General features: G+C 65.8%; 49 protein-coding genes (1 of these 49 only partly in view). 12 read left to right on the top strand and 37 right to left on the bottom strand.

Annotated features, from left to right (window positions below; all coding sequences use genetic code 11):
- A protein-coding gene (locus AB4099_RS10785) for a bifunctional salicylyl-CoA 5-hydroxylase/oxidoreductase (RefSeq protein WP_441478051.1) crosses the window boundary here: on the bottom strand, positions 1 to 1,890 show its 5' portion. Its footprint begins 435 nt before the window's first position; the window shows 1,890 of its 2,325 coding nt (coding positions 1-1,890); its start codon is at positions 1,888 to 1,890; its stop codon lies off the left edge, out of view.
- Between the two features lie 222 nt (positions 1,891 to 2,112).
- Here AB4099_RS10785 and AB4099_RS10780 point away from each other — a divergent pair, with 222 nt between their 5' ends.
- The 6 genes from AB4099_RS10780 to AB4099_RS10755 are packed head-to-tail and all read left to right on the top strand — an operon-like array spanning position 2,113 to position 7,535.
- Positions 2,113 to 2,868, top strand: a complete 756-nt coding sequence (locus AB4099_RS10780) for an SDR family NAD(P)-dependent oxidoreductase (protein WP_441478050.1) — start codon at positions 2,113 to 2,115, stop codon at positions 2,866 to 2,868.
- Positions 2,869 to 2,872: 4 nt separating this feature from the next.
- Positions 2,873 to 3,415 (top strand): MarR family winged helix-turn-helix transcriptional regulator, encoded by a 543-nt coding sequence (locus tag AB4099_RS10775; RefSeq protein WP_441478049.1) that lies wholly within the window; start codon positions 2,873 to 2,875, stop codon positions 3,413 to 3,415.
- Positions 3,412 to 4,245 (top strand): enoyl-CoA hydratase family protein, encoded by an 834-nt coding sequence (locus AB4099_RS10770; RefSeq protein ID WP_441478048.1) that lies wholly within the window; start codon positions 3,412 to 3,414, stop codon positions 4,243 to 4,245. The genes AB4099_RS10775 and AB4099_RS10770 overlap by 4 nt, the downstream gene beginning before the upstream one ends.
- A 1-nt stretch (position 4,246) precedes the next feature.
- Positions 4,247 to 5,437, top strand: coding sequence for an acyl-CoA dehydrogenase family protein (locus AB4099_RS10765; protein WP_441478047.1), 1,191 nt, complete (start codon positions 4,247 to 4,249; stop codon positions 5,435 to 5,437).
- A gap of 1 nt (position 5,438) precedes the next feature.
- Entirely contained in the window at positions 5,439 to 7,082 is a 1,644-nt protein-coding gene (locus tag AB4099_RS10760) for a benzoate-CoA ligase family protein (RefSeq protein ID WP_441478046.1), read from the top strand.
- A gap of 45 nt (positions 7,083 to 7,127) precedes the next feature.
- Entirely contained in the window at positions 7,128 to 7,535 is a 408-nt protein-coding gene (locus AB4099_RS10755) for a RidA family protein (RefSeq protein ID WP_113519281.1), read from the top strand.
- A 48-nt stretch (positions 7,536 to 7,583) separates the two neighbouring features.
- On the opposite strand, the gene cysN is transcribed toward AB4099_RS10755, so the two are convergent.
- From cysN to AB4099_RS10680, 15 genes are all read right to left on the bottom strand, one after another.
- The gene (gene cysN / locus AB4099_RS10750) at positions 7,584 to 9,218 is read right to left on the bottom strand and encodes a sulfate adenylyltransferase subunit CysN (protein ID WP_441478045.1); all 1,635 of its coding nucleotides are present in this window, start codon (positions 9,216 to 9,218) and stop codon (positions 7,584 to 7,586) included.
- Positions 9,218 to 10,120 (bottom strand): sulfate adenylyltransferase subunit CysD, encoded by a 903-nt coding sequence (gene cysD / locus AB4099_RS10745; RefSeq protein ID WP_441478044.1) that lies wholly within the window; start codon positions 10,118 to 10,120, stop codon positions 9,218 to 9,220. The genes cysN and cysD overlap by 1 nt, the downstream gene beginning before the upstream one ends.
- A complete protein-coding gene (locus tag AB4099_RS10740; protein ID WP_441478043.1) occupies positions 10,117 to 10,938 on the bottom strand; it encodes a phosphoadenylyl-sulfate reductase in 822 nt (273 codons plus the stop codon). Before AB4099_RS10740 ends, cysD begins: the two co-directional genes overlap by 4 nt.
- A 173-nt stretch (positions 10,939 to 11,111) precedes the next feature.
- On the bottom strand, positions 11,112 to 11,630 hold the full coding sequence (locus tag AB4099_RS10735) for a hypothetical protein (RefSeq protein WP_441478042.1): 519 nt from the start codon (positions 11,628 to 11,630) through the stop codon (positions 11,112 to 11,114).
- Between the two features lie 13 nt (positions 11,631 to 11,643).
- The gene (locus AB4099_RS10730; RefSeq protein ID WP_441478041.1) at positions 11,644 to 12,570 is read right to left on the bottom strand and encodes a nucleoside hydrolase; all 927 of its coding nucleotides are present in this window, start codon (positions 12,568 to 12,570) and stop codon (positions 11,644 to 11,646) included.
- A 1-nt stretch (position 12,571) separates the two neighbouring features.
- Positions 12,572 to 13,345: an ATP-binding cassette domain-containing protein gene (locus AB4099_RS10725; RefSeq protein WP_441478040.1), complete on the bottom strand. Its 774-nt coding sequence runs from the start codon at positions 13,343 to 13,345 to the stop codon at positions 12,572 to 12,574.
- A gap of 63 nt (positions 13,346 to 13,408) precedes the next feature.
- Positions 13,409 to 14,350 (bottom strand): sugar ABC transporter substrate-binding protein, encoded by a 942-nt coding sequence (locus AB4099_RS10720; RefSeq protein ID WP_441478039.1) that lies wholly within the window; start codon positions 14,348 to 14,350, stop codon positions 13,409 to 13,411.
- A gap of 47 nt (positions 14,351 to 14,397) precedes the next feature.
- Positions 14,398 to 15,339 (bottom strand): ABC transporter permease, encoded by a 942-nt coding sequence (locus AB4099_RS10715; RefSeq protein ID WP_441478038.1) that lies wholly within the window; start codon positions 15,337 to 15,339, stop codon positions 14,398 to 14,400.
- A 235-nt stretch (positions 15,340 to 15,574) separates the two neighbouring features.
- The gene (locus tag AB4099_RS10710) at positions 15,575 to 17,089 is read right to left on the bottom strand and encodes a xylulokinase (RefSeq protein WP_441478068.1); all 1,515 of its coding nucleotides are present in this window, start codon (positions 17,087 to 17,089) and stop codon (positions 15,575 to 15,577) included.
- 145 nt (positions 17,090 to 17,234) lie between these two features.
- Entirely contained in the window at positions 17,235 to 18,896 is a 1,662-nt protein-coding gene (locus AB4099_RS10705) for an ABC transporter ATP-binding protein (RefSeq protein ID WP_441478037.1), read from the bottom strand.
- A complete protein-coding gene (locus AB4099_RS10700) occupies positions 18,896 to 19,711 on the bottom strand; it encodes an ABC transporter permease (protein ID WP_069880963.1) in 816 nt (271 codons plus the stop codon). Before AB4099_RS10700 ends, AB4099_RS10705 begins: the two co-directional genes overlap by 1 nt.
- Entirely contained in the window at positions 19,708 to 20,652 is a 945-nt protein-coding gene (locus AB4099_RS10695) for an ABC transporter permease (protein ID WP_069880964.1), read from the bottom strand. Before AB4099_RS10695 ends, AB4099_RS10700 begins: the two co-directional genes overlap by 4 nt.
- A gap of 31 nt (positions 20,653 to 20,683) precedes the next feature.
- A complete protein-coding gene (locus tag AB4099_RS10690) occupies positions 20,684 to 22,234 on the bottom strand; it encodes an ABC transporter substrate-binding protein (RefSeq protein ID WP_441478036.1) in 1,551 nt (516 codons plus the stop codon).
- A gap of 78 nt (positions 22,235 to 22,312) precedes the next feature.
- The gene (locus AB4099_RS10685; RefSeq protein WP_441478067.1) at positions 22,313 to 23,857 is read right to left on the bottom strand and encodes an ABC transporter substrate-binding protein; all 1,545 of its coding nucleotides are present in this window, start codon (positions 23,855 to 23,857) and stop codon (positions 22,313 to 22,315) included.
- A 7-nt stretch (positions 23,858 to 23,864) separates the two neighbouring features.
- Positions 23,865 to 24,758: an alpha/beta hydrolase family protein gene (locus tag AB4099_RS10680; protein ID WP_441478066.1), complete on the bottom strand. Its 894-nt coding sequence runs from the start codon at positions 24,756 to 24,758 to the stop codon at positions 23,865 to 23,867.
- 128 nt (positions 24,759 to 24,886) lie between these two features.
- On the opposite strand from AB4099_RS10680, the gene AB4099_RS10675 reads away from it, so the two are divergent.
- A complete protein-coding gene (locus AB4099_RS10675; RefSeq protein ID WP_441478035.1) occupies positions 24,887 to 25,543 on the top strand; it encodes a GntR family transcriptional regulator in 657 nt (218 codons plus the stop codon).
- Here AB4099_RS10675 and AB4099_RS10670 read toward each other — a convergent pair.
- Both AB4099_RS10670 and AB4099_RS10665 read right to left on the bottom strand, forming a co-directional pair.
- Positions 25,540 to 27,111: an ABC transporter substrate-binding protein gene (locus AB4099_RS10670; RefSeq protein ID WP_441478034.1), complete on the bottom strand. Its 1,572-nt coding sequence runs from the start codon at positions 27,109 to 27,111 to the stop codon at positions 25,540 to 25,542. The two genes, AB4099_RS10675 and AB4099_RS10670, sit on opposite strands and share 4 nt — an antisense overlap.
- Before the next feature lie 73 nt (positions 27,112 to 27,184).
- Complete coding sequence (locus AB4099_RS10665; RefSeq protein ID WP_441478033.1) at positions 27,185 to 28,327, bottom strand: C45 family autoproteolytic acyltransferase/hydolase; 1,143 nt, start codon at positions 28,325 to 28,327, stop codon at positions 27,185 to 27,187.
- An 83-nt stretch (positions 28,328 to 28,410) separates the two neighbouring features.
- Here AB4099_RS10665 and AB4099_RS10660 point away from each other — a divergent pair, with 83 nt between their 5' ends.
- Together AB4099_RS10660 and aptA are read left to right on the top strand one after the other, a co-directional pair.
- Positions 28,411 to 29,307: a GntR family transcriptional regulator gene (locus tag AB4099_RS10660; protein WP_113519014.1), complete on the top strand. Its 897-nt coding sequence runs from the start codon at positions 28,411 to 28,413 to the stop codon at positions 29,305 to 29,307.
- Between the two features lie 103 nt (positions 29,308 to 29,410).
- The gene (aptA, locus tag AB4099_RS10655; protein ID WP_441478032.1) at positions 29,411 to 30,748 is read left to right on the top strand and encodes an omega-aminotransferase AptA; all 1,338 of its coding nucleotides are present in this window, start codon (positions 29,411 to 29,413) and stop codon (positions 30,746 to 30,748) included.
- A 113-nt stretch (positions 30,749 to 30,861) separates the two neighbouring features.
- Here aptA and AB4099_RS10650 read toward each other — a convergent pair whose 3' ends face one another.
- Positions 30,862 to 32,415: an ABC transporter substrate-binding protein gene (locus AB4099_RS10650; protein ID WP_441478031.1), complete on the bottom strand. Its 1,554-nt coding sequence runs from the start codon at positions 32,413 to 32,415 to the stop codon at positions 30,862 to 30,864.
- A gap of 25 nt (positions 32,416 to 32,440) precedes the next feature.
- Positions 32,441 to 33,517, bottom strand: a complete 1,077-nt coding sequence (locus AB4099_RS10645; protein WP_441478030.1) for a C45 family autoproteolytic acyltransferase/hydolase — start codon at positions 33,515 to 33,517, stop codon at positions 32,441 to 32,443.
- Here AB4099_RS10645 and AB4099_RS10640 point away from each other — a divergent pair.
- Entirely contained in the window at positions 33,500 to 34,567 is a 1,068-nt protein-coding gene (locus AB4099_RS10640) for a GntR family transcriptional regulator (protein ID WP_441478029.1), read from the top strand. The genes AB4099_RS10645 and AB4099_RS10640 overlap by 18 nt on opposite strands.
- Before the next feature lie 116 nt (positions 34,568 to 34,683).
- The gene (locus AB4099_RS10635; RefSeq protein WP_441478028.1) at positions 34,684 to 36,312 is read left to right on the top strand and encodes a GMC family oxidoreductase; all 1,629 of its coding nucleotides are present in this window, start codon (positions 34,684 to 34,686) and stop codon (positions 36,310 to 36,312) included.
- A gap of 80 nt (positions 36,313 to 36,392) precedes the next feature.
- On the opposite strand, the gene eutC is transcribed toward AB4099_RS10635, so the two are convergent.
- The 17 genes from eutC to AB4099_RS10550 form a co-directional block, all read right to left on the bottom strand.
- Positions 36,393 to 37,190: an ethanolamine ammonia-lyase subunit EutC gene (gene eutC / locus AB4099_RS10630; protein WP_113519020.1), complete on the bottom strand. Its 798-nt coding sequence runs from the start codon at positions 37,188 to 37,190 to the stop codon at positions 36,393 to 36,395.
- The gene (locus AB4099_RS10625; protein WP_441478027.1) at positions 37,187 to 38,575 is read right to left on the bottom strand and encodes an ethanolamine ammonia-lyase subunit EutB; all 1,389 of its coding nucleotides are present in this window, start codon (positions 38,573 to 38,575) and stop codon (positions 37,187 to 37,189) included. The genes eutC and AB4099_RS10625 overlap by 4 nt, the downstream gene beginning before the upstream one ends.
- 82 nt (positions 38,576 to 38,657) lie before the next feature.
- A complete protein-coding gene (locus tag AB4099_RS10620) occupies positions 38,658 to 39,689 on the bottom strand; it encodes an Ldh family oxidoreductase (RefSeq protein WP_441478026.1) in 1,032 nt (343 codons plus the stop codon).
- The gene (locus AB4099_RS10615; RefSeq protein WP_441478025.1) at positions 39,686 to 41,386 is read right to left on the bottom strand and encodes a hydantoinase B/oxoprolinase family protein; all 1,701 of its coding nucleotides are present in this window, start codon (positions 41,384 to 41,386) and stop codon (positions 39,686 to 39,688) included. The genes AB4099_RS10620 and AB4099_RS10615 overlap by 4 nt, the downstream gene beginning before the upstream one ends.
- A gap of 11 nt (positions 41,387 to 41,397) precedes the next feature.
- Positions 41,398 to 43,446, bottom strand: coding sequence for a hydantoinase/oxoprolinase family protein (locus AB4099_RS10610; RefSeq protein ID WP_441478024.1), 2,049 nt, complete (start codon positions 43,444 to 43,446; stop codon positions 41,398 to 41,400).
- Positions 43,447 to 43,613: 167 nt separating this feature from the next.
- Positions 43,614 to 44,408, bottom strand: coding sequence for an ABC transporter permease (locus AB4099_RS10605; protein WP_113519025.1), 795 nt, complete (start codon positions 44,406 to 44,408; stop codon positions 43,614 to 43,616).
- 13 nt (positions 44,409 to 44,421) lie between these two features.
- Positions 44,422 to 45,312 (bottom strand): ABC transporter permease, encoded by an 891-nt coding sequence (locus AB4099_RS10600; protein ID WP_441478023.1) that lies wholly within the window; start codon positions 45,310 to 45,312, stop codon positions 44,422 to 44,424.
- Positions 45,309 to 46,391 (bottom strand): ABC transporter ATP-binding protein, encoded by a 1,083-nt coding sequence (locus AB4099_RS10595; RefSeq protein ID WP_441478022.1) that lies wholly within the window; start codon positions 46,389 to 46,391, stop codon positions 45,309 to 45,311. Before AB4099_RS10595 ends, AB4099_RS10600 begins: the two co-directional genes overlap by 4 nt.
- A gap of 20 nt (positions 46,392 to 46,411) precedes the next feature.
- The gene (locus AB4099_RS10590) at positions 46,412 to 47,392 is read right to left on the bottom strand and encodes an ABC transporter substrate-binding protein (protein ID WP_441478065.1); all 981 of its coding nucleotides are present in this window, start codon (positions 47,390 to 47,392) and stop codon (positions 46,412 to 46,414) included.
- Positions 47,393 to 47,540: 148 nt separating this feature from the next.
- Positions 47,541 to 48,209, bottom strand: a complete 669-nt coding sequence (locus tag AB4099_RS10585) for an RraA family protein (RefSeq protein ID WP_441478021.1) — start codon at positions 48,207 to 48,209, stop codon at positions 47,541 to 47,543.
- Positions 48,210 to 48,221: 12 nt separating this feature from the next.
- The gene (locus AB4099_RS10580) at positions 48,222 to 49,028 is read right to left on the bottom strand and encodes a carbon-nitrogen hydrolase family protein (RefSeq protein WP_441478020.1); all 807 of its coding nucleotides are present in this window, start codon (positions 49,026 to 49,028) and stop codon (positions 48,222 to 48,224) included.
- Between the two features lie 156 nt (positions 49,029 to 49,184).
- The gene (locus AB4099_RS10575) at positions 49,185 to 50,102 is read right to left on the bottom strand and encodes a LysR family transcriptional regulator (RefSeq protein ID WP_441478019.1); all 918 of its coding nucleotides are present in this window, start codon (positions 50,100 to 50,102) and stop codon (positions 49,185 to 49,187) included.
- A gap of 185 nt (positions 50,103 to 50,287) precedes the next feature.
- On the bottom strand, positions 50,288 to 51,787 hold the full coding sequence (locus tag AB4099_RS10570; RefSeq protein WP_441478018.1) for a M81 family metallopeptidase: 1,500 nt from the start codon (positions 51,785 to 51,787) through the stop codon (positions 50,288 to 50,290).
- Between the two features lie 65 nt (positions 51,788 to 51,852).
- Positions 51,853 to 52,698, bottom strand: a complete 846-nt coding sequence (locus AB4099_RS10565; protein WP_069880984.1) for an ABC transporter permease — start codon at positions 52,696 to 52,698, stop codon at positions 51,853 to 51,855.
- Positions 52,695 to 53,627, bottom strand: a complete 933-nt coding sequence (locus AB4099_RS10560) for an ABC transporter permease (protein WP_113519030.1) — start codon at positions 53,625 to 53,627, stop codon at positions 52,695 to 52,697. Before AB4099_RS10560 ends, AB4099_RS10565 begins: the two co-directional genes overlap by 4 nt.
- Positions 53,628 to 53,663: 36 nt before the next feature.
- Complete coding sequence (locus AB4099_RS10555) at positions 53,664 to 55,247, bottom strand: ABC transporter substrate-binding protein (RefSeq protein ID WP_441478017.1); 1,584 nt, start codon at positions 55,245 to 55,247, stop codon at positions 53,664 to 53,666.
- A gap of 41 nt (positions 55,248 to 55,288) precedes the next feature.
- Positions 55,289 to 56,167: a MurR/RpiR family transcriptional regulator gene (locus AB4099_RS10550; protein ID WP_441478016.1), complete on the bottom strand. Its 879-nt coding sequence runs from the start codon at positions 56,165 to 56,167 to the stop codon at positions 55,289 to 55,291.
- Between the two features lie 153 nt (positions 56,168 to 56,320).
- Between AB4099_RS10550 and AB4099_RS10545 the strand changes: the two genes are divergently transcribed.
- Entirely contained in the window at positions 56,321 to 57,586 is a 1,266-nt protein-coding gene (locus tag AB4099_RS10545) for an NAD(P)/FAD-dependent oxidoreductase (protein WP_441478015.1), read from the top strand.
- The last annotated feature ends 85 nt before the right edge of the window (positions 57,587 to 57,671 follow it).

Genomic DNA, 57,671 nt, shown 5'->3' with positions numbered 1-57,671 from the left:
GCCGCCTTCCTTCCAGTCCGTCGCCGAAATGCGAACGGACATCGGCTTCTCCCGCGGCCAGGCCTCGCGCAGCGCCCGAAACATCTCGAGCGGGTAGCGCAGGCGGTTCTCGAGCGAGCCGCCATAGGCGTCCGTCCTGTGGTTCGTCAGCGGCGAGAGGAAGCTCGCCAGCAGATAGCCATGGGCGCAATGCAGCTCCAGCATATCGAAGCCTGCCCGCTCGCCGCGCTCGGCTGCGGCGACGAACTCGGAGCGCACGCGGTCCATGTCGGCGCGCGTCATCTCGCGCGGCACCTGGCTCTCGGGATAATAGGGCAAGGGCGAGGCCGAGATGATCGGCCAGGCCCCTGCGAGAAGCGGCCGGTCCATCCCCTCCCACATCAGCCTGGTCGCGCCCTTGCGGCCGGCATGCCCGAGCTGCAGGCAAAACTTTGCGGCCGAGTTCGCGTGAACGAAGTCGACGATGCGCGTCCAGGCCGCCTCCTGCTCGTCGCTGTAGAGGCCGGTGCAGCCGGGCGTGATGCGGGCGTCGGCGGCGACGCACGTCATCTCACTGACGATCAAGCCCGGCCCGCCAATGGCCCGCGAGCCATAGTGCATCAGGTGCCAGTCCGTCGGCAGGCCCTCTACCGCCGAATACTGGCACATGGGCGAGAGCACCATGCGGTTCTCGACCTGCATCTCGCGGAGCCGGAACGGCTGGAAGGCGGGTGCCACGGGGGAACCGTCGCGCTTGCGCCGCGCCGTGGAGCCGACTTCGTCTGCCACAAGCGTGTCGATGGCCGCGACGAAGGCGGGCGCGCGCAGAGCGAGATTGTCATAGGTGATCGCCTTCGAGCGCGTCATCAGACCGAAGGCAAAGCGCAACGGATCGAAATTCCAGAAGCGTCGCAGCTGCTCGAACCAGACCAGCGAGACATCCGCCGCGTGCTGCGTCTTCTCGACCTCTTCGCGCCGGGTCCGTTCGTAGAGCGACAGGGCGGCGGAGACGTCGAGCTTCGCCTTGCCGAAGGCACGATGCAGCGCGATCGCGTCCTCCATTGCCAGCTTGGTGCCCGACCCGATGGAGAAATGCGCCGTCGCCTTGGCGTCTCCGATCAGCACGACATTGTCCGAGACCCAGTTCTCGCAGCGGATCATCGGGAAATTGCGCCAGAGCGAGCGATTGGTGATCAGCCGGTGACCCTGCAGCTCCTCCGCGAAGACGCCTTCGAGGAAGGCGGCCGAGGCGGCTTCGTCCATGCCCTCCAGACCGGCTTTCGCAAAGGTCTCGGGGTCCGTCTCCAGCACCCATGTCGAGCGCCCGGCCTCGTACTGATAGCAATGGGCAATGAAGAGCCCGTGCTCGGTTTCCTTGAAGAAGAAGGTGAAGGCGTCGAAGGGGCGGGTCGAACCCATCCAGGTGAACTTGTTCGGCCGGAGATCGACCTGTGGCCTGAAGCGGTCGCGCCAGCCTTCGCGGATGCGGCTGTTGATACCGTCGGCCGCGACCACGAGATCGAAGTTGCGCTTCAGCGCTTCGATGTCATCGGCTTCCGTTCCGAATTTCAGCGTGACGCCGAGCTCTCGGCAGCGCTCCTGCACCAGCATCAGCAGCGAGCGGCGCGAGCAGCCGCAAAAGCCGTTGCCGGAGACACGATGGAGCGTGTCCTTGAAGCGGATCTCGATATCGTCCCAGTAGGCGAAATTGTCGATGATCGCGCCGTAGCTTTCAGGGTCGGCCGCCTTGAAGGTATCGAGCGTCTGGTCGGAAAAGACGACGCCGAATCCGAACGTGTCGTCAGGCTGGTTGCGTTCGAAGACCGTGACGTCCAGCCCCGGCCAGTCACGTTTCATCAGCAGCGCGAAATAGAGTCCGGCAGGACCGCCCCCGACGACCGCAATGCGCATCACCCATCCTCCCCGGCTGTGACGGATATTATTTTAAGCCTGAAATATTTTTTCCTCAAGGGGGATCGCCGTGGCTTCAACGTGGAGGGCGGGAGCAAGTCCAATTCTATACGTATTCCGCCATTGCCGCGCGCAATTCACGATCATGCGCTCGTTCCAAGCCTCGCTTGCAAATTGCTTCAGACCTAAAATATATTGCTCGGCATGAGGAGGCTCGGCGTCATGGATCTGGCGGGACGACATGCTCTGGTGACGGGCGGCGGGCGTGGCATCGGCCGGGCTGTTGCCGGCGCTCTCAAGGCGGCCGGTGCGCATGTCTCGATCATCGGCCGCAGCGCGGCGACCCTGCAGAGCGCCATTGCCGAGGGCGATGCCGATAGCTTCGCGCTCGCCGATGTCACCAATGAGGCAGCTGTCGCGGCGGCGATCGGCACTCTCTCCAGAGAACGGCCGCTGGATATCGTCGTCGCCAATGCAGGCGGGGTCGAGACTGGGCCGTTCCTGAAGAGCGACGCTGAGCGCTTCCGGCGGATGTTCGAGTTGAACCTGATCGGCACGGTCAATGCCTTCCGGGCGGCCCTGCCCGGCATGACCGAGCGCCGCGAGGGGCGGCTGATCGCGATCGCCTCCACCGCCGGGCACCGCGGCTATCCCTATGTCTCGGCCTATGTCGCGGCCAAACATGCGGTCATCGGGCTGACGCGCTCACTGGCGCTGGAGGCTGCCCGATCCGGCATCACGGTGAATGCGATCTGCCCCGGCTATACCGATACCGACATGGTGGCGGACAGCATCGAGGCGATCACCGCCAAAACCGGAAAGCCGGGCGAGCAGGCGCTGGCGGAGTTGGTCAAGGGCAACCCCCAGGGCCGGCTGATCGCTCCGGAAGAGGTCGCGGCAGCCGTGCTCTACCTCTGCGGTCCGTCCAGTGCCGGGATCACCGGCCAGTCGATCCTGATCAATGGCGGGGAGTTCTAGAGCGATGGAAACACCCTCCCCCGGCCTCATCCTCGACCGTGAGACCAAGGCAAGCGAGCGTCCCGGCGATCACAAGGACGAGCTCAGGCTCTGGCTCAGGATGCTGACCTGCTCGACCCTGATCGAGACCGAGATCCGCAATCGCCTGCGCGAGGAATTCAAGACGACGCTGCCGCGCTTCGACCTGATGGCGCAGCTCGACAAATCGACGACGGGCATGACGGTCGGCGAGGTCTCGCAGCGGCTGATGGTCTCGAACGGCAATGTCACGGCCGTCGTCGCTGGCCTGCTGGCCGACGGGCTGGTCGACAAGCGCCCGGCCGCGCAGGATCGGCGCGTCCAGGTGCTGACGCTGACGGCGCAGGGCCGCAAGAGTTTTCGCGCCATGGCGGAGCGGCATGAAGGCTGGATCGCCGAGCTCTTCGCCGGCCTCGACCAGCCCGAGATCGTCCAGCTCTTCCGCCTGCTCGGACAGACCAAGGCCTCTCTGCACCAGGCCATCAAGCGCCGCGCCGATGAAGCGGCGGGCCGGGGAGAGAACGCATGAGCATCGCCAACGCCACCACCTTGCCGCTCGCCGGCTTCAAACCGGCGCATTTCGGCTTGGGCGTTGCCGGCAAAGTCGCGACAGTGACGCTGAACCGGCCGGACAAGAAGAACCCGCTTACCTTCGAGAGCTACCGCGAGCTCACCGATTTCTTCCTCGCCGCGCAGAAGGAGGAAGAGGTCAAGGCGGTCGTGATCACCGGAGCCGGCGGCAATTTCTCCTCCGGCGGCGATGTCTTGGAGATCATCGGACCACTGGTCGCGATGGACACCAAGGATCTGCTCAAATTCACCCGCATGACCGGAGACTTGGTCAAGGCGATACGCGGCTGCCCGCAGCCGGTGATCGCGGCGATCGACGGCATCTGCGCCGGCGCGGGTGCGATCATGGCGATGGCCTCGGATATCCGCTTCGGCACGCCCGAGACCAAGATCGCCTTCCTGTTCAACCGCGTCGGCCTTGCCGGCTGCGACATGGGCGCCTGCGCGATGCTGCCGCGCATCATCGGCCAGGGCCGGGCGGCCGAGCTGCTCTACACCGGCCGTGTGCTCAAGGGCGAGGAAGCCGAGCGCTGGGGGTTCCTCAACCGGCTCGTCGGCAAGGAAGCGGTGCTCGGCGAGGCGCAGGCACTCGCCGGCGAACTGGCGGATGGGCCGACCTTCGCCAACGCAATGACCAAGCGCATGCTCGAGATGGAGTGGGCGATGTCGGTCGAGGCGGCGATCGAGGCCGAAGCCGTGGCGCAGGCGCTCTGCATGCAGACCGAGGATTTCGCCCGCGCCTATCACGCCTTCGCCGCCAAGCAGAAGCCGGTCTTCGAGGGGAACTGAGATGATCGGGACCGGCATTCTTGGCGATACGCTCGACTGGCCGTTCTTCGAGGACCGTCATCGCGCCTTTGCCAGGGATCTCGCAGATTGGGCCGACGCCACTCTGCCCGGCCTGCCCCATGACGATGTCGATGCCGCCTGCCGGGCGCGGGTGAAGGCGCTTGGCGAGGCCGGCTTCCTGAGGGCCGTCGTGCCGGCGGCGCATGGCGGGCTCGGCGAGGCCCTGGACGTTCGCACACTCTGCCTCGCCCGCGAAATTCTTGCGGCGCGCGACGGGCTCGCGGATTTCGCCTTCGCCATGCAGGGGCTTGGTACCGGTTCGATCTCGCTTGCCGGTTCGGAGGCTATGCAGGCCCGCATCCTGCCAGGCATCCGCGACGGCAGACGCATCGCAGCCTTTGCCCTCTCCGAGAAGGAAGCGGGCTCGGATGTCGCTGCCATGGCGACGACGGCCGCGCCTGACGGCAACAGCCATGTCCGCATCGACGGCGAGAAGACCTGGATCTCGAATGGCGGCATTGCGGACCACTATGTCGTCTTCGTACGGACGGGCGAGGCGCCCGGCGCGCGCGGGCTCTCTGCCTTCCTGGTCGAGGCCGACACGCCCGGCCTGAGCATTGCAGAGCGCATCGATGTGATTGCGCCGCACCCGCTTGCCACGCTCCGCTTCGAAGCCTGCCGTGTCCCGGTCGCCAACCGGATCGGCGGGCCCGGCGATGGGTTCAAGGTCGCGATGGCGACCCTCGACATATTCCGCTCGACGGTCGGCGCTGCGGCGCTCGGATTCGCCCGGCGCGCGCTGCACGAGACCGTGTCGCACGCCAATGGCAGAAAGCTCTTTGGCGGAACGCTCGGCGATCTGCAGCTCTCGCAGGCCGCGATCGCGGACAGCGCGGCCGAGGTCGATGCCGCGGCCCTGCTGGTCTACCGGGCGGCCTGGACCAAGGACAAGGGGGCGCCGCGCGTCACGCGCGAAGCTGCGCTCGCCAAGCTCGTCGCAACCGAGAACGCCCAGCGCGTCATCGACCGCGCCGTCCAGATCCATGGCGGACTCGGCGTGACCAGGGGCGTCAAGGTCGAGGAGCTCTATCGCGAGATCAGGGCGCTCAGAATCTATGAGGGCGCCAGCGAGGTTCAGAAGGTCGTCATCGCGCGCGATCTCCTGAAGGCGAATGCCATGAGCGGAGGCTGAGATGGCGCAGGCGGAGTTCGTGCGGTCAGGACATCTGGACAGTTTCGCGCGGGACAATCTGCCACCGCGCGACAGCTGGCCCGACCTCAAGGTCACAGATGCCGGCCTCGCCTATCCCGAGCGGCTCAATGTCGCGACCGAACTGCTCGATCGTCACGTCAGCGAGGGGCATGGCGAACGCATCGCCATCATCTCGGACCGCGAGGTCTGGACCTATGCCGAACTCGCGGAGCGCGTGAACCGCATTGCCAATGTGCTGACCCGCGATCTTGGGATGCGGCCGGGCAATCGTGTGCTGCTGCGGGCCGCCAATACGCCGATGATGGTCGCGGCCTATCTCGCCGTGTTGAAGGCGGGCGGCGTCGCGGTCGCGACCATGCCGATGCTGCGCGCCGGCGAACTCGCCTACCCCATCCGCAAGGCGAAGATCACATTGGCCCTGTGCGATCACCGCCTGATCGATGATCTCCGGACGGCCCAGACACAGACTCCCGAGCTCCCGCGCATCGTGACCTGGGGCGGAGGCACGCCGACCGATCTCGAAGCGCTGATGGCGCGGGCGGGCTATGAGAACGCCACCGCCGCCGATACCGCCCGCGATGATGTCTGCCTGATCGGCTTCACGTCGGGCACCACTGGCGAGCCGAAGGGCACCATGCATTTCCACCAGGATCTGCTCGCCATTTGCGACACCTATGGCGCGCACGTGCTGAAGGCGGCACCGGAAGACCGCTTCATCGGCTCGCCGCCGCTCGCCTTCACCTTCGGGCTCGGCGGACTCGTGCTGTTCCCGATGCGGATCGGTGCCGCGATGGTGCTGCCCGACAGGGCCGCCCCCGCCGATCTCGTCACAGCGATCGAGCGCCACAAGGCGAGCGTCTGCTTCACGGCGCCGACGGCCTATCGCGCCATGCTCGACAAGCTCGACGGCCGCGATATCTCTTCCCTGCGCATCTGCGTCTCGGCCGGGGAATCCCTGCCCAAGGCGACCTTCGAAGTCTGGCTGAAGCGGACGGGGCTGCCGCTGATGGACGGCATCGGCGCCACCGAGATGCTGCATATCTTCATTTCCGCGCCGCGCGAGGCGATAAGGCCGGGCGCCACCGGCCTGCCCGTTCCTGGCTACGAGGCGCGGATCGTCGACGAGGCCGGCAATCCCCTGCCCGATGGCACGCCTGGACGCCTCGCGGTGCGCGGCCCGACCGGCTGCCGCTATCTCGCCGATCCCAGGCAGGCGAAATATGCGCAGGACGGCTGGAACATCACCGGCGATACCTATCTGCGCGATGCGGACGGCTATTTCTGGTACCAGGCCCGTTCGGACGACATGATCATCTCTGCCGGCTACAACATTGCCGGGCCGGAGGTCGAAGCCTGCCTTCTTACCCATCCCGATGTCGCCGAGTGCGGCGTGGTGGGGGCGCCCTGTCCGGACCGGGGCCAGGTCGTCAAGGCCTATGTCGTGCTGCGCGACGGCATCCGCGGCGATACGGCCCTCGCCAAGGCATTGCAGGAGCATGTGAAGGCGGGTATCGCGCCCTATAAATACCCGCGCGCCATCGCGTTCGTCCCGGCCCTGCCGAAGACGGCGACGGGCAAGCTGCAGCGTTTCGCGCTGCGCCAGTTGGCACTCACCGAGACCTGATTCCCCCAAGAACAGGCCGAAACGGCCAAAGACCGAGGCTCCGCCATGTCGAACCTTCCAGCATCACGCGCGATCCTGCCCGAGGGCTGGCCGGTGCCGCGCGGCTATGCCAACGGCATGGTCGCCGAAGGCCGTGTGCTCGTGACAGGCGGTCTCGTCGGCTGGAATGAGCACGGTGTCTTCGCCGAGGGGTTTCTGCCGCAGCTCCGTCAGACCCTCGCCAATATCAAGGCTGTGGTCGAGGCCGGCGGCGGGCGCATCGAGGATATCGTGCGGCTGACCTGGTATGTCACCGATATCGAGGCCTATCGCGCCAGCCTGAAGGATATGGGGCCGATCTATCGCGAGACTCTCGGGCGGCATTTTCCGGCGATGGCGGTCGTTCAGGTCGTCGCGCTGGTCGAGCCGCAGGCGCTGATCGAGATTGAGGCGACGGCGGTGGTCGCGGGCTGAGGACGCTGCGACCCGCCATCCTGCATCCGGCGAAACGATCTCGATCGATCAGATGCCGGCGCCGTCCTGAAGCGCGGCTGATGGGTGCTTCTGCCACAGCCGGGCATGAAGGCCGCGCAAGGTCGGGCGCAGGGCGAGGTCGCCGAGCGCGAGGACACCCGAGACGCCGGGCCGGCCGGTCAGTGCAAGGGCTGCTCCGAACAGTCCTGCCGTGCTGAGCAGGCGCCAACTCACGGCGCTCCACCAGAGCCGCCGATCCGGCGTGCCGGGAGCGCCGATCAGGCGGTTGCGCGCCTGTCGCAGGCGGTCGGCCGTACCGAGCGCCTCCGCCGGGTTCAGGCTTCGCCCCGCGCCCGGCTCGGCGACCACGAAACCAAAGGCGACCGTTTCGTTGCTGATCCGATCGATCAGGATAAAGCCGCCGAGATCCCGGCTCTCCTGATAGGGCAAGGTGGCCAGCGGCCGGTCGAGCCGCAGCGTCACCAGGCCGATCCCGTTCATGCGCAGGACCTGCGCCGGCACCGGCTTGAAGCCCTCGATGTCGATGCTGTGATCCAGCGCGCCGATCGTGGCGTTCACGGCCTGGGTCGCGAGCTTCAGCACGAACTGACCGCCCTCCAGCATGGCGCGCTCGCCAGTCCATAGCAGCCGCGCCCGGAGCTCGCGCCGGACGGGAACCGGGCTCGCCGCGGAAGCGATGACGTCCCCGCGCGAAATGTCGATCTCGTCAGCCAGGGTCAGGGTGACGGCCTGCCCCGCCGCCGCGTTGCTGGCTTCGCCTGACGGGGTAATCAGCCGCGCGATCGTGCTGCTGCGCCCGGACGGCAGCACTGTGACGGCATCGCCGACGCGGGCACGGCCGCGGGCCGCTGTGCCGGCATAGCCACGGAAATCCAGATCGGGTCGGTTCACCCATTGCACGGGCAGGACGAAGCCGGCCTCGTCGCGCGTCTCCTGTTCGACGACGATGGACTCCAGCAGAGGCAGCAGCGCCGGTCCCGTATGCCAGGGCATCGCGGCTGAGGGGCGCATCACATTCTCGCCGTCCCGCGCCGAAACCGGGATGATGTCGATCGACCTGAAGCCGAGGCTCTTCACCGCTGCGCGATAATCCGCAGCGATCCGTTCGAAAACGGCTTCGTCGTAACCGACGAGGTCCATCTTGTTGATCGCGACCACGACGTGGCGGACGCCGACCAGCGAGACGATGAAGGAGTGGCGCCGTGTCTGCGGCAGCAGGCCCTTGCGGGCGTCGACCAGAATGATGGCGAGGTCGGCGGTCGAGGCGCCGGTCGCCATGTTGCGGGTATATTGCTCGTGGCCCGGCGTATCGGCGACGATGAAGCTGCGCTTCTCCGTCGCGAAATAGCGATAGGCGACATCGATGGTGATGCCCTGCTCGCGCTCGGCCGAGAGCCCGTCGACCAGCAGCGCGAAGTCAGGCTCCGCACCTTGCGTGCCGAATTTGCGGGAATCGGCGTCGAGGGCGCTGAGCTGATCGTCGAAGACCGCTCCGGCCTCATAGAGCACGCGCCCGATCAGCGTCGACTTGCCGTCATCGACCGAGCCGCAGGTGATGAAGCGCAGCAGCGAATGCTGGGCGGTTTCGCTCAGTCCGGAGGCATCGTTGGCGGGGAGTGGAGCCGTGGCGCCCGGGCGCTTCTTCTCGGCGGCGACTGCCATCAGAAGTACCCTTCCTGCTTCTTCTGTTCCATCGAGCCGGCGCCGTCATGGTCGATGACACGGCCCTGACGTTCGGAGGCGCGCGATGAGCGCATCTCAGCGATGATGTCGGTGAGGCTTGCGGCTTCGCTCTCGACCGCGCCGGTCAGCGGGTAGCAGCCGAGCGTCCGGAAGCGGACCATGCGGGTCTCGACGACCTCGCCGGGCGCAAGCTCCATGCGCTCGTCGTCGCGCATGATCCAAGCTCCCTCGCGACGAACGACGGGACGCGGGGCGGCGAAGTAGAGCGGTACGACCGGAATGTTCTCGAGTGCGATGTAGTCCCAGACATCGCGCTCGGTCCAATTGGAGAGCGGAAAGACGCGAAAGCTCTCGCCCTTGTGCTTGCGGGTGTTGAAGAGCTGCCAGGGCTCCGGGCGCTGGTTCTTCGGATCCCAGCGATGCTCGGCGCTGCGCAGCGAGAAGATCCTCTCCTTGGCGCGGCTCTTCTCCTCGTCGCGCCGCGCGCCGCCGAAGGCGACATCGAATTTGTGCAGGTCGAGCGCCTGCTTCAGCCCTTGCGTCTTCATCACGTCGGTATGGACGCGCGAGCCCGAGGCGAAGGGCCCGATGCCGGCCCTGACCCCGTCCTGGTTGATATGGACGAGCAGATCGAGCCCGAGCCGCTCGGCCGTCTCGTCACGGAAGGAGATCATCTCGCGGAACTTCCAGGTCGTATCGACATGGAGCAACGGGAATGGCGGCTTGGCCGGATAGAACGCCTTCAGGGCAAGATGCAGCAGAACAGCGGAATCCTTGCCGATCGAATAGAGCAGTACCGGCTTGTCGCAGGTCGCCACAACCTCGCGCATGATGAAAATCGCTTCGGCTTCGAGCTTCTGCAGATGGCTGAGCTGGATCATGGCCGGACCTCCACCGCTCCGGCTGCCTTGGCCCGGGCCAGCTTCCCGTCTGGCCCGACATGCAGGCCGCATTCCTTGGCCGCGTCGTCTTCCCACCACCAGCGCCCGGCCCGCTCCGGCTCAGCCGGCGCGATCGCACGGGTGCAAGGCTGGCAGCCGATCGAGACAAAGCCCTTGTCGTGCAAAGGATTGAGCGGGATTCCTTCTGCCTTGGAGAAACTCAGCGCGGCCTCGCGCGACCAGTCGAGCAAGGGGTTGAACTTGATCAGGCCGCGCTCAGTATCGGCCTCCGCGAGCGCGACGCTGCCACGCGCCGCCGACTGGTCGGACCGCAAGCCGGTGATCCAGATCTCCGCTCCGTCCAGGGCCCGGCCGAGCGGCTCGACCTTGCGGATGTCGCAGCAGGATTTGCGGGCCTCGCGGGAGGCATAGAAGCCGTTGATGCCGTTCTGACGGACATAGAGCTCGATCGCGTCATGGCGCGGGTAGAATGGCCGGATCGCCAAACCATAGCGGCGCTCGGTCTCCTCCCAGAGACCGTAGACCTCGGGAAAGAACCTGCCGGTGTCGAGGGTGACGATCTCTATCGGAAGCCCGGCACGAGCGATCAGATGGGTGAGGACCTGATCCTCGAGGCCGAAACTGGTGGTGAAAACGATCCGTCCCGAAACCGCCTGGCGCAATCCCATGAGACGGTGGCGCGCATCCGACTTGCCGAACGCGCGAACGAGGTCAGCAGCGCGCTCGGGCAAGCCAATTGCATCAGTAGGCGCGCCTTGTTGTGCGGATAGGCGCGGATCGAAGGGGTCTCTGGCCATGGCCTTGGCCGCCTGTATTGTTCTGTAAATCGAACAATTCAGCTATACCCGAACGCCCAACGGGGCAATTCACATGAGGTAGTGTGGTTTTTCTTATTTCACAAAATGAAGAGAAGAACCTTTCGCCGATGCTGGCGCCTCAGCGGGGATGGCCATGCCCGGAGATGAAGGCCTCAGCCGCAATGCGGCTGGGCGCCGGCGCTCCAGAACGGCGCATCCTCGCCAGCGCGCGGAATGTTGCGGCGATCGGTGGCCCGCAGTTCGGCCGGCAAGGCCACGACGCTCTGCCACCAGCCATGGGCGCATTCGGAGCGGAAGGCCATCTGGTCGCTCAGGCTCGTGCCGACGGCGCGGAAGCCCGCTTCCAACGCAGCAACGGCAACCCGGATCGCGGCCTGCGTCTGCTCCGTGCTCTCGCGCGCGTCGGCGCAGAAGGCAGCGGTGAAGGCGGTGACGTCATGGGCCAGCTCGGGATAGGCGCCGGCATCGAGGCTCCAGGCCTTCATCCATTCCCGCGAGACGAGCGCGACCGCCTCATCGAGCGGTCGCGTGACGACCTTGCTGGCCGTGGTCCGCATATGGCGCATCAATTCGGCACGCGCATGCTGGTGGCGCGCGGCGATCGCGGCCTCCTTCATGCGCGCAATCGCGGCCTCGGCCTCGGCGAGACACTCGTCGACCGGATGGGTCATGATTCAGCAATCCTTAGGGCAAGCGGGCGAGCGCATCGATCATGCGCTCGAACAGGCAGTCGGCGTCGACCTCGTTGACGACGAAGGCGTTCGCTGGGCGCTTCGTCCTGCCGTTCCAGTCGATGGTCGAGCGGCCCCGGACATTGCCGACGAGCTCGATTTCGACGTGGCAATCACGGCCCTTGAACAGTTCGGGCCAGAGCAACCAGGCGATGACGCATGGGTCGTGCATGGGGTGGGCCGCCGTGCCGAGCCCGCCCGGACGCGGACGCGTCAGCATGCCATGAACCGCCCGCCCCGTGCGGGTACCGAGCCCGTCCAGCCGCGCCATGGCCGCCGACGAGGCGATCGCCTGATGCGTCGCATGCAGGCCAAACAGCGTGACAGGAACGCCCGCTCCGAGGACGATGGCCGCGGCATGCGGATCGACATAGAAATTGAACTCGGCCGCCGGTGTAATATTGCCGAGGCCCATAGCTCCGCCCATCACCACGATCTCGCGCAGTCTCGGCGCAAGCTCCGGGGCGAGGCGCAAGGCCATCGCGACATTGGTCAGAGGGCCCAGCGCGCAGATCGTGATGCTGCCATCCGCGGCCGCGCGCAGGATCTCGACGATCCCCTGGACGGCATGGCCGGGAGCCGCCGACGAGGCGGCGGGCGGCAGTCCGGCGCCGCTCAGGCCGTCGGGGCCGGACACGAATTCCGCGGTCTCGAGCGGCTCCAGCATTGGCTGCGCCATGCCCGCCTGCACGGGTACATCGGGGCGCGCCGCCAGATCGCGGACGCGCAGCGCGTTGGCGGTGGTCAGGTCGATCCCGACATTGCCCGCGACCGTGCTGACCAGGCGAATGTCGAGTTCGTCCGGCTGCGCAAGGGCGAGCAGCAGGGCAACAGCGTCGTCCTGCCCGGGATCGGTGTCGATAATGATCGGCCGTGCCATCTCAGGCCGCCAGCGCCGGGGCGGACATGATGAGATGGCTGAGATCGTCGGGGGTGAGATCGCCGATCGGCAGGTCGTGCAGCTTGCGACCGCTGCGCAGGATCACGACCCGGCTCGCCAGCGCGACCACGTCGCGCATGTTGTGGCTGATGAGCAGGACCGTGCGTCCCTCCGCCTTGAGATGGCGTACGAGATCAAGCACTTGCGCCGTTTCCTTGACGCCGAGCGCAGCGGTCGGCTCGTCCATGATGATGACCTCGGCGTTCCAGCGAAGCGCCCGCGAGATCGCCACCGCCTGGCGCTGCCCGCCGGAGAGCCGCTCGACCGGGCGCGTCATGTCCTCGATCTGCACCGACAACCGGCGCAGATAGCCCCTCGCCTCGTCCGCCATCCGCGCCTTGTCGAGCACGCGCAGGAAAGGCAGCACGAGCGGGCGCGTCAGCTCGGCGCCCATGAAGACATTGGCGGCGATCGACAGGCGCGGCGCGAGGGCAAGCTCCTGGTAGATCGTCGCCACGCCCTGCTCGAGTGCGTCATGCGGCGAGCGGAAATGCACCTCGCGGCCACGCAGGCGAATGGTGCCGGCGGTCGGTGCCTCGGCACCCGACATGATCTTGATCAGCGTCGACTTGCCGGCGCCATTGTCGCCGCAGATTGCCAGCACCTCGCCGGCATGGACGTCGAGATCGATACCGCTCAGTGCCTGGACGGCACCATAATTCTTGCCGATCGAGCGCATCGCGAAGATGGGCTCCGAGGCCGCCTTGTCTGTCATCCGCATGCTCTCCGGAAGGCGCGCAGCGGGCCGGCGCGAGGGCCGGCCCGCACAAGGACCACCCTATTTCAGGAAGTCCTTGACGTTGTTCTTGTCGACGACGACTGCGTCCATGAAGAGATAGGGGCCGGTCGTGATCGCGCTCACCGGCTGCTTCTTCACGGCGATGGCCTCGACAGCCTCGACCGCCTTCACGCCCATTTCCTCGAAGGGAACGGTGACGGTCGCGAGGAAGGTGCTGTCCGGGTCGGCAATGCGACGATAGGTTTCGGCGCCGCCATCGACGGAAACGAGCGGAATTTCGCCCTTCTTCACGCCCTGCGCCTTGAGCAAATCGTCGATGATGTAGGCCTGACCGTCAAAGGAGGCCCAGATACCGTTGATCTTGCCCTGGTTGCGCAGGAGCAGCGCCTGCACGCCGCTGCGGACATCGTCGCGCCAGCTTTGGGTACGCGCCATGCCGTGCTTGCCGACTTCCTTGACCGCAGTGTTCTCGGACAGGACGACGTCGAGCACCTTGCCGCGAATGCGTGAGGCGATATTGCCGTCGAAACGCACAGACATCAGGTTTCCGGTATAGCCCATCTGCCCGAGCAGATAGAGGGCTGCGTCCGCACCGACCTTGTATTCATTGGTCTGGATGTCGAACAGCGAGTACGGCCCGGCGCCGGACTGGACCGTGATGACCGGGATGCCCTTGTCCTTCGCGGCCTTGAACTGGGCTTCCGCCTCGACCGGTTTGCCCATGGCGACGATGATGGCGTCGACCTTCTTGGCGATCAGCGCATCGAACTGCTCGGCGTGCTTCGGCAGCGCGCCTTCGGAATTCAGCAGGGTGACGTTCCAGCCCTTGGCCTTGGCCGCAGCTGCAGCCGCATTTGCAACGCGCGCATGCGTCTCCGAGGTGAACTGGAAGCCGATGACGCCGAGCTCGAATGCGGAGGCGCTGCCGACGCCCCAGGCCAGCGCCAGACAGCTGACCGCAACCATCTTCACGAACTTCATGACTACCCCCTCCGGACCGCGCGGATGGCTGCGCGGCGTTGTTGCGTTCAAACCTTGAAGGCTGCCTTCCGCACCACGCTGGCCGAGAATGCGACCGAGCCGATGATGATGATGCCAAGCACGATATCCTGCACGTAATAGGCTGCGCCCATCAGCACGAGCCCGTTGCCGAGCACCTTGAGCACGAGCGCGGCAAAGACCGTGCCGGCCACATTGGGCTTGCCGGGCTCGAACATCGTCATGCCGAGCAGCACGGCCGCAATGGCGTAGAGAAAATAGTCGCCGGCCATGTTCGGAGCGGCGGAGGACAGGCTCGCCGCGAGCAGCACGGCGGTGATCGAGGCGAAAACGCCGGCCAGCAGCAGGCCAAGTCGCTTCATCCGCATGGTAGCGATGCCCGCGAGCCGCGCCGCCTCATCCGCCTCGCCGGTTGCCGCCATATGGGCGCCGGTGCGGGTCCATTTCAGCAGCACATAGGAGATGCCGGTCGCCGCAAGCAGGAACCAGATCAGATTGGGCAGGCCGAGCGTCGTTCCGCGTGCCAGGCCGGTGAAACCGGCCGGCCAGCGCCCGACAAAGGCGACGCCCTGCGTGATCATGAAGGCAAGCCCCTTGGCGATGGCGGCCGTGCCCAGCGTCACGATCAGCGAAGGAACCTTCAGCACCGTGACGCCAAAGCCGTTGAAGGCCCCGAGCCCGGCGCCCACCGCAAGAGCAGCCAGGACCGCGATCGCGGGGTCATAGCCCGCCTGGATGAACCAGCCGGCGGCGACTGCAGCCAGGCTCGCGACCTCGGCGATCGAGAGATCGAGCTCGGCGATGGTCAGGGCGAGCGCAAAGCCGAGTGCAAGGATGGCGAGGAAGCTCGTGTCTTTGGCGATGTTCAGGAGGTTGCCCGGGCTCGCGAAATTCGGCGCGAAGGCGACGAAAAATCCAATCAGGGCGAGCCCCGCCAATGCGGTGCCATGCCGTTCGACAAGCGTGCGCATTCAGTGCGTTCCCCGCAACGGAAGCGCCATGCGGCCTCTGGGCAGCGCAAAGGGCTGATGGGGAGACAGGATCGAAGGTCGGGGCATCATGTCATGACAGCGGGCGAGCGGGCATTTCATCCAAACCGGCCGAAGCCGTACCGAATGGAACAACCCAACCCTAGTGCGGGGCCAAGGCGAATGCGAGCCGACGCAACGGGTTGAGAGCGAATTCTCCACGTCCAATTGCGCAACGTCAGGCCCTTGCTGCACGTGCGGCCTCTCGCTCGCGCCAACCGGCGAGCTGACGACCGATTGGAGCCAGAGCCTGCTCTGCCTGCCGGAAGAGTGCAAACAGCCGGTCATAGGGTTCGCGTGAGGCCGGGTTCGGCTGGTAGACCCGCGCCAGCCTGACAAGCGTTTCTTGCGCTGAAGCGAGATCCGGAAAGCGTCCGAGAGCGGTCCAGGCGACGATGGCCGCGCCGAGCAGACCATGCTCTTCGCCTTCGACGACGCCGACCGGCCGGCCGAGGATATCCGCCTTGATCTGACACCATTGGGGATTGGCAGCCCCGCCCCCGCCGAAGCGAAGCTCGGCGATCGGCCGGCCGGATGCTGCCTCGGCACGCTCCAGCACAACACGATTGAGGAAGCCGACGCCCTCCATCACCGCCCAGGCCAAGTCAACCGCGCGGTGGCGGCGATTGAGTCCGACCAGAGCCCCGCGCAGCGACGGGTCCCAGTACGGCACGCGTTCGCCCTGGAGATAGGGCAGGAAGATCACCGGGTCGGCATCGCGCGGTTCCGCAAGGACGCGGCCAAGCTCGCGACCGGCCTGCGCGGGTTCGCCCTGGAAACGACCGAGCAGTTCGAGCAGCCAGGTCAGCGTGTCGGCCCCGGTCTGGCTCGGGCCGCCGAGCTGGGTGAGCCCGGCGCCCCAGTCCACGGTCATCAGTCCCTCGGCCCACGCGGCCCGGGCATTGACGAGACCCAATACCTCGGTCGTCCCGGACAAATTGTAGCCGAAACCCGGACGCATGGCGCCCAACCCGACCACGCTCGCCCAGGTGTCGTTCGCCATGGCGATCACGGGCCTGCCGGCGAGATGGCCAAGCGCGCCCTCCAGTCCCGGCTGGACATGGCCCATGATCGCAACCGGCTCGCGTAGCGGCGGAAGAAGTGTCGCCGGCAGGGCGGTAGCGCCGAACAGAGAACCGCCGGCGGGCGCGGCCGCTGCGGCCGCCTCCAGCCGCGCGTGCGAAACAGTATCGCTCGCCACGACCCCGGTCAGGCGCAGATTCAGATAGTCCTTGGGATCGAGAACATGTGCCGTGGCCGCGAGGATGTCCGGCTCGGACTGTTTCAGCCACCAGAGCCGCGCGAGCGGATGGAAGGCATTGAGGCTCGCGGTCTCCGGATGCTCCTTCGGGCACGTGGCCAGAAGCGAGGGCAGCGTCGTGTCGGCGCGCGTATCGCGCCAGAGCATGGCGGGACGAAGCACCTGGCTGTCGCGATCGACGAAGACCTGCGTGCGTGTCAGCGCCGAGATCGCCAATGCCTCGACCTGCCCAAAGAGCGTGGGATGGGAAGCCTGGAGCACGGCTGCGCTCTCGTGGAGCGCGCTCCACCAGAGATCGGGATCGATCTCGGCGGCGCCGCCTTGCTCGACCGGCACCCGCATGACGATGCTGTGACGCGCCCGAAGCTGCCCTGCCTCATCGACGAGGGCCGCGCGAAAACTGGTGCCGCCGAGATCGCAGGCGAGAACCATGCTCACCGGCGAATGCTCCCGTCGTCACCCCGCCTGCCGGACATCACCCTCACCTGCATCGCCCTGATCCATCGCTCCCTGCCAGGATCTGCCTCATAGCAGGGGTGCGGGCGGGCGCGTAGCGCCCGCCGCCGGAAGCTGGGGATCAGGCGAGCGCGGCTTCGGTTTCGTCGACCAGCCGCCAGAACAGGCGCACGCCGCCGTCCGGCGCGGTCTCGAGGCCGGGCACTGCGGAGAGCAGCTTTCGGGTATAGGCATGCTCCGGCCGGTCGAAGATGGCGTCGCGTGTCCCCTCCTCGACGATCCGGCCCTCGTTCATCACGACGACCCGGTCGGCGACCTGCTCGACCACGCCGAGATCATGGCTGATGAACAGGCAGGAGAAGCCGTGCTTGCGCTGCAGCTCGGCGAAGAGCTCCAGCACCTGCGCCCGCACCGTGACGTCGAGGGCCGAGACCGGCTCGTCGGCGATCACGAATTTCGGACGGCGCACCACGGCGCGTGCGATCGCGATGCGCTGCCGCTGCCCGCCGGAGAGCTCGTGCGGATAGCGTGACGCGAAGCCGTCAGCGAGGCCGACCTCCGCCAGCACCTCCTGCAGCCGCGCCGCCTTCTGGGCCGCCGTCATGCCGGGCACCAGCCGGAGCGGTTCGGCCACGAGATCGCCGATGGTCATACGCGGATCGAGCGAGGAATAGGGATCCTGGAACACCATCTGGCAGTTCAGCCGGTAGTCCCAATAGGCCGTCTCGCTCTTGTCGATCGGCTTGCCCTCGAAGCGGATCTCGCCGCTGGTCGGCTTGATCAGGCCCGCGATCGCATGGCCGAGCGTCGTCTTGCCGGAGCCGGAGCCGCCGACGACGGCGACGACCTGGCCCGGCGCGACATCCAGGCTGATGCCGTGCAGCGCGCGCTTCGGCGCCTCCTTGCGGAAGAAGCCCTGGCGTCCGCCATAGTCGATCACGAGGTCACGCACCGAGACGATCGGCGTGCCGGCTTCCGGCAGTGCGCGCGCCGGGCCGCGATGCGGCATCGCGGCCAGCAGCTTGCGGGTATAGGGGTGTTTCGGGCGCGCCAGCAGCTCCTCGGTCCGACCCTGCTCGACGACATCGCCCTGGCACATCACGATCGCGCGGTCGGAATAGCGCGCGATCATGCCGAGGTCGTGGCTGATCATCAGCACAGCGGTGTTGTTGGCCTTGGTCAGGTCGACCATCAGCTCCAGCACGTCACGCTGCACGACGGCGTCGAGCGCTGTCGTCGGCTCGTCGGCGATAAGCAGCGCCGGCTTCAGCAGCATCACGGAGGCCAGCATGATGCGCTGGCGCATGCCGCCGGAGAACTGATGCGGATACGAAGTCAACGCCCCTTCGGGATCGCGGATGCCGACACGCCTGAGCATGTCGAGGATCAGCTCCTTACGCTCGCCGGCGCTGAGCTTGCGATGCAGCGCCAGCCCCTCGTCGAGCTGCCGGCCGATCAGCATCGACGGGTTCAGCGAGGTCATCGGCTCCTGGAAGACCATGCCGACACGCGAGCCGCGCATGGCGCGCAGCTGCTTCGGCTCCATGGTCGTGACCTCCTGGCCCTCGAACCTGATCGAGCCGGCGACACGCCGGACCGCCGGGGGGATGAAGCCCATCAGGGCGCGGGCGGCGAGCGTCTTGCCGGAGCCGGACTCGCCGACGATGCCGACGATCTCGCCTGGCGACACCGAGAAGGTGACGCCGTTGACGACGCGCTTGCCGGTGCTGCCGATCTCGAGCGTGAGGTCGTCGACGCGCAGAAGTGTTTCGGACGAGGCCATCACATCCCCCTCATGCGCGGGTCGAGCTTGTCGCGCACCGCATCGCCGAGAAGATTGATCCCGAGCAGCGTCAGCGAAATGCACAGGCCGGGGAAGATGCCGAGCCAGACGGCCTGGCCGATATAGGGCCGCGAACCGGCGAGCATGTTGCCCCAGGTCGGGGCCGGTGGCGGCACGCCGAGGCCGAGGAAGGAGAGCGCGCTTTCTGCCAGCAGCACATAGCCGAACATCGAGGTCGCGAGCACGGTCAGCGGCGCGATGCAGTTCGGCAGGATGTGGCGGGCCATGGTGAAGCCCTCGGAATTGCCCATCACGCGGGAGGCGGCGATGTATTCGCGCTCGCGCAGCGAAAGCACGGTGCCGCGCACGATGCGGGCGACTGAGGGCGCGTAGGCAATGCCGAGCGCGACGATGATGCCGTATTTGTTGGCCCCCACCACCGCAAGCAGGCCGAGCGCCAGCAGGATGCCGGGAAAGGCGAGCAGCGCATCGTTGAAGGCCATGACGATGCGGTCGAACCAGCCGCGGAGATAGCCGCTGAAGACGCCGATCACGGTGCCCAGCGTCACGGCAAGCGTCACGGTCAGCAGGCTGATCCAGACGCTCGTCGCGGCGCCCGCCATCAGGCGGGAGAGCACGTCGCGGCCGAACTCGTCGGTGCCGAGCCAGTGCATGGCGCTCGGCGCCGCGAGCTTGGCGCGGAAGCTGAGCTGCAGGGGATCATAGGGTGTCCAGACCGCGCCGGTCAGGGCGACGACGAGCAGGACACCGATGAGCAGACCGCCCAGCAGGGCGTTGGGTGCGGGGAGCTTCATTCGGCTGTCACCCGCGGGTCGAAGATGGGATAGCACAGGTCGATCACCAGATTGACGAGGACATAGGTGAAGGCGACGAAGAGCAGGCAGCCCTGGATCACCGGGTAATCGCGCGCGAAGATCGAATCGACCAGCAGACGGCCGAGGCCGGGAATGGTGAAGACGGTCTCGACCACGGCGATGCCGCCGAGCAGGTTGCCGAGCACGAGACCGATCAGCGTCCAGGTCGGCCCAAAGGCGTTCTTGAAGGCATGGCGCCAGAGCACGGCGCCTTCCGAGAGGCCCTTGGCGCGGGCATGGGTGATGTAGTCGAGCCGCAACACCTCCAGCGTCGAGGCGCGCGCCATGCGCAGGATCACGCCGATCTCATGCAGGAACAGCGTCAGAATCGGCATGACGAGGTAGAGGATGCCGCGCGTCGTGTCCTCGCCGATCGAGACATAGCCGACGACCGGCAGCCATTCGAGCTTCAGCCCGAAGAACAGCAGCAGCAGCAGGCCGAGCCAGAAGGTCGGGATCGAGAGCAGCAGCGTCGCCAGGCCGACGAGGGTGAGGTCGAGCGAGCTGTTCTGGCGCCAGGCCGCGATCACGCCGGCCGGCACGGCGACCAGGCAGGCGAACAGCACCGCAACCAGCACCACCTGCGCACTGATGAAGAAGCGCTGGGCGATGAGCGGCAGGACCGCCTGTTGCGAGTTGATCGACTGGCCGAGGTCGCCTTGCAGCAGATTGCCGAACCAGATCGCGAACTGCATCGGCAGGCTGCGGTCGAGACCCAGGCGTGCCCGGAGATCGGCCAGGCTCGCCGGATCGGCGAGGTCGCCCAGCATGAGCTGGGCTGGATCACCCGGGATCAACCGGATCAGGACGAAGACCGAGACTGCCACGATGAACAGTGTCGGCAACGCCATCAGGATGCGCGTGAGCGCGAAACGCAGCATTGGTGCTTCCCCTCCCCGCCAGACCTGCGCCTCAATTGGCGAGGTTGACGCCCCACATCCGCATCTTCGACTGCCACGGCTGGAAATCGCGCACGCGCTTGGAATGCGCGATCACGTCGAGGCCGTTGAAGTAGATGATCAGCGGCACCTCTTCGATCATGCGCTTGTGCAGGTCGTCGAAGAGCTTCTGGCGCTCGGCCTTGTCCGAGATGACCATCGATTTGTCGATCAGCGCCTGCGCTTCGGCATTGTCCCAGACCTTGCGCGGCTGCTTGTCCTTCGGCCCGGCGAACTGCTCGAACCCGAGTGCGGGGTCGAAGCGTGCCGAATAGGAGAAGGACTGCATCTGGTAATTGCCCTTGTTGTAGCGATCGAGCTGGGTTGCCCAGTCCAGGACCTCGATCTCGGCATTGATGCCGGCAGCCTGCATCATCGCCTGTGCCACGACGGCGGCCGGGAAACTCGGCACGGTCGGGCGCTTGTTGGCAATGATCGAGATCTTCTCGCCCTTGTAGCCGGCCTCCTGGAGCAGCTTCTTCACCTTTGCCGGGTCATAGCTGAAGCCCTGCTTCTCGACCGGCCCGAAATAGGCCGAGCTCGGATAGATCGCCGAATTGTTCGGCGTGCCGAGATTGCTGGAGGCGGCGGCGACCAGCTCGGTCATGTCGAGCGAGGCGGCGATGGCCTGGCGCAGCTTGACGTTCTTGATCAGCGCGTCGTTCGTCTGGAACAGGAAGGTGTGGCGTACGGCGTTCGGCGCGATCTTTACGTCGAGCTTGGGATTCTTGCGCAGTTCCTCGACATCGCTCGGCAGGATTTCGGCCATGTCGATGGCACCCGAGGTCAGGCCGGCCTTCACCGTCGCGGGATCGCGCACGACAATGAACTTCACGTCCTTGATGAGCGGCTTCTTCAGGCCGATATAGCCGTCGCGCTTGTCGCTCTTCGGCGACGCATAGCCGTCGAAGGCGGTCATGGTGAAATACTCGCCGCGCTTCCACTCGCCGATCTTGAACGGCCCGGTGCCGACCGGCTTGTCCCAGGAGCCGTCCGCCTTCAGCGAGTCCTTGTGGATGACCGCGGCCATCGCGCAGTCGGTGCGCGCCAGCGCGTCGAGGAAGAGCGCGCTGGGTGCGTTGATGCGCATCACGACGGTGTTAGCGTCGGGAGCCTCGATCGCCTCGACCTTCAGGCCATTGCGACCATCGAATTCGGACAGGCAGCGCCACTCCGTCTTTGGATCCATGTAGCGGTTCCAGCTCCAGACGACGTCGGCCGAGGTCAGCTCCGCACCATTGTGGAACTTCACGCCCTTGCGCAGCGTGAAAGTGTAGGCCTTGCCGTCGGTCGACATTTCGACCTTCTCGGCGAGAAGCGGCCCGACCGTGCCATCCTCGGCATAACCGACCAGCCCCTCGACGAGCTGCAGGACGAAATCATCCGTGTTGTCGTCGCGGTTCACGCCGGGATTGGAGCTGCGGATATCGGCAGCGACCGCGACCGTGACGGACTGGGCGGCGGCCGGACCAGCGACGAGCGCTGAGGTCGCCAGTGCGAAGGCCGAGGCATAGATGCGGTTCATGTCGATGTTCCTGTTGTCGTCGTTCTTCTTGGTTTTAAGAGAGCTGGCCCGGGTCTGGCGCGGGCCAGGAGCAACGCCTCAATTGGCGAAGCTGACCTCCCAGAGCCGCGGCTTCCCAGCGACCCAGGGGGCAAAGCCGCGCAGCTTCCTGGAGACTCCCGCCGTGTCGACCTGATTGTAGAGGAAGATCAGCGGAGCTTCGGCGAGCATCAGCTTGTGGAGCTCGTCGAACAGCTTCTGGCGCTCGGCCGGATCGCCGACGAGCGTCGCCTTCTCGATCAGCTCGTCGGCACGCCGGCTGTCCCAGGCCTTGGACGGGAATGCGTCCTTGGGTCCGCTGAACTGGTTGTAGCTCTGGGCAGGATCGATGCGGGCGGAGTAGCTGAAGGACATCATCTGGAAATTGCCCTTGGCATAGCGGTCGAGCTGGGTCGCCCATTCCAGCACCTCGATCTCGCTGTTGATGCCTGCGGCCTGCAGCATGGCCTGGGCCACGACCGCGGCCGGGAAGCTCGGTACCGTCGAGCGCTTGTTGGCGACCAGCTTGATCGGCTGGCCCTTGTAGCCGGCCTCGGCGAGCAGCTTCTTCACCTTGGCGAGGTCCTGGCTGTAGCGCTGGCGCTGGACGTCGCTGTAATAGGGCGACGAGACATAGATCGCCGAGTTATTGGTCTTGCCGAGCTCGTTCGAGGTGTGCGCGACGATCTGGTCGAGATCGAGTGCGGCCGCGATTGCCTGGCGCATCCGGACATCGCCGAGCAGGGCATCGCGCGTCTGGAACAGGAAGGCGTGCTTCGTCGCGCTCGGGGCGCTCATCACCTCGAGATTTGGGATTTTCTTCATCTCCGGCACGTCGGAATCGGGAATGTCCGCGACATGCAATGCGCCCGACATCAAGCCGGCCTTGATCGTGGCGCCATCGGCGATGGAGAGGAACTTGACCTCCGGCACCAGGGCGCGCTTGCGGCCGACATAGCCATCGCGCTGCTCACCGGGGGGCGAGACGTAACCGTCGAAGCGCTTCAGCGAGACGAATTCGCCGCGTCGCCATTCGCCGAGCGTGAAGGGGCCGGTGCCGATCGGCCGGTCCCAGCTGCCATCGGCCTTCACGGAGTCCTTGTGGATGATCGCGACCATGGCGCAATCGGTGCGCGCCATGGTGTCGAGGAACATCGCACTGGGCTTTTCCAGCTTCATGACGAAGGTCGACGGATCAGGTGCGTCGACACTCGTGACCTTCATGCCGGTCCGGCCGTCGAATTCCGCCCGGCAGCGCCAGTCGGTCTTCGCGTCCATGTAGCGGTTCCAGTTCCACAGCACATCGGCCGAGGTCATGACCGCGCCATTGTGGAACTTCACGCCCTTGCGCAGCGTGAAGGTGTAGGTCAGCCCGTCGGGCGAGACCGCGATCGACTCCGCCAGAAGCGGCGCGACCGCGCCGTTCTCGCGGTAGCCGACCAGGCCCTCTACCATGTGCAGCACGACGGCATCGGTATTGTCGTCCCGGTTGACGCCCGGGTTGGTCGAACGGATGTCGGCATTGAGCGCGACATTGATCGTCGATTGCTGCGCCAGAACCGGCGCAGCAACAAGGGTCAAAGCAATAGCCAGGGACGACTTCAGGTTCACGTTATTTCCCCTTCAGCACGGTGAGAGGCGCAGCATCCGCACGCAGGCGGGTCAGCGTTTCCGCCAGGAATTCCTCGACGCGCGGCACAGCCTTGACGCCGTCATGCGGCATGTTCGGCACCAGATCGAAGCGCACCTTCACGCCAGCGGCTTCGAAGGAGCGCTGCAGGCTGGCGAGCCGCTCGGGGCGTGTTTTGCCGGCATGGTTGGCGTCCGGCATCCAGTTGCGGCCGCCTTCCTTGTGGGTGATTTCCCAGGTCTCCAGATCGGCGGCGCCGACGATCATCTGGACCGGCACCTTGGCCAGGGCGGCGGTGTCGATCTCCTGCCCGAACAGGGCCGCGAAATTGCGCGTGCCGACCCACCAGTCGCGTGTCGGATCGAGCAGCGTGACCGAACCCGGTGCGCCGATGCAGGCGGCCCAGAGGCGGTCGGGATGCAGAAGCATGAAGCGATGCGCGAAGTGCCCGCCGCCGGAGTAACCGAACAGGGCAAAGCGCTTGAAGTCGAGGTCATAGCGCTGGCCGACCTCGTCTACGATCGCAAGCAGCGCGTGATCGTAGCGGATGTCGGCTTCGCGCATGTACTTGAAGCCGTCACGATAGCCGTCGCCGCGCACTCCGACCGGGAAGAGCGGCGCGAGCACGATGCAGTTGTTCCAGCGCGCGAACTCGGTGAAGGCATCGCGATAGGTGATGAAGCTGCGGCCCGTGCCATGCATGGCGACGACCAGCGCCGGTGGCTCGCCGCCCTGCCCTAGCGACGGCGGGACATAGAGGCAATAGGCAAAGCGGGGATCGTGCCGGCTGGCGAAGACCGTGGTCCGGTCCATGTCGTAGAGCGCGGCAGCCTTGTCGGCCTTCTTGTTCTCGGGCGCCTCACGCGTCGCAGTCATCGCAGCCATCGGATATCCTCTATTGGCTATTAAATTGGCGCCAATTATGTTGCACGTTGAATTGGGGCTGGCAAGCTTGGGTCGGTCGCTTCGCCCGGTAGCGAAATCGCGGCGAGATGAGCTAGGGGATGATGATGACGACCGTGAAGCGTAAGCCGAAATCGAAACACGCCCTGGCAGGAGAGATTGCCGAAGCGATCAAGTTCGGCCAGTTCCGCTCCGGCGAATGGCTCCGCCAGATCGATATCGAGCAGAAATTCGCCGCGACGCGCTTTGATGTCCGCACCGCGCTCGACGAGCTCGTCGTGCGCAAGGCGATCGAGCATGTCCCCAACCGGGGCTACCGCGTGGCCGAGATCGATCGAGAGACCCTGCGCCATATCCGGTCTGTGAGGATCGTGATCGAGACCTCGGCCGCGACCGCTATCGTCAGCGGGATGACGCCGGCAACCCTCTCGACGCTGCGTGGACTCGCCGAGGAGTTCGGCGCGGCGGTACGCGAGGGCACGCGCGCTGACCAGAGCCGGGTCAACGCCGAATTTCACGAAGTGATGTATCATCTCAGCGGCAACCCCGTGCTGGAGGAGCTGATCTGGAACCTGCGTGATCGCGGGCGCGGGTCGAACGTCACGGTATGGGCCTCCCACGAGTCGCTGCTGCGCAGCGACCGTGACCATCACGCCATGCTCGAAGCCATCGAGAAGCGCGACATTGCGCGCCTCTCGCAGTTGATTGCGGCTCATATTCTCAAGGATGCGCCCGAGAGAGAGCCGGGGGGCCTTTAGTCGGTGACGCTGACTTCCCAGAGCCTGGGTTTGGACAGGATCGAGGACTGGTAGCCCTTCACGCGCTTGCCATAGACCCCGGCATCGAGCCCATTATAGAGCATGACCATCGGCACCTGGGCGATGAAGCGCGTGTGCAGCTCGTCGAACAGCTTCTGGCGCTCGGCCTTATCCGAAACCACCATCGACTTGTCGAGCAGCGCGAGTGCGTCCGGATCGTCCCAGACCTTGCGCGGTTGGGTCGCCTTCGGACCGGCGATCGACTCGAAGCTCAGTGCTGGGTCGAGGCGGGCCGAATAGGGGAAGGCCTGCATCTGGTAATTGCCCTTGCTGTAACGATCGAGCTGCGTCGCCCATTCCAGCACTTCGATCGAGACATTGATCCCGGCATTCTGCAGCATCTGCTGCGCGATCACCGCGGAATCGAAGCTCTGCGGATAGCGCTTATTGGCGAGCATCACGATCGGCTCGCCCTTGTAGCCGGCTTCCTGAAGCAGCTTCTTCGCGGCCGCGGCATCGTACTTGTAGCCCTGCTTCTGTACCGGCCCGTAATAGGACGACATCGCAGGAACGATCGAATTGTTCGGCTTGCCGAGACCGTCCGTGACGGCGGCGACGATCTCGTTGACATCGAGCGCTGCGGCAATCGCCTGGCGCAGCTTCTGGTTCTGCAGCAACGGATCGCGCGTCTGCATGAGGAGGCCGACCAAGCCCATGTTCGAGACGAGCGAGACTTCGACCTTGGGGTTCTTGCGCAGCTCGCCGACTTCAGCATTGGCGACGTCGGGAATGACGTCGATATCGCCGCGCAGCAATGCCGCCTTGGCGGTAGAGCTGTCCGGGATGATCAGGAAGCGGACTTCATCCACCAGCGGACGCTTGCCGCCGGTATAGCCATCGATCTTCCCGGGAAGGCTGGCATAGTCGGGATTGCGGACGAGCCGGATATATTCGCCGCGGCGCCATTCGCCGAAGCTGTAGGGCCCGGTGCCGATCGGCTTGTCGAAGCTGCCATCCGCCTTCACCGAATCCTTGTGGAGGATCGCGGTCATGGCGCAGTCGGTGCGGGCGATGCTGGCGAGGAAGAGCGAGCTCGGCTTGTCGAGCTTGAACACCACCGTCGAAGCGTCAGGCGCCGCGACGGATTCGACCTTGACCCGCCCTCGCCCGTCGAACTCCGAAAGGCAGCGCCATTCGGTCTTCGGGTCCATGTAGCGGTTCCAGCTCCAGACCACGTCGGCAGCAGTCAGCGGCGCGCCATTGTGGAACTTGACCCCCTTGCGCAGGGTGAAGGTGTAGCTCAGCCCGTCCTCGGACAGCGCGACCTTCTCGGCAAGGAGCGGCTTGACCTCTGCATCCTCGCCATAGGCGACGAGGCCCTCGACCATATGCAGCACGACGGCGTCGGTATTGTCGTCCCGGTTCACGCCGGGATTGATGCTGCGGATATCGGCATTGAGATGCGCGCGAATGCTGGTCGGCGCCGCGAGCGACGGGCCGAGACCCGCCAGCAGCGAGGTCATTGCCGCGCCGGCAAGCGCTGCTGCCGCAATCGGTTTGAAAGCCATGTTCGATCCCCTCCTGTTTTTATTAGCTGATAGCGTCGGGCCGCCCTCTACGGCTCCGACGCATGCAAAGAACTCACTCCGCGGCTGCGGCCAGCGTCACTGGATCGTCAGTCAGGCTGTAGCGCGTGAACTGCCGGTTCAGGGCAGGCAGCGGGGCCACTTCCATGATGCCCTTCGCCGGCTGCATGATCACCATCGAGACCGTGGCTGAGAGATTGCCGGTCTCGTTGGGACGCGGCGGGCGGCAGACGGCATAGGGCGACAGGAAGTCGTCGAAGAGCGCGCTCTTGAGATCAGCGACGCTGAGCTTGCGGCCGGCATCGTCGAGCAGCTTGCGGACGCGCCAGTCGCGATAGAAGCTCTCGGGTACCCGCGGAATGCCGGTGTCCTTGATCTTGGTGAGCGCGATCGAGCCCACCCAATGGTTGGCATGAACGATCAGGCCGTCGGCCGGGTAGATCGGGAAGGCCTCATCAGGCGCGCATTCGAAGTCGATGGCGAAGCCGGCGACTGTCGAGAGCATCATGTTGTTCGAGCAGGCCTTCGGCGTCGTCGCCACGGCCTTCATCGCCATGGCGAAATGCTCCTGCTCCAGCACCTTGCGCCGGATCAGCGCCAGCGGGACGCCGGCCTGGGTGAAGTCGCGCTCCGACTCCAGATAGTTGGCGGTGATCGAGACGCCGGCGGCATTCATGCCGCAACGAGCAAGACCACCCGCTTCGACAAAGGTCAGGAAGTCCGGGCCGTCATCGCGGCGCACGCGCAGCACGATGGCGGTCTCGGCGCATTCCGCCTTCCAGTCCCAGTTCTGGCCGTGGATGAGTTCGCCGTTCGCGCTGCGCTCGGGCAGGATGACTGCGCCAGTGCAACCATCGTCGAGCTCCTCGCCGGCCTCGACGGGCTTGGCTTTCTCGAGCCGCGCCTTGGCCATGACCTCGGTGCGGGCATTGACCATCACGATATCTTCGAGCGTAACGCCGGCACCGTCGGCGATGCCGCGCATCTCCTCGACATAATGGGCGCCGAAAGCTTCGATCTCGCGGGCGAATTCGGCGATCAGCCGGGATTTGGCAACTGCATCGTAACCGAGCTCGGTGAGCTGGCCGCCATAGAGCTCGATGCTGCGCTTGACGCGCGCCGGAACCGCGGCGCCATGCTGCCGGCCGCGCTCATAGGGCGATCCCGAAACATCGATGAATGGAAAGGGCTCAACCATGGACCTAATCTCCGCGCCGGCTCTGGCGCCCGGCTAACAGTTAATGTATTTCATCACGCAGTAAGACAATCAAGAGGAATCTCATGGCCGAACCGACCCGGCTCCAGCAGGATCTGGCCGAGCGCATCATCCAGCTGGCGCGCGAAGACGGCCTCGCGGCGGGTGCATGGCTCAACGAGAACAATCTGGCCAAGCGCCTGAATGTCTCGCGCACCCCGGTTCGGGCCGCGCTCAGTCATCTCGAAGGCCAGGGGATCGTGCTTCGCCACCCCAACAAGGGCGTCGAGCTGGTCAGTGCGCTTCCCCTCCCGGCAGATAGCGGCGGCTCACCCGACGAGACCGATCTCGCCCTGGTCAGGATCGCACGCGATCGCGAGAGCGGCGACCTTGGCGACGATGTTTCCGAGCTGGAATTGATGCGTCGCTACGAGATGGCGCGACCAGAAATCCAGCGCACCCTGAAACGCCTGGCCGAGCTGGAGATGGTGGAGCGCAAGCCAGGTTATGGCTGGCGCTTCCTGCATGAATCCTCGGATTCGTCACTGCGAATGGAACGCTATCGCTTCCGCATGCTGCTTGAGCCCATGGGCTTTCTCGAGCCCGGCTTTCGCCTCGATGAGAGCTGGGCGAACGAGATGTTGCGTCGGCATCGCCAAGCCCTGAGCCAGCCCTGGCGTGAGTCCTCCAGCGTCGCCTTCTATGAAATGAACGCAGCCTTTCACGAAGGCCTCGCGGCCGCATCGGGCAATCGCTTCATCCACTCCGCCATCCGCCGGGAAAACCAGATGCGACGGCTCTCCAACTATGATTGGGGCTCCGGCACCGAACGGGTCCAGGTCAGCTGCATCGAGCACATCGAGATCCTCGAGCGTCTGCAGGCGGGGGATCGGGAAATTGCCTCCGTCCTGATGCGCCGGCACTTGCAGCGCGCCAGCGAACTCAAGCGAAGGGTCCGGCCGTCGCCGCCTACGGCCGGATAGAGATGCGCGCGGAGCGATATTGTCTTTCGTTCGGAATAAAGACAGTATCGCTCCTCGCCAATGGCGCGCCCGTGACGGGACGCCCCCGCCCGAGGATCGCTTCATGTCAGTCACCGCCCATCGCAGCGAAACCGACCGCAGCAATGCGCCGGATGCGTTCTGGATGCCGTTCACGCCGATGCGCGGCTTCAAGCAGGAGCCGATGCTGTTCGAGCGCGCCGAGGGCATGCACTACTTCACTCCCGAAGGGCACCAGGTCCTCGACGCGATGGCTGGCCTCTGGTGCGTCAATGCCGGCCATGGCCAGCAGCGCATCGTCGAGGCAATCCGCGAGGCGGCCGGGCGCCTCGACTTCGTCTCGTCGTTCAAGATGAGCCATCCGGCCGCGCAGACCTATGCGGCACGGCTGTGCGATTTCGCGCCCACCGGGCTCGATCATGTCTTCTTCGTCAATTCCGGCTCCGAGGCGGTCGATACCGCGCTCAAGATTGCACGCGCCTATCACCATGCGCGCGGCGATGCGCGCCGCACCAAGCTGATCGGCCGGGCCAAGGGCTATCACGGCATGGGCTTTGGCGGGCTTTCCGTGGCGGGCCTCGGCCGGCACAAGCGCGGCTTTGGCCCGCTGCTGCCAGAGGTCGCCCATCTCGCCCTGCCCTATGATGCCGGCATGGCGTTCTCGCGCGGCCAGCCGGACGCCGGCGCGGCCTATGCCGAGGAGCTCGAGCGGGTTCTCGAGATGAATGATCCAGCCAGCGTCGCTGCCGTCATCGTCGAGCCGGTGACCGGCTCGGGCGGCGTCTATCCGCCGCCGAAGGGTTATCTCGAGCGCCTGCGCGCGATCTGCGACAAGCATGGCGTGCTCCTGATCTTCGACGAGGTCATCACGGGGTTCGGCCGCCTCGGCACGCCCTTCGCGGCTCAGGCATTCGGCGTGACGCCCGATCTCATCACCTGCGCCAAGGGCATGACCAATGGAGCCGTGCCAATGGGCGGGGTCATCGTCTCGAACACGGTCTATGATGCCTTCATGGCCGGGCCGCCCGAGGTGATCGAGCTGTTCCATGGCTATACCTATTCGGCTCACCCGCTCGCCTGCGCCGCCGGGCTCGCCACGCTCGATGTCTTCGCTGAACAGGGCATCGTGGCTCGCGCGAAGGCCACAAGCACGCATTGGCAGGAGCGTGCGCTGGCGCTCAAGGGTTCCCCGCATGTTGCCGACATCCGCAGCATCGGCCTGCTCGGCGCCGTGGAACTGACTCCGCGGCCAGGGCAGCCCGGCGCGCGCGGAGCGGCCTGCGCCAAGGCCTGCTATGAGGCCGGCGTGCTGGTGCGCGGGTCGGGCGATACGATCGTGCTGTCGCCGCCCCTCGTCGTCTCGGAAGGCGAGATTGACCTGATCTTCGCGACCATCGCGACGGCCTTGCGCAGCATCGCCTGATCCATCGGCCCGAAGGGTGGATTGCGGTTTTCGGGAAAGCCGACGCCAATACAGAAAGCTGGATCGCCGGGCCGGATACAAGAGCCGGTCAGACGATCCAATGCTGCGGCTCTTCAGGACTTGATCGCAACCTCCCAGGCCCGCGCGCGCGACTCCCATGGCACGAAGCCTGAGACGCGCGCCGTCGAAGCCCAGGCTTCGATCGAGTTGAACAACATCACCAGCGGTACGTCGTCGATCATCCGCTTGTGCAGCTCGTCAAAGATCTTCTGACGCTCGGCCGGGCTTTCGATCTTCGAAGCCTTGTCGAGCAACGCGATCACGGCGGGATCATCCCAGACCTTGCGGGGCTGGTCCGCCTTCGGGCCGGTGAAATGCTCGAAGCTCAGCGCCGGATCGAGCCGCGCCGAGTAGGAATGCACCATCAACTGGTAATTGCCCTTGAGGAAGCGATCCATATGGGTCGCCCACTCCACGACATCGATGTCCGAGTTGACGCCGACGGCCTGGAACATCGACTGGAGCACGACTGCGATGTTGAAGCTCGGCGCCGATTTGCGGTTATTGGTGGTGATCTTCAGCCGCTCGCCCTTGTAGCCGGCCTTGGTCAGAAGCGTCTTCGCCCGCGCCGGATCGTAGCCGTGCGAGAGGTTCTGCACGTCGCTGTGATAGGCCGACTTGGCGTGGATGGTGGAGTTGTTCGGCTGCACGCCGAGATCGGAGACGATCGCGACGAGTTGGCTGAAATCGATGGCTGCCGCAAGCGCCTGGCGCATGGCCGGCGTCCTGAAGACCGGGTCATTGGTCTGGAAAAGCAGTGCATGGCGCGCTGCCGTGGTAGCGGTCTGGACCGTCATGCCGGGAGCCTTCTTCAGCTCGGCGACATCCGAGCCCAGCACTTCGGCAATGTCGATCTGGCCTCCGATCAGACCGGCCTTCACCGAGGCGGCATCCGGGACGACCAGGAACCTGACCTCCGGAACGAGCGGCCGCTTGCTGCCGGCAAAGCCGTCGAGGCCGCCGGGCAGCGACTGGTAGCCATCGAAGCGCGTCAGGCTGATCTGCTGGCCCCGCCGCCACTCGCCGAACTTGAACGGGCCGGTCCCGATCGGCGCCTTCCACGACCCGTCAGGATTCAACGAATCCTTATGGATCACCGCGGCACTGCCGCAATCGGTGCGCGCCAGCGAGAACAGGAAGAGCGCGTTGGGCTCGTTGATGCGCATTCGCACGGTGGTTGGCGACACGGCATCGACCGCTTCGACCTTCAGCCCGTTGCGGCCGTCGAAATCGGCAAGGCAACGCCACTCCGTCTTCGGATCCATATAGCGCTGCCAACTCCAGACGACGTCCGCGGAGGTCAGCGGTGCACCGTTATGGAAGGTCAGTCCCCTGCGCAGTTCGAAGGTGTAGCTCAGCCCGTCCGGTGAGGTTTCCACCTTTTCCGCCAGCATGGGCCCGACGGTGCCGCCTTCACGATAGGCGACCAGCCCTTCGACCATGTGCAGGGTCACGGCGTCGCTGTCGTCGTCGCGGTTGACGCCCGGATTCGTACCGCGAATATCGGCCCTGAGGGCGATGGTCAGGGTTTGCGCTGCCACCGGAGCACTCGACAGTGCCGCGAGCAGCGCTGCCGTTACGATGCGCGTACGTGAAGCACATCTCATGAGCAAGGACCTCCCAATCCCCGTGTCAGGCCGCAGCCGCGACGGCGACCGGATCGCCGGACAGGCCGTAGCGGGTGAAGTGTCGGTTGAGCGCGGGCAGCGGCGCCACCTCCATGATGCCGAGCCCGGGCTCCATCACGATCATCGCGACGCTCGCCGTCAAATCGCCTGTCGCTCCGGCTCGTGGCGGGCGACAGACGGCATAGGGCGACAGGAAATCGTCGAAGAGCGCGGCCTTCAGATCCTCCCGCGTCAGGAAACGCTGCGGCTCGGTCAGCAATCGCCTGACACGCCAGTCGCGGTAGTGACTGTCGGGTGAGCCGAAGCCGGTATCGCGTAGCTTGGCAAGCGCGACCGGACTGATCCAGTGGTTCGCGTGCACGATGAGCCCATTTTCCGGGTAGACCGGAAAGGCCTCGTCCGGGGCGCATTCGAGGTCGATGGCAAAGCCCCGGTCCTGGCTCAGCATCATATTGGTCGAACAGGCCTTCGGTGTGGTCGCCACGACCTTCATCGCCAGTGCCAGGTGCTCCTGCTCCAGTGCCTTGCGGCGCACCAAGGCGAGCGGAACGCCTTCCTGGCGGTAGTCGCGATCACTGCGCAGATAATTGCCGGTCACGCAGATGCCGGCTTCGTTCATGCCGTGACGACCGAGGCCGCCCGCCTCGACGAAAGTGAGCAGATCGGGCCCATCCTGCCTGTGCACGCGCAACACGATCGCGGTTTCCGCGCATTCCGGCTGCCAATCCCAGTTCTGGCCCTGGATGATGCCCCCGCTCCAGCTTCGCTCCGGCAGGATGATGGCGCCGGTGCAGCCATCGGCCATCTTCTCCTCCTCATCATCGTCCTCATCGATGGGGCGGGAGGCAAGGAGGCGCGCCTTGGCGACGATCTCCGTCCGTGCATTGATCATGATGATCGCGGAGAGGTCGAGCCCGGCCCCGTCGGCGATGCCGCGCATTTCCTCGAGATAGGCCTCGTCGAAGGCAGCAATTCCCCGGCTGAACTCGGCGATCAACGCTTCACGTTCACCTGGCTTCGATCCGAGCCTGTCGAGCTGGCCTGCGTAGAACCGTGCGCTGCGATGCACGCGATCTGTCACCGCCGCACCGTGTTGCCGTCCTCGCTCGTAAGGCGACCCAGATACCGAGACGAAGGGAAATGGTGCAATCATCCACAGGCTCTGTGTTTTTTATTGCAGTTATATACACTGGACCATCGCCAAACCTTATTGTCAATGGCAAGAAAGGGAAGCTTCGGAGACGCCCACGTGTCGAGCGGACTGCATCGCGAAATCATTGGTGACATCCTGCGACTCGGTCGGGACGAAGGATGGGCGGTCGATGCCCCGGTCGGGGAAAAGCCACTGGCCGCCCGCCTCGGTGTTTCGCGAACGCCTGTGCGCCGCGCCCTGATCGATCTCAGCGAACGCGGCATTCTGCGGCGGGAACTCGGCTCAGGCTTCAAGCTCAACCGCCCGATCGATGCCGCGGTCATCGCGGAATGCAGCAATGACGCTGCCGGCGGCGCAGAGCTCTACCGGAAGATCCTGAACGACCGCGCCTCGGGCCTGATCCCGCTATCGGTGACGGAGAACGCGTTGCTTGTGCATTTCGGCGCGTCGCGCGGCGATCTGCGGCGCGCCTTGTTGCGCCTCTCCGCGGAAGGAATCGTCCAGCGCCAGCGCGGCCATGGCTGGCAGTTCTCGGAAAGCCTCGATAACCCGCAGGCCATCCTCGAGAGCTATGCCTTCCGCGAGGCGGTCGAGACCGCGGCGCTCAGCCAACCCGACTACCGCATCGATGGCGCCGCGCTCGAACGGATGCGCAATGCGCATGAGGCGCTGATGCGCAAGCCCGCCTCCGAAATCGCGCCGGACATGTGGTTCCAGGTGAATGCGGAATTCCATGAGACGCTCGCCTCATGGTCACGCAACCGCTTCTTCCTGCAGGCGGTCAAGCGCCAGAATGCCCTGCGGCGCATGCATCAGTTCGTCGACTTCCCGCAATTGACGCCTGACCAGATCAAACAGTCCTGCGAGGATCATCTCGCCATCCTCGACGCTCTGGCGGCGGGGGATCGCCCGCGTGCCGTCGCCCTGCTCTCGGCCCATCTGAGCCAGGCAGCACAGGACTGGCACAATCAGAACTAAAGACGCATGCGCGCCCTTGCCCCGGGGCTTGGCTTTTCCTTCGGTCTTCCCGATGGTTCGGGCGCCGCTCCCGAAAGGTGGCAAAGCCCACGCCTCTCCTTTGCCAGCAGGATGCCATGTCTGATCGCAGGAATATCGGCACCTTCGACTATGTCGTGATCGGTGCGGGGTCGGCGGGCTGCCTGCTCGCGAACCGGCTCTCGGCCGATCCATCCAAGCGCGTGCTCGTGCTGGAAGCCGGCGGCATGGACGACTGGATCTGGTTCCACGTCCCGGTCGGCTATCTCTACGCGATCGGCAATCCGCGTGCCGACTGGCTGTTCCAGACCGAGCCGCAGGCGGGGCTGGGCGGCCGGGCGCTCGCCTATCCGCGCGGCAAGGTCGTCGGCGGCTGTTCGGCGATCAACGCGATGATCTACATGCGCGGCCAGGCGGCCGATTATGACGGCTGGCGGCAACTCGGCCTGCAGGGCTGGAGTTGGGACGAGGTACTGCCCTATTTCCTGAAGCACGAAGACCATATCGCGCCGCCACCCGGTGGATTGCATCGCTCCGGCGGCGAATGGCGCGTCGAGAACCCGCGCGTGCGCTGGGCCATTCTCGATGCCGTCCGCGATGCGGCGCAAGCCGCGGGCATCCCCAAGATCGAGGACTTCAACACCGGCGATAATGAAGGGTCGGCCTATTTCCAGGTCAACCAGAAGCGCGGCCGGAGGGTGAGTTCCTATCGCGCCTTCCTGGTTCCGGCGCTGGGGCGCGAGAATATCCGGCTGGAAACCCATGTTCTGGTCGAGCGCATCATCATCGAGGAGGGCCGCGCCCGCGCGGTCGAATTCATCCATCAGGGCGAGAAGCTGCGAGTGGACGCGAGCGGCGAGGTCGTGCTGAGCGCCGGAGCGGTCGGCTCGCCCGCCATTCTCGAGCGATCAGGCATCGGCGACGGCGAGCGGCTCCAGGCTCTGGGCATCGAGACGCAGCGTCATCTGCCGGGCGTCGGCGAGAATCTTCAGGACCATCTGCAGATCAGGCCCGTCTACAAGGTGGAGGGCGTGCGCACGCTCAACAGCGACTATGCCAAACTCTGGCGCAGGCCGTTGATGGCGCTGGAATATGCGGCGCTGCGCACCGGGCCGCTGACCATGGCGCCGTCGCAGGTCGGCGCCTTCGCCAAGTCCTCGCCGGACTACGCCACGGCCAATCTCGAATTCCATTTCCAGCCGCTCTCGCTCGACAAATGGGGTGATGGGCTGCACCCGTTCGGCGCCTTCACCGCCAGTGTCTGCAACCTGAGACCCTCGAGCCGTGGCAGCGTGCATCTGAAGAGCGCCGACGCGAGCGAGGCTCCAGCGATTTCGCCGAACTATCTCGCTACGGATGAGGACAAGCAGGTCGCGGTCGATGCGCTGAAGCTCGCGCGCCGCATCGTTGCGCAGCAACCGCTTGCACGTTTCAAGCCCCAGGAACATGTGCCTGGTCCCTCGGTGACCTCGGATGCAGAGCTTCTGGAGGCGGCGGGTCGGCTGGGCACCACGATTTTCCACCCGGCGGGAACGGCCAGAATGGGACGCGACGACGATGCCGGTGCCGTGCTCGACGAACGCTTGCGCCTGCGCGGCATCGACGGCCTGCGCGTCATCGACGCTTCCGCGATGCCGCGCATCACCTCAGGCAATACGGCCGCGCCAACGATGATGATCGCGGAAAAGGGGGCCCAGATGATCCGGGACGATGCGCGAGGGCGTTGACGCTCTCGCCGAGCCGGAGCCAGCCGCCAGGCCGCCCGCGTTCTATTCGGGGGCCGTGTCGGAGCCACGCGCCGGCAGGTTCATTCCGACGTGATCGAAGGCCGGCTCGCTCCCTCGCCCGCCACAAGGGCAAGCTCGCTCTCGTCCTTGAGTTCGACACCCGTCAGCGAGCGCCTGAGCGCTTCCCGCGCGAGCCAGGCCAGTTTGAACGCGGCGTGTTCGAAGGAGAGCCCGCCCGGGCGGATATTCGAGACGCAGTTGCGCGTCGCGTCGCTCAGGCCGCGCCGTGGCGCGAAGGTGAGATAGGCGCCAAGCGAATCCGGCGAGGACAGGCCGGGCCGCTCGCCGATCAGCACCGCGACGAGCCGCGCCCCCAGCGCCTCTGCCGCCTCGTCGCCGAGCGCCACACGCGCCTGGCTCGCGATCACGACTGGCGCGAGCTTCAGACCCTGTTGGATCACGAAGGGCAGCATGGCGGCGATGAGCGGCACCGCATTCTGCTGGACAGCGGTCGAGGACAGCCCATCGGCGACGACGAAGGCGAGATCGAATGCATCCCGTCGGGTCGCCAGCGCAGCCTGTGCCTCGGGAGAAAGACGCCGCCCGAGATCGGGCCGGCGCAGATAGAGATCGCGCGACGGCGCAGCGCTCTCAACTTGAATCGACACCAGCGAGAGCGCTGCGAGCCCGGCCGCAACCTCATCGGGGCGAAACGGGATATGAACCGCGTCGCGCGCCTGCGCATGGGCGAGGCCGAAGCGCAGGACCTCGCGCGTCGGCAAGGACGCACCCGCGCGGCCGAGCGCGATGCGGGCCGGCGTCAGCCGCGTCAGCGCGGCCCAGCGCTCGTCGGCCGGGAGCGTGTCGTCGCCGCTCACGCCGCCTGCCCCTGCATCGCGGCCAGCAAGGCCTGCCCGCCCCGCCCGCTGCTCAACCGCCCTGCCTCGTCGGTGATGTCCATGCGCCGCAGCCAGGCTTCGAATTCGGGTGCTCGCCGAAGCCCGAGCACCTCGCGGACATAGAGCTGGTCGTGGAAGGAGGTGGACTGGTAGTTCAGCATGACGTCGTCGGCGCCGGGCACACCCATGACGAAATTGACTCCGGCCGTGCCGAGCAGGGTCAAGAGCGTGTCCATGTCGTCCTGATCGGCCTCGGCATGGTTGGTGTAGCAGACGTCGCACCCCAGCGGCACGCCCATCAACTTGCCGCAGAAATGATCCTCAAGCCCGGCGCGGATGATCTGCTTGCCGTCATAGAGATATTCCGGGCCGATGAAGCCGACGACGGTGTTCACCAACAGCGGCTCGAAGGGACGGCAGACGGCGTAGGCGCGTGCTTCCAGCGTCTGCTGGTCGACGCCGTGATGCGCGTCGGCCGAGAGCGCGGAGCCCTGTCCGGTCTCGAAATACATCACGTTGTCGCCGACAGTGCCGCGCTTCAGCGAGCGTCCGGCGTCCAGGCCTTCCTGGAGCACAGACAGCGAAATGCCAAAGGACTCGTTGGCCTTCTGCGTGCCGGCGACGGATTGGAAGACGAGATCGACCGGCGCGCCCTGCCCGATCAGCGCGATCGCACTGGTGACATGGGTCAGCACGCAGCTCTGCGTGGGGATGTCGAAGCGATGGATCAACTCGTCGAGCAGGCGGACGAGATCACCGAGCACCGGCAGGGAATCGGATGCCGGGTTGATGCCGATCACGGCATCGCCGCAGCCATAGAGCAGCCCGTCAATCGTCGAGGCGAGGATGCCGGCGGCATCGTCGGTTGGGTGGTTCGGCTGCAGGCGTACCGCCATCGTGCCGGGCAGGCCGATCGTGTCGCGAAAGCGCGTGACGACCCGGCATTTGCGGGCAACCAGGATCAGATCCTGGTTGCGCATCAGCTTGGAGACGGCGGCCGCCATTTCCGGCGTCACGCCCGGCGCGACGGCGGCCAGAACCTCGGGCGTCGCCTTCTCCGAACAGAGCCAGTCGCGGAACTCGCCAACCGTCAGGGAGGCGATCGGCAGGAAGGCTGCCGTATCATGGGTATCGATGATCAGCCGGGTGACCTCGTCCTCCTCGTAAGGCACGAGCGCTTCATTGAGGAAGATGCGCAGGGGCAGGTCGGCGAGCGCGATCTTCGCCGCCATGTTCTCTTCCATGCTGGCGGCGGCGATGCCGGCCAGCATGTCGCCGGAACGCAGTGGCGTCGCCTTCGCCATCAATTGCTTCAGATCGGCAAAGACATGAACATGCCCTCCGACCGTGACGCGGTATGTCATCAACCTGTCCCCCCGGATCATGCCCGTACGAGTGTGGGAGCGGCCGCTCCGGAGCGCAAGCCGCGCCGCGCCCATGCAGGGTCTATGCCGGTCTTGCGTAGGCCTCGATCGTGTCGAAGAGCTTGCGCGGAATGGTGATGCCACCGGTCGCCGTGCGGGCGCGGGCTGCGGCGCGCCGCTCGCCCGGCAGGCGGGCCCCGGGCTGACCGGCTACCGCATCGAACAAGCGCTCAAGGCGGGACGAGGCGCCCTCGCCCGCCAGTTCGCCGGGATCGATCGCGATGAAGAACTGGCCGGTGCGTGGGGAGCCGCCGAGATTATCGGCGAAGGAGGATGCATCGATCGAGAGACTGGCACCGGTCAGCCAGGCTGCGAAGACCTCGACGATCAAGGCGAGGCCCGCGCCCTTGTAGCCGCCGGACGGGACCATCGAACCGCCGGCAAGCGCCGCCTTGGGATCGGTCGTCGGATCGCCATCCCTGTCCAGCGCCCAGCCGAGCGGGATCGCCTCGCCGCGCTGCTGGTGGACGACGATCTCGCTCTTGGCGACGACGCTGGAGGACTGGTCGAGCACCAGCGGCTCGCGTCCTACACGCGGCACCGCGAAGGCGACCGGATTGGTGCCGAACACCGGTTTCGCACCGCCCGCCGGCGCGATCGAAGCCGGCGCATTGACGAAGGCCAGCGCCAGCAGCCCGTTCTGGGCGATGCGCTCGACATGATAGCCGACCACGCCGCAATTATAGGAGTTGGTGACGGCGAGCGCGGCGATGCCCTGCGCCTTTGCCGCCTCGCACAAGGCGGGCAGGCCAAAATCGATCGCCGGATGGGCAAAGCCCGCCTTGGCATCGACGCGGACCAGGCCCGGCTTCGGGCTATCGAGCACCGGGCGCGCCTTGCCGTCGATCTTGCCGATGCGGGCGTGCTCGCAATAGGTCGGCAGACGCGCGAGTCCGTGGCTGTGCACGCCCTCGGCCTCCGCCGCGACGACGGAAGCCGTGATCGGCGCTTCGTTGCGCGGATCGACCCCGCAGGCGAGCAGCACGCGCCGCGTTAGCGCCTCGACCTGAGCAAGCGTCAGGTGAACGCCGTCGGTGGAACTCTGCGTGTTCATGCCGCCTCCTCCTTGTCCTGCTCGGCGCCGTAGAACCGGGACGCGGCCTGCGGCGTCACCAGCCCGTCTGCGATGTCCTTGGCGAGGCGCTTGGGATCGCGCTGCGCCGGATCGCCGAAGCCACCGCCGCCGGAGGTCTCGATGGTGACGGTGTCGCCGGCCTTCAGCGGGATGCCCGAGACCTTGGATTGGAGCGAAAGCTTCGAGCCGTCCGCGCGCGTCACGGTGGTGCGGCTGAGCGAACCGGGCTCGCCGCCGCCGATGCCATAGGGCGCATGCCGGAAGCGCTCGAAATTGGTCGAGAGCGAGCCCTCGGCTGCATCCAGCCGCCATTCGCGCACGAGGCCCAGGCCACCGCGGAACTCACCGGCGCCACCGGAATCCGGGACCAGCCCGTATCGCGTGAAGGTCACCGGGTACTTGGCCTCGACCATCTCGATCGGGGCATTGGTATTGTTGTGCAGGCCGCAGGAGAGCGCGCTCGCGCCGTCGCCGCTGGCATGTCCGCCCCAGCCGCCAACCTCGATGTCGAAATAGACCTGGCGCTTGCCCTTCGGGTTCGTCGTCTGCAGGGCGTAGACGTAGGAGATCGCGTAATAGGCGGCAGGGATTCGCTCCGGCATGATCTGCGCCAGCGCCCCGAAGACGGCAGTCGCGATGCGATGGTTGACGACCATGCGGCCGGCAACCGGCGCCGGGAAAACCGCATTGACCACGCTGCCTTCCGGCAGCTTGACGGTGACGGCGCGATAGCAGCCGGAATTGGCCGGGATCTCGCCGCCGAGTGCCGCCAGCAGCGCGTAGTAGACGGCCGAGCAGGTCATGGCGGGGGTGTTGTTGACCGGCCCCTTCACCTGCGGGCTCGAGCCCTCGAAATCGAGCGTAATGGTCTCGCCGCGCTTGATGATCTTCACCGCAAGCCGGATCGGCTCTTCCGACTGGCCATCATCATCGACCAGTTCGACGAAGGAGGATTCGCTGTCGGGAAGCGCCCTCAGCGCGGCGCGCACCATGCGCTCGGAGCCGTCGAGGATGGCCGACATCGCGGCCGCGAGCGGGGCGGAGCCGTATTTGCGCGCCATGCGTGCCACGGCCCGCTCGCCGATGCCGAGTGCTGCGATCTGCGCATTGAGGTCGCCGCGCGTCTCGTCGGGCTGGCGTACATTGTGCAGCAGCATCTCGAAGACGCCGGTGTTGAGCACGCCCCTGTCGACGAGGCGCAGCGGCGGGATGCGGATGCCTTCCTGGAAGACCTCCGTCGCATTGGCATAGTAGCTGCCAGCCGCGCCGCCGCCGACATCGACATGGTGGCAGAGCGTGCCGACGATGCCGACCCGTTCGCCATCGACGAAGACCGGCCGGAAGGTCTGGATATCAGGCAGATGCTGGCCGCCGGAATAGGGATCATTGGTGACGATGACATCGCCGTCGTTCCACTGGTCGAGCGGAATGAAGCGGTCGAGGATGGTTCGCAGGCAGTCCGACATCGAGTTCAGGTGCACCGGGATACGCGCAGACTGGGCGATGTTGCGGCCTTGCGCATCGAAGACGGCGGTCGAGAAATCGAGGATCTCGCGGACCACGGTCGAGCGGCTGGTGCGCCAGATCGTGATGCTCATTTCCTCGGCCGCCGCGACCAACGCATTGCGGATGACTTCGAGGCGGACGGGGTCGATGCCCTTCAAAATGTCGCTCATGGTGTCGGGCCTCACTGCGCGGTGATGCGGTCGGCGATCAGGGCGCCGGCGGAATGGGTGACGATGTTCCAGCCGGCCGGCAGGTAGATCGAGGTGTAGGGCTCTTCGACGACGGCCGGACCGCTGACGGGATCGGTGGTCCCGATTGCATCGCGCTCCCAGACCGGGGTGTCGACGGCCGCTCCCCGGCCATGGACCGGGCGCGCATGTGCTGCCGGTTTCGCGGAACCGGCGGCCCGGCGCGCGGGGACCGGCTTGGCCAGTGCGCCAACGGCTTTCAGCCGCAGGGCGACGATCTCGACCGGCACTTCCGGCTCGTCATAGGAGAAGCGCTGCTTGTGCAGGGCGTGGAAGGCAGCGCTCGCCCTGGCGACGCCCGCGGCCGAGAAATCAGCCTCTTCCAGCGGCACGCGCAGGTCGAAGGCCTGCCCGGCATAACGAAGGTCGACGGCCCACTCGAAGCGACGCGCCTCGGGCGCGACGCCGTCCTCGGCGAGCAGGGTTTCCGCCTCCGCGACCAGACGGGACGCGGTCGCGCCCAAACCAGCCGCGAGATCCTCGAACAGGCCGATCTGAGTGGCACTCAGGTCATGGGCGATATCGGACCAGAGGATGCCCCAGGCCGAGAGCGTCGAGGCATGGGCGGGGAAGATGACACGGCGGATGCCGAGTTCCTCCGCCACTTCGCAGGCATGGACGCCGCCGGCACCGCCGAAGGACAGCATGGCGAAATCCTCGGGATCGAGCCCTTTCTCGAAGAGCGAGAGCCGGATCGCCATGGCCAGCGCGGAATTCGCGACGTCGATGACGCCGGCCGCGGTCCTGTCGACGGAGAGCCCGAGCGGCGCTGCGACGATCTCGGCAGCGCGACGCGCAGCTTCGCGGTCGAGCGGCATCGCCCCGCCCATGAAGCTCTTCCCGTCGAGACGGCCGAGCAGGAGATTCGCGTCGGTCACGGTGAGCGCTGTGCCGCCCTTGCCGTAGCAGGCGGGTCCGGGATCGGCTCCGGCGCTGTGCGGTCCGATGCGCAGGCGATTGCCGTCGTCGACCCAGGCGATCGAGCCGCCGCCGGCGCCGATGGTGCGCATCTCGATCATCGGCAGCCGCACGGGCAGGCCGTCGACCTCGCCCTCATTGACCATTGAGACCACGCCGTCATGGACCACGGAGACGTCGAAGGAGGTGCCGCCCATGTCGACCGCGACGAGATTGGGCTCGCCGAGTTCTACCGACAGGCGCCTGGCCGCCGCGGCTCCGCCGCTGGGGCCGGAGAGCAGCAGGCGGGCGGGCTCACGCCCGGCCTTGGCGAGGCCGGACACGCCACCATTGGACTGGACGAGATAGACCTGGGTCTGGGGCACCTCCTCCGCCAGGCGCCCGGCGAGACGGTCGGTATAGCTCTGGACGATGGGTACCAGCAGCGCGTTCAGCGCCGTCGTGGACATGCGCTCATATTCACGGATCTCGGGCGAGATGTCGCTGGCGAGCGAGATCGCGACACCCGGCAGCATCTCGCTCAGGATCTCGCCGACGCGTCGCTCATTGGTCGGGTTGGCATAGGCGTGCAGCAGGCAGACCGCGACCGACCTGACGCCGGTCTCGGCGAGTTCGGACGCGATCCGGCGAACCCCCTCCTCCTGGAGCGGCGCGATGATCCGCCCGTCCGCACCGACGCGCTCCTCGACACCGAAACAGAAGCGGCGGGCAACCAGCGGCTCCGGCTGCTCCAGGGTGATCGCGTAGACGTCCTTGCGGCCGTGCCGGCCGATCTGCATCACGTCTTCGAAGCCGGCCGTGGTAACCACTGCCCCGCGCGGCAGCTTACGTTCCAGCACCGCGTTGGTCGCGATCGTGGTTCCGTGCAGCAGGTACTGCACTGCCTCCAGCGGGAAGCCGAAGCGCTCCGACGCTTGGCGGATGCCGGTGAGGAGGCCGACGGACGGATCCTTCGGCGTGCTCGGCGTCTTGATCTGGTGGATCGCGCCGGTACCGGCATCGAGGATCTCGATATCGGTGAAGGTTCCGCCGATGTCGACGGCGATGCGGATATCCTGTTCCATCAGGCAAAGCTCCAGGGTTCCCGCTCGCGCCGCGAGCAGGCCAGGGTCGAAGAGTGGGCGTTTCGGCGCGGCGGCGGGCCCTGCCCGACCGCCTTCAGTGTTCGGCCGGGCTAGCGGCCTGCTTCACGACGGCGTGAGACCATGCGGCCTCCTTTGTCCGGCGGTGGTCATTTGACGAAGGTCTTGGCGAGGCCGGAGGTCCGGTCCACGACGAGGACGACGACGAGCGTGAGCACGACGAGCAGCACGGACAAGGCGGCGACCAGCGGATCGGCCTGCTGTTCGACGCGGTGGTACATCGCAACCGGCAGCGTCGAGATGCGGGGGCCGGTCATGAAGAGTGAGAGCACGACCTCGTCGAAGGAGACGAGGAAGCAGAGCGCCGTGGTGCCGACAATACCGGAGCGCATCATCGGCAGAGTGACGCGGCGAAACACCGTCAGCGGTGAGGCGCCGAGCGTGGCGGCCGCTTCCTCAACGGGGATCGGCAGGGTGGCAAGAGCGGTCGAGAGCACCCGGATGGCGTAGGGCAAGGTCACGACCAGATGTGCTGCAACCAGGCCCTGGAATGTTGCGAGCAGGCCGTATCCGGAAAACACGATCAAGATCGCAAGGCCGAGCACGATCGTCGGCAGCAGCAGCGGCGCCGTGAACAAGCTCGACAGGAACTCCGCCCCGCGCGGCTTCAGCCTGACGAGCGCATAGGCCGCCGGCAGGCCGATCAGCAGGCTGAGCACGGTCACCACAAAGGCGAGCAGCAGGCTCGTCCAGAAAGCGGAGACCATCTTCCCGTCCGCGAAGATCGCCGGGTACCATTTGGTGCTCCAGCTCGATGGCGGGAACATCATGTAGCTGTCGCCGGAAAACGAGATCGGCACGACGACGATCAGCGGCGCCAGCAGAAAGATGAACATCGCGCAGGCGAGGATCTTCAGGGCGGGAGAAATCGGGCGTTCGTCCATGATGTCCTCCCCCTCACATGATGGCGCGCAGGGCGCGGGTGTAGAGCACGAGCGCACCGCCGAAGATGACGAGCACCAGGATCGAAAGCGTCGCGGCGAGCGGCCAGTTCAGCGTCACGATGGCCTGGTCGTAGATCTCTGTCGCGAGCAGGAAGACGCGACCGCCACCGAGCAGCTTCGGCGTGATGAAGGACGAGACGGCCAGCACGAAGCAGAGAAGCGAGCCAAGCGCGATGCCCGGCATGGTCAGCGGCACAACGATATGGCGAAACACCTTCCAGGGCGGTGCGCCGAGCGTTGACGCAGCCTCCTCGACCCGTGGATCGAGCCGGCCGAATCCGGCCAGCAGCGCGAGGATCATGTAGGGCATCAGGATCTCGGTCAGCCCGATCACCACGCCGGTCTTGTTGAACATCAGCTTGAGCGGCGCGATGCCGATGGCACCGAGCGCATTGTTGACGAGCCCGTTCTCCGACAGGATCGCGACCCAGCCATAAGTCCGCACCACCGCCGAGGTCAGCAGCGGCGAGATCACCAGCACCAGCAGGATCGTGCGCCATGTCCCGCTGGAGCGATGAAGATAAAGCGCGATCGGATAGGAACAGACCAGAGTCATCAGGGTGATGCCGAGGCTGACCAGGATGCTGTTGAGAATGAGCTCGGCGTAGAAGCTGTCGCGCAGCACCGAAGCCCAGGTTGCGAACGTATAGACCTCGACCATCGCACCCGTCGCCTGCGACTCGTAGAACGACATGCGCAGGAGGTTGAAGACGGGCGCAAGAAAGCCGAAGGCGTTCACGAGCACGATCGGCAGGAGCAGCAAGACGACCAGCGGCAGGCCGCTGCTCCGCTCGGCAGCGGGCAGCGGGGCTGGCATCGCTGCGGCTGGCGCGACGGCGCTCATGCTGCCGCTCCGTAGACGAAGATGTCCTGCGGCCGCCAGGACAGGGTCACCGGGCGGCCCGGCTCAATCACGCTCTCGCCGCCGCGGGTCGCGAGCTCGACCGAGACGATCTGGCCGCCGACATCGACGTCATATTGCAGGATGTCGCCCGCGAAGATCGCGCGGGCGACGGTGCCCGTAACCTGCTGACGGGCGGGGTCCGCTGCTGCTGGAGAGGCCGGCGAGAGGCCGAGACGGTGCGGCCGGATCATCACCTGCACCGGCCCCTCGAGGCCAGCGGGAGCGGCTATGCGCTGGCCCGCGAATTCGGCCGCGCCATTGCGGGCGACCGCCGTCAGGCGATTGCTGCGGCCGACGAAGCTCGCGACGAAGGCCGTCTTCGGCGTCTCATAGAGTTCGACCGGGGTTCCGAGTTGTTCCAGCCGGCCCTGGTTCATCACCACGACCTTGTCGCACATGGTCAGCGCCTCGACCTGATCATGCGTCACGAAGATCGCGGTGATGCCGAGGCGCTTCTGGATGTCACGGATCTCGTTGCGCATCTCGTCGCGCAGCTTGGCATCGAGATTGGAGAGCGGCTCGTCGAGGAGCAGAATCGAGGGGCGGATGACCAGAGCACGCGCCAGCGCCACGCGCTGCTGCTGGCCGCCGGAGAGCTGGGCCGGCCGGTGCTCCTCCTTGCCGGTGAGATGGACGAGTGCGATCGCCTCCTTCACCCGCTTGGCGATCTCGCCCTTGTCGACCTTGCGCATCTCGAGGCCGAAGGCGACGTTGCGCGCCACGCTCATATGGGGGAACAGCGCGTAGCTCTGGAAGACCAGCCCCATGTCGCGGCGATGCGTCGCGACCTCGGTCAGGTCGCTGCCGCCAACGACGATCCGCCCGGAGGTCGCGGGCACGAGGCCCGCGATCATTCTCAGCGAAGTCGTCTTGCCGCAGCCCGAGGGGCCGAGGAAGGCGACGAGCTCGCCCTTCGGCACCTCGAGATCGAGATTGTCGACCGCGACGAAGTCGCCATAGCGCTTGGTCAGGCTTCGGATCGAAAGGAAGCCCTCTGGTGCATCGGTTCGGCTGGTCATGGTCGACATCCTCCTTTGGCTCAGCGGCTCAGCGGGATCACCTTGCGGCGCCACTGGTCCATGATCGGCTCACGGACCTTGGCGAGTGCGATCCAGTCCACCGGGATGACCTTGTCCATCGACTTCACCGCCGTGCGCGCGATCGCGGCGTCCGAGATCTGCGCCTTGGCATTGGTCGGTGCGTAGAACATCGCTTCCGTGAAAGCCTTCTGCGCCTCGGGGCTGAGCGCGTAGTTGATGAACTTCGCGCCGGCATCCTTGCCGGGGCCACCGGCGACCTGGTTGATGGTGTTGATCTGGAAGACGCTGCCTTCCTTCGGCAGGGTCGCACCGAGCTTGCCGTTCGAGGTATCGATATTCACCTGCGCACGGGCGTTCCAACCGGCGCCGACCGTCGCCTGGCCGGAGATGATCGTGACATAGACCTCGGGCTTGGGCTCCCAGGTCTGCACGTTGGGCGCGATCTCGCCGAGCGCGGCAATGCCCTTGTCGACATTCTTGAGATAGTCGGTGCCGCCGCGCGCCTTGTCGGTGATCAGCACGAGCGAGAGGCCCTGGATGTCAGGCATGCCGGGGATCGCGACCTTGCCGGTGAACTTCTTGTCGGCGAGATCCATCCAGGATTTCGGCGTCTCCTTCACCGTATCGGTGTTGTAGAGCAGCACGAGGTTGTCGAAGGTCACGGCGACGCCGTCGACATCGGCAATGCGCGCGCTGGGGTAGAGATCGGCGACGTTCGGGGTGTTCTTCTCGTCGATCTTGGTGAGCAGCTTCTCGTCGGTCGCGGCCTTCGAGACCGAGACGTCCATGATGACGACATCGGCCTGCGGCGCGGTCTTCTGGGCGCGCAGGTTGCCCAGCATCTGGGCCGAGTTCGGCATCGGGAAATATTCGACCTTGATGCCGGGATTGGCCTTCATGAAGGGCTCGACCACCGCCTTGGTGTAGCGCTCCTGGAAGAGACCGGAATAGGCCATCACTGTCACGGTCTGCTGGGCCATGGCGGTGCTTGACAGGAGTGCGGTTGCGAGCCCGGCTCCGATCGCGATCTTGGCATATGTCTTCATGCGACTTCCCCTCTGTTTATGGTTGTGCGAGCGGCTTTCTGCCGCCCGCTTCGACACGTCAGACATTCAGGTCCTGGGACATTCAGACCTTGGCGAGCTTGCCCTCGACCATGGCGGTGGCGCCGGAGATATCGGGCAGCTTCTCGCCTTTGCGCAGGCGTTCGAGCAGGACGAGTTCCTGCTCCTGCATTTCGATGGCGCGACGGGCATAGGCTTCGGCCGTCGCGGCCTTGAGGACGACAATGCCGCTCTCGTCGCAGAGCACGGCATCGCCCGGCTCGATCGTCTGGCCGCCGACGCTGACCGGAACGTTGATCGCGCCCTCGGTGCCGAGGATCTTGGTCGTGATCGGCGATGGGCCGCGGCACCACATCGGCATGTCGGTCTTGACGATCTCGGAGAAATCGGTCGCCGGCCCGTCGATGACGCCGGCTGCCACTCCGGCATTCTTCATGGCGTGGGTGACGACGCCGCCCCAGCAGGCATGCTTGGTGTCGCCGCAGCGGTCGATCACGACCACGTCACCCGGACGGACGAGCTTGGTCAGGTAGTGCAAGGCGGTCGAATCCGCGTGCGGGATGCGAATGGTGACCGCCGTTCCGGCGATGCGCTTGGTCGGCAGCACAGCGCGGATCTCGCGGTCGACGAAGCCTGAATGCAGGACATGGCCGATGGTCGCGACTTCGCATTTCTCAAGCAAGGCAACGAGGCTGGCCGGAATCTGCGCCGGCATGGGATTGACGATGAACATGCTGCGCTCCGGTCAGCCGATGACGTGATGATTGGCGACCGGGACCGCGGCGCGAACCTTGGCGGTGTAGTCGAAATCGAGCCTGGCGCTCGTGGTGCCGACACCATCCGAAGCCTGGGCGGCGATATGCCCCCAGGGATTGATCACCATCGAATGCCCGTAGCAGGCGTTCTTGCCCTGCGCGTGGGTGCCGGTCTGTCCGGTCGCCAGGAACCAGGTCTGCGTCTCGGCCGCACGGGCGCGGGCCAGCAGTTCCCAATGGTCCTTGCCGGTCATCAAGGTGAAGGCGGCGGGCAGCACGATCAGATCGGCACCGGCGTCGCGCAGCTTGCGGAAAAGCTCCGGGAACCGGATGTCGTAGCAGATGGCGCAGCCGACCGTGGCGTCCCCGACCTTGTAGGTCACCACCTCCTTGCCACGCGAGACCATGTTGGACTCGCGGTAGCTCGAGCCGCCGGGAGCATCGACATCGAACAAGTGGATCTTGCGGTAATGCGCGATCTGCTTGCCATCGGGACCGAAGACGAGGGTCGCATTGAAATAGTCGTCGCCGTCGCGCTCGCAGACGCTGCCGGCATGGATGGTGACGCCGTGCTTCTCGGCAAGGCCCGACATCAGGCGATAGCTCTCGCCGTTCGGAAAGGTCTCGGCGCTCTCGCGCATCGCCGCCGGACTGCCGTCCAGGAAGGCGTAGTATTCAGGCAGCACGATGAGATCGGGATTGTCCTCGGCGACGACCTTCTCGATCATGGCCCGGGCGGTCTTGAGGTTCGCGGACTTGTCGTCCTGCGAGTTCATCTGGATGAGCGAGACTTTCAACGGCGTTCTCCCTGCAGGCGTTGCCGCAGCAGAACAAACGCGAGCCGGCCCGGCAAACGCGAAATTCTTGTTCGCCTCGACAAGAATTGCTTATGAGAGCGTCGGCGCCATGCCCTGCCGCTTCCTTGGGCAGGGACTGGGGCGGGCACTGAGAGGTCAGTTGGAGGCCGCAATCTCCACGGCCATGTCCGCGATCAGCGCTGGCAGCGTATTGCCCGGATCATCGGCGAAAACCGCGTGAAAATTCAGCGGTGGCAAGCGCGCATCGACATCGAGAACACGCAGATCGCCCGTCTCGAGGAACTCCTGCACGACGACGCGCGGCAGCACGGCGATGCCGACGCCGTCGCGGATCAGACGCGTGATGGTGGCGAGCGAGTTGGAGTTGAAGATGCGGATCGCGCTGGGATCGACCCCCGCCGTTTCGATCACTCGCAGCACGGCCTGATGCGGCTGGGAGCCCTTTGAATAGGCAAAGATCGGATAGTCGACGAGATCGGCGATCGCGAGCCTGCCAGGCTTGAGGGGCAGCTTCGGCGAGGCGATCCAGAGGCATTCGAAGGTGCAGAGCTCGATATTGCGGATATGCGGAGCGACGACCGGCCCCATGACCAGGCCGAGATCGATCTGACCGTCCTGGATCTGGCGCGCCAGGTTCAGGCTGGTGTCGACGTTGAGGTCGATCGTGACGTTCGGATAGGCTTCCTTCACGCGCTCGATCAGCCGCGGCAGCCAGGCATAGACGACGGAATCGATCGCGCCGATCAGCACCGTCCCGCGCTCATTGCTGGCGTCGCCGATCGTGCGCTGGAAGTCATTGACCATGCGCACGATCGCTTCCGCCTGCGCCAGGGCGCGCTGGCCGTGCGGTGTCAGGCTGACATTGCGCAGGTCGCGCTCGAACAGGCGGACGCCGAGATCGCGCTCCAGGGTCGCGATGCGATTGGAGACCGACGCCTGCGTGGTGCAGAGCTTGTCCGCAGCGACGGAAAAGCTGCGCAACCTTGCGACCCAGACGAAGGTTTCCAGGAATTTCAGATTCACGTTGGGCCAGCCCTCATCCGCCTTGGTCACCCATCGACCATGCGAGCGCAACCGGCAAGCAACCGATGCGCGTGACATGAAGACCGATACAGCCGGACCATAGCGACCCGGTAGCGAGATGGCACGCAGGGATGCGGCTGGCGGGGCGCCAGCTGGCCCCGGAGTTGCGTGTCGCAGCTCCGGGGGACAGTGAGGCGCCGCGCCCTTATCTCAAGTCAGCCGGCGAGCTGCATGTCGCGGTCGAGCGGGAAGATCGGCCGGCGGACATGCTTGTAGGGCAGCTTGGTCAGGTCGGGCGTGCAGAGTGCGCCGCTGTCGCAGACCACGACCTTGCCCGCGATCGGCTCGAAGGCGGCACGGAAATGCTGCATGGATTTCAGCCCGACCACCCGTTTCGCAACCGGGTCGATGCCGAAGGCGCGGAACTGCTGCAGGTCGAGCATCTGGGCCGGGAAGGTGGCGACGAGGATGTCGATGCCGCCCACACGCAGCACGGCAGTCGTGCCCCAGCTTCCCTTCAGCCCGCCGAGCATCGGCCCATCACCGACGTAGTCGCCATTGCTCAACAGGAGAAGCGTGCCTTCGAGTGCTAGCGGTGCGCCCCCGACGCGCGGATCGGTCTTGCCGCCGAGCCGGATCGAGACGCGGTCACCGACCGTGTGGCGATGCAGCTCCTCGGCGGCTTCCGGATCGATGATCGGGCCGAAGCAGACATCCTGGACGTCGGCTGCAATCATGGCGCGTAGCAATTCGGTCGAGTCGCCATAGCCGCCGCCGCCCGGATTATCCGCGTAATCGGCAATGACCAGCGGGCCGTCCTTGGCGTCGAAGGCATTGGCCTGCCGGGCCGCCTCCTCAACCGTGAGATAGGTGTTCACGCTCTCGAAGCGCCGCGTCCACATGTCATGGACAAGCTCCTCGGCGAAGGCGCGGTGGGCGGACAGATCGCCCTGCCCCGTCACCAGGACGGTCGGGCCAACCTCCTCGATATCGGCATTGCCGAAGGCGCCGTTGACGCTGACGGCGAAGACATCGGGCTTCTGCTCATAGGCACGTGCCCGCGCGATACGCTCGACCATCGGCCCGATATCGGTGCGCCCGCCATTGATCTCTTCGAGCATCGGGCGATGGGCGCGAATGGTGACCGGCCTGATTTCGCCGGTCATGGCGCGCTGCAGAATGCCGGCGGCCTGCCTGGCGCAGTCGCGGACATCGACATGCGGATAGGTCTTGTAGGCGACGATGATGTTGGCGAGCGCGGCCATCTTGGGGGTGACATTCGCATGCGGATCGAGCGTGATGCCGATCGGCAGGTCCGGCCCGACCACGGCGCGCAGACGCTCCAGCAGTTCGCCCTCTCCATCCTGGTTGAACTCGGTGACCATGGCGCCGTGCAGGCCGAGCAGGATGCCGTCCAGCCGGTCCTTGTTTTGCTTTGCGGCTTCGATGATGACGCTGGCTATCCGCTCATAGGCATCGCGCGTTACCGGCCCGCAGGGCTGCGCCGAGGCGCTGATCGTGTGGATCACCGTCCAGCCATTGGGGCGACCGATATCGAGGAAGCCGGCGATCGGCGTGTTCGCCTCGCTGCGGGCCGCGACGGCCTCGTCGCCAAGCTGGATATTGCGGGACGCAAAGGCGGCATAATCGGCCGGCTTGCGGCTGAACGTATTGCTCTCATGCGAGAATTCGGCGGTCAGGACAGTGAAGGACATGGCGCTTCCTCATGCGTTTCTTCTGGCGGATCGGGAAAGGACAGAGAGCGGCGAACGGCATGGCCTCAGCCGTCCCGCAGCGGCCGGCGGATATCGAGCGCCTCGATCAGGGCATCGCCGAACAGGTTGATGGCGATGACCGTCGCCGCGATGACGAGGCCGGGAAATATGATGATCCAGGGCGCGATGAAGATCTGCGCCGTACCGGAGCTCATCATCGCCCCCCAGCTCGGCAGGGGCGGCTGAGCCCCCAGGCCGAAGAAGCCGAGCGTAGCCTCGAGAACGATGGCATCGCCCGTCGCCAGCATTCCCGCGACGATCACCGGCGTGATCGCATTCGGCAGCAGATGACAGAACAGGATGCGCGCGGGGCTCGCGCCGATATTGATCGACGCCTCGATGAAGACCTCGTTCTTCAGGGTCATCACCTGCGCCCGCGTCAGGCGCGTGAACTGGGCGAGATAGGCGATGCCGATCGCGATCGCCGTGCTGTGCAGGCCCGGACCGAGAATGGCGATCAGGATCAGCGCCAGCAGGATTTCCGGGAACGACCAGGTCAGATCGACGATGACGGTGACGATCCGGTCGAAGACGCCGCCGAAATAACCGGCGGCTGCGCCGAGCGACGCGCCCACGGCGACCGAGAGCGAGATCGACAGCACGCTGACGCTGAGCGAGGTGCGCGCGCCCTGGATGATGCGCGAGAGCAGGTCGCGTCCGAATTCGTCGGTGCCGAGCCAATGCGCGGCCGAGGGGGGCGAATTGGCCAGGCTCAGATTCTGGCTCGCATAGTCATAGGGTGCGATCCAGTAGGCGAGCAGCGCGCAGAGCACGAGCCCGAGGAGGAAGAGCGCGCTGAGCGCTCCCCTTGGCGAACGCGCAATCCGCGCGGGCAGCGAAGACCGACTCATCGGGCACCCATCACTTCGCGCAGCCGCGGATCCATGGCTGCCTGGACAAGGTCGCCGAGCAGCGTGCCGAGCATCACCGCGATGGCGAGCATCAGCAGGCAACCCTGGACGAGCGGGTAATCGCGCTGGCCGAGCGCGGTGATCAGCAGCGAACCGAGCCCCGGCCGCGCGAAGACGAACTCGACCGTGACCGCGCCGCCGAGAATCCAGCCGATGCGCAGGCCAAGAATGGTGGCGACGGGCATCAACGCATGCTGCAGGACATGGCGGAGCTGGATGCGCCAGAACGGCAATCCCTTGGCGTAGAGCACGCGAACGAAGTCACGATTGGCCGTCTCGATCATCGCCGCCCGGGTGACGCGGGCGATCAGAGCAGTGCCCCCGATGCCGATGGTCAGCACGGGCAGGACGAGCGCCTCCCAGCTGCGCGCACCGGAGACCGGGAACCACTCGAACTGGACCGCGAACATCAGGATCATCAGCAGCCCGAGCCAGAAGCTCGGAAGGGTCGAGCCGAGCAGGATCAGCCCCATCACGGCCCGGTCGAACAGGCTGTCGCGAAAGGAGGCGGCCAGCACGCCGACCGTGATGCCGATGATAGTGGAGAACAGGAAGGCGAGCCCGCCGAGAGCAAGGCTGTGCGGCAGGTTCTCGGCGATCAGCTTCGCCACCGGCTGGCGCAGCACGATCGCATCACCAAGGTCGCCGGTGACGACCTTGCCGAGCCAGCGCAGATATTGGGCAATGAGGGGCTGATCCAGCCCGTATCGCGCAATCATCTGCGCCTGCTGCTCGGGCGACGACCCGACCTGGATGATATGGTCGAGCGGGTCGCCCGGCACGAGATGGATGATCAGGAAGATCACCAGCGACACGGCCAGGAAAACCGGCACGAGCAGAAGCAGTCGCTTGATCGCGAATTGAAGCAAGGCGCCCTCTCCCGCTCGAACCGGTCCGCGAACCCGTCAGTTGACGGGTTCGATATCGACGATCGACTGGCTCGACAGACCCGAACCGCGGATCTTCTCCGGCATGGTGACGCGCTTGCCATGGGCGAAGAGCTGGACCGGCTGGTAGATCGGCGCGAACGGATACTGGGACAACACGTACTCATGGTATTTGGTGAAGTTCACGACGCGCTCGTCCCAGTTGCGCGACTTGTTCATGGCGATGTCGTTCAGCTTTTCGGCTTCGGGATCGTTGAACATCGAGACATTGGGATAGCCGAGGCGCTTGGCGCTGAAGAACCAGTCGACGATATCGGCATTGGTCCAGAGATAGGCGCGGACCGCGAGTTGGTGGTCGGTCTTCTTGCGGTATTGCGAATTGATGGTGCTGGAATCGAGGATCGTGATGTCGGCCTGCATGCCGACCGCCTTGAGTTGCGCTTGAAGAACCTCAGCCAGCCGCTTGAATTCCGTGCCGTTCTGGGCCCAGAACTTGACCTGCAGCGGCTTGCCGTCCTTGACGCGGATACCGTTGGGGCCAAGCTTCCACCCGGCCTCGTCGAAGAGCCGCTTCGAACGCTCGGGGTCGTAGCTGATCTTGTATTTCGGGTCGACCTTCGACTCCTGCAGCGAGGAGATCAGGAAGGTGTCGGCCACTTCGCCGAGCCCGCCATAGAGGCTCTTCATGATCTCCGCCTGATTCACGGCGAAGGCGGTCGCCTCCCGAACCTTGATGTCGGTGAAGGGCTCCACGCTGGTGTTGATCGGCATGTAGACCAGCTCGGTGCCCGGGATGGTCACCACCTTGATCGACTTGTCGGCCTGCATGCGCGGGAGGAAGTCTGTGGGGACGGCGACGATCAGGTCCGCGCCACCGGTCTTCAGCTCGAGATAGGCAGTCGATTCCTCGGCGATCTCACGAAAGGTCAGCTTCTTGAACTTGGCCGGCCCCTGGTTCTTCGAAAGGTCGGAAGCCCAGGCATAGTCGTCATTGCGGACCAGCACGGTCTGCTGGCCGACCGTGAACTGCTGGAGCTTGTAGGGACCGGTGCCGACGGCCTCGCTGACGCCGAATTTGTCGCCGAGCGCCTGATAGGATTTCGGCTCGGGAATGCACATGAACGAGCTCGCGAGGTTCGAGAGCAGGTTCGGGTCCGGGTTCTTCATGTGAAAGCGCACAGTGAGGTCGTCGACGACCTCGACGCGCTCGATCGCCTCGACGGTGAAGGCGTTCTCCGTGCCCTTGAACTGCGGTACCCACCATTCGATCGTCTTGGCGTTGAAGGGCTCGCCATTGTGGAACTTCACGCCGGGCTTGAGCTTGAAGGTCCACTGCTTGCCGTCGGCCGATGTCTCCCACGACGTCGCGAGCTGGCCATGGAAGCTCTGGTCGGCATCCTGAAGGACCAGCCGGTCATAGATCAGCGTCGTCGCCGTGTTCAGCTTCGTCGCCTTGATCGGGTTGTAGGTCGGCGCACCGACCCAGCGTGCCGTCAGCACGAAGGTCGCCTCCTGCGCGACGACAGCCGACAGCGCTCCCGAGATCGCCGTCCCGGCCAGCGCGAGAGCGAGTGCCGCTCCCCTCACCTTCATCTTTGTCATGACTCCATTCCCCTCTTTTTTGATTGCTGATGGGTCTTCGTTCACTCGACGGGGCCTGAACCATCCCCCACATGCCCCGTGAATCGGCTGTAGAGCGTCGCCATCTTGTTCAAGCGCTCCTCGACGGACGGGCCGAGCTCGATGAAGACGCTGTTGACCAGAAGGCTGCCGAGGCTCGCCATCTGCGCAGTCGAGTCCCAGAACTGATTGAACTCGGTCGAGACCACGAGCACCTCGTCGACGAGGTCGCGGCCCCAGTCGCAGAACGCATCGGTGACGAGCGTGGTCCGGATGCCGGCCTGCTTGGCTTCGCGGGCCAGGAGCTTGGCCATGCGCGAATAGCGGCGGGCCTCGAAGATCACGAGACAGGGCGACGGCCCGCCCGAGAGCAGCAGCTCGGCGAAATTGCCACCCGCAAGGTCAACGAGATGGACGCCCTCGCGCAGGTACTGGAGCTGGTTGGCGAGATACTGGGCGAGGCCCCGTTCGGTCTGGAAGCCTGTGACATAGACAGCCGAGGCCTCGGCCAGCCGCCTGGCGACCCGCTTCCATTCATCCGTCTGGGCCAGCTCGTAGATGGCCACCAGCCCGGAGATCTCGAGCTGCAGGCCGCGGGCGAGCTGGTCCTCTCCGGCCAGGCTGCGCTGTTGAAAGTCGCGCAGGCGGTCGCTGATCAGCCAGGGGCGATCACCGATATCCTGCCTGAGCTGCTCCTTGAGATCTTTGAAGCTCTTGTAGCCGAGCGAGCGGCAGAAGCGCCCAACCGTCGGCTCGCTGACCGCGACCTTTTCGGCCAGGCTCCCAGCCGTCTCGAACGGGACGCTGTTCAGGCGCGCCAACATGTAGCTCGCCAGCGCCTTGTCGGCCTTGGAACCGTCCTCGAGGCAAGCCTGCAGTCTCTGGCGCAGCGTCTGGGTCATGGGTTTGCCCGGTTGATGGGGCAATCAAGAAATTTTTCTTTCATGGTGTCAAACGATTTTTCTTTTCTTGCAAATAGCTGAAAAATGAGGCTTCTCGGACGAGGTCGCCTGCCATTTTGCGAAGCGCGACGCGACTGATGCCGCCGAGGAGCGATGGGCCAAACGATCAAGCAATCCGACGTCATCGTGCTGGGCGCGGGCATCGTCGGAGTCAGCGTGGCGCTGCATCTGCAGGCGCGTGGGCGTGCGGTGACGCTGATCGACAAGGGCCTGCCCGGCGCCGAGACCAGCCACGGCAATGCCGGCCTGATCGAGCGCTCTTCGGTGATTCCCTATGCCTTCCCGCGCGACCTCTCCACGATCCTGGCCTATGCCTCGAACCGCTCGGTCGCGGTGCGCTACCGGCCGGATTTCCTGGCGCAGATCCTGCCCTGGCTCGCCCGCTACTGGTGGCATTCGGCAAGCGAGCGACTGAATCGCGCGGCCCAGGAGATGCTGCCGCTGATCGAGCGCTGCATCGGCGAGCATGAGCATTTCGCGGGGCCGGCCGAGGTCGAGCCGCTGATGCGTCGCGAGGGCTGGATCGAGTATTACCGTTCGGCTCGCAGCTTCGAACGCGCAGCCGAAGGCGCGGCCGAACTCGGTCCGTTCCGGCTGTCCTATGATGTGCTCGACAGGCAGGCGCTCAGCCGCAGGGAGCCAGCCCTGCAGGGCGATATCGCTGGCGCGCTGCACTGGCGCGACCCTGTCACCGTCAGCGATCCCGGCGCCGTGACGCGTGCCTATGCGAATCTCTTTACGGCCCGTGGCGGCGAACTCGTGACCGGCGATGCAAAGGGCCTGGAACAGGACGGCGCAGCCTGGACGATAGCCACGCCGCGCGCGCAGCACCGCGCCGGGGCGGCAGTCGTCGCGCTCGGTCCCTGGTCGGACGATCTCTGCCGGCGTTTCGGCTATCGGTTCCCGCTCGCCTACAAGCGCGGTTATCACATGCATTACGAGGCGCAGGGCAACGCTGGGCTGAACCACCCGATCTGCGATGCCGAGGCTGGCTTCGTGCTGTCGCCGATGATGCGTGGTATCCGCCTGACCACCGGCATCGAGCTCGCCGCCCGCGACGCCCCTTCCGATACGCGGCAGATGAAGCAGGCGGAGCAGATCGCACGGCGCATCTTCCCGCTCGGCAAGGCGATTGATCCCTCGCCCTGGCGCGGAGCCCGGCCGTGCCTGCCCGACATGAAGCCGATCATCGGCAAGGCGCCGCGGCATGACGGGCTCTGGTTCAGCTTCGGCCATGCCCACCACGGCTTTACGCTTGGGCCCGTCACGGGGCGCCTGCTCGGGGAGATGATGACCGGCGAAGAGCCCTTCACCGACCCGCGCCCCTATGCTGCCGAACGTTTCACCGAGCGGAGCTGAACGGGGACGGAATGCCACTCGGTTGCGCTTCGGCCATGCGTGGTTGGCGGCGCTTGGCGCGGTGGACACGGCCGGCCATCGGGCG

Source organism: Allobosea sp. 2KB_26, assembly GCF_052115715.1.
Classification (GTDB): Bacteria; Pseudomonadota; Alphaproteobacteria; order Rhizobiales; family Beijerinckiaceae; genus Allobosea.
Note: the sequence above shows the minus strand (reverse complement) of the source record. Positions and strands in the feature narration are given on the sequence as shown.

Coding starts and splice junctions, on each gene's coding strand:
- AB4099_RS10780 (WP_441478050.1), top strand. CDS start 2,113: ATGGATCTGGCGGGACGACATGCTCTGGTGACGGGCGGCGGGCGTGGC.
- AB4099_RS10775 (WP_441478049.1), top strand. CDS start 2,873: ATGGAAACACCCTCCCCCGGCCTCATCCTCGACCGTGAGACCAAGGCA.
- AB4099_RS10770 (WP_441478048.1), top strand. CDS start 3,412: ATGAGCATCGCCAACGCCACCACCTTGCCGCTCGCCGGCTTCAAACCG.
- AB4099_RS10765 (WP_441478047.1), top strand. CDS start 4,247: ATGATCGGGACCGGCATTCTTGGCGATACGCTCGACTGGCCGTTCTTC.
- AB4099_RS10760 (WP_441478046.1), top strand. CDS start 5,439: ATGGCGCAGGCGGAGTTCGTGCGGTCAGGACATCTGGACAGTTTCGCG.
- AB4099_RS10755 (WP_113519281.1), top strand. CDS start 7,128: ATGTCGAACCTTCCAGCATCACGCGCGATCCTGCCCGAGGGCTGGCCG.
- cysN (WP_441478045.1), bottom strand. CDS start 9,218: ATGGCAGTCGCCGCCGAGAAGAAGCGCCCGGGCGCCACGGCTCCACTC.
- cysD (WP_441478044.1), bottom strand. CDS start 10,120: ATGATCCAGCTCAGCCATCTGCAGAAGCTCGAAGCCGAAGCGATTTTC.
- AB4099_RS10740 (WP_441478043.1), bottom strand. CDS start 10,938: ATGGCCAGAGACCCCTTCGATCCGCGCCTATCCGCACAACAAGGCGCG.
- AB4099_RS10735 (WP_441478042.1), bottom strand. CDS start 11,630: ATGACCCATCCGGTCGACGAGTGTCTCGCCGAGGCCGAGGCCGCGATT.
- AB4099_RS10730 (WP_441478041.1), bottom strand. CDS start 12,570: ATGGCACGGCCGATCATTATCGACACCGATCCCGGGCAGGACGACGCT.
- AB4099_RS10725 (WP_441478040.1), bottom strand. CDS start 13,345: ATGACAGACAAGGCGGCCTCGGAGCCCATCTTCGCGATGCGCTCGATC.
- AB4099_RS10720 (WP_441478039.1), bottom strand. CDS start 14,350: ATGAAGTTCGTGAAGATGGTTGCGGTCAGCTGTCTGGCGCTGGCCTGG.
- AB4099_RS10715 (WP_441478038.1), bottom strand. CDS start 15,339: ATGCGCACGCTTGTCGAACGGCATGGCACCGCATTGGCGGGGCTCGCC.
- AB4099_RS10710 (WP_441478068.1), bottom strand. CDS start 17,089: ATGGTTCTCGCCTGCGATCTCGGCGGCACCAGTTTTCGCGCGGCCCTC.
- AB4099_RS10705 (WP_441478037.1), bottom strand. CDS start 18,896: ATGGCCTCGTCCGAAACACTTCTGCGCGTCGACGACCTCACGCTCGAG.
- AB4099_RS10700 (WP_069880963.1), bottom strand. CDS start 19,711: ATGAAGCTCCCCGCACCCAACGCCCTGCTGGGCGGTCTGCTCATCGGT.
- AB4099_RS10695 (WP_069880964.1), bottom strand. CDS start 20,652: ATGCTGCGTTTCGCGCTCACGCGCATCCTGATGGCGTTGCCGACACTG.
- AB4099_RS10690 (WP_441478036.1), bottom strand. CDS start 22,234: ATGAACCGCATCTATGCCTCGGCCTTCGCACTGGCGACCTCAGCGCTC.
- AB4099_RS10680 (WP_441478066.1), bottom strand. CDS start 24,758: ATGACTGCGACGCGTGAGGCGCCCGAGAACAAGAAGGCCGACAAGGCT.
- AB4099_RS10675 (WP_441478035.1), top strand. CDS start 24,887: ATGATGATGACGACCGTGAAGCGTAAGCCGAAATCGAAACACGCCCTG.
- AB4099_RS10670 (WP_441478034.1), bottom strand. CDS start 27,111: ATGGCTTTCAAACCGATTGCGGCAGCAGCGCTTGCCGGCGCGGCAATG.
- AB4099_RS10665 (WP_441478033.1), bottom strand. CDS start 28,327: ATGGTTGAGCCCTTTCCATTCATCGATGTTTCGGGATCGCCCTATGAG.
- AB4099_RS10660 (WP_113519014.1), top strand. CDS start 28,411: ATGGCCGAACCGACCCGGCTCCAGCAGGATCTGGCCGAGCGCATCATC.
- aptA (WP_441478032.1), top strand. CDS start 29,411: ATGTCAGTCACCGCCCATCGCAGCGAAACCGACCGCAGCAATGCGCCG.
- AB4099_RS10650 (WP_441478031.1), bottom strand. CDS start 32,415: ATGAGATGTGCTTCACGTACGCGCATCGTAACGGCAGCGCTGCTCGCG.
- AB4099_RS10640 (WP_441478029.1), top strand. CDS start 33,500: ATGCACGCGATCTGTCACCGCCGCACCGTGTTGCCGTCCTCGCTCGTA.
- AB4099_RS10635 (WP_441478028.1), top strand. CDS start 34,684: ATGTCTGATCGCAGGAATATCGGCACCTTCGACTATGTCGTGATCGGT.
- AB4099_RS10625 (WP_441478027.1), bottom strand. CDS start 38,575: ATGACATACCGCGTCACGGTCGGAGGGCATGTTCATGTCTTTGCCGAT.
- AB4099_RS10620 (WP_441478026.1), bottom strand. CDS start 39,689: ATGAACACGCAGAGTTCCACCGACGGCGTTCACCTGACGCTTGCTCAG.
- AB4099_RS10615 (WP_441478025.1), bottom strand. CDS start 41,386: ATGAGCGACATTTTGAAGGGCATCGACCCCGTCCGCCTCGAAGTCATC.
- AB4099_RS10610 (WP_441478024.1), bottom strand. CDS start 43,446: ATGGAACAGGATATCCGCATCGCCGTCGACATCGGCGGAACCTTCACC.
- AB4099_RS10605 (WP_113519025.1), bottom strand. CDS start 44,408: ATGGACGAACGCCCGATTTCTCCCGCCCTGAAGATCCTCGCCTGCGCG.
- AB4099_RS10600 (WP_441478023.1), bottom strand. CDS start 45,312: ATGAGCGCCGTCGCGCCAGCCGCAGCGATGCCAGCCCCGCTGCCCGCT.
- AB4099_RS10595 (WP_441478022.1), bottom strand. CDS start 46,391: ATGACCAGCCGAACCGATGCACCAGAGGGCTTCCTTTCGATCCGAAGC.
- AB4099_RS10590 (WP_441478065.1), bottom strand. CDS start 47,392: ATGGCCCAGCAGACCGTGACAGTGATGGCCTATTCCGGTCTCTTCCAG.
- AB4099_RS10585 (WP_441478021.1), bottom strand. CDS start 48,209: ATGTTCATCGTCAATCCCATGCCGGCGCAGATTCCGGCCAGCCTCGTT.
- AB4099_RS10570 (WP_441478018.1), bottom strand. CDS start 51,787: ATGTCCTTCACTGTCCTGACCGCCGAATTCTCGCATGAGAGCAATACG.
- AB4099_RS10565 (WP_069880984.1), bottom strand. CDS start 52,698: ATGAGTCGGTCTTCGCTGCCCGCGCGGATTGCGCGTTCGCCAAGGGGA.
- AB4099_RS10555 (WP_441478017.1), bottom strand. CDS start 55,247: ATGACAAAGATGAAGGTGAGGGGAGCGGCACTCGCTCTCGCGCTGGCC.
- AB4099_RS10550 (WP_441478016.1), bottom strand. CDS start 56,167: ATGACCCAGACGCTGCGCCAGAGACTGCAGGCTTGCCTCGAGGACGGT.
- AB4099_RS10545 (WP_441478015.1), top strand. CDS start 56,321: ATGGGCCAAACGATCAAGCAATCCGACGTCATCGTGCTGGGCGCGGGC.